A 47,980-nucleotide genomic window follows, 5' to 3' on the forward strand; every position below is an offset into this window, starting at 1 on the left:
GCCGCACCGGTCACGATCGCCGGCGCCCTCGCCCCCTTCGCCGGCGCCGCCCTCGCGGCAGCCCTCGGCGGGTATCCCGCCCTCTTCTGGGTCCTCACGGGGATGTCCCTGGGCGCCGGTCTACTGGCAGCGGCTTCCAGCAGGCGCTGATCGGTGCTTGGGGACGGGGGCGCTCTGCACGGAGTGCTCGTTCACGCTGCTCGCGGCCCAGGCAGCCATGGTGGTTGCTGTGGCTCCCTTCGCCGGAGCAGTGCTCACCGTGCCACTCAGTGGGTACAGTCACCTCTTCGTGCTCCTGGTCATCATCGCCATGGCCGCCGCCTTCACCGCAACCTGGGGCACTCTTAACGCCGGACCTGGAGCGGGTAGTGAACCTGCCCTCCTCCCGATTCGTCAGGAGCGCACGAGGCGGGCGATGGCGTCGCTGGCTTCCTTCAGCTTGATGTCGCCGTTGCCGCTGCCGTCCGCTACGGCGGTGCGTACGCAGGTGTCCATGTGTTCGTCGAGCATCTGCAGGGCGAAGGACTGCAGGGCGCGTGTGGTGGCGGAGACCTGGGTGAGGACGTCGATGCAGTAGGTGTCCTCTTCCACCAGCCTCTGCAGTCCTCGGACTTGTCCTTCGATTCGCCGCAGTCGCTTGAGTACGTCTTCTTTTCGGTTGCTGTAACTGGCCACGGGCCTCTCCCTACTTCTTTCGATGGGTCAGTGCTGGTGGTTGCTCTCGGCGTGCTCTTCGCCTTTCGTCGGCTCCAGGGCATCGTCGGGTGCGGATTGTCCGGTGTGGGCGGTGAATGCCGCGGTCCGCACGGTGCCGTTGTGCTGGAAGTCGAGGAACAGGCGGTACGTTCCGGCACTGGGTGCGCTGGCGGTGAAAGAGACCTCGGGGCCAGCCTTGGTGGCGCCGTCGCCGGGCTCGCCGTTCGGGTGGACGTGGAGGTAGGCGAGGTCTCCTGAGCGCAGGGCGACCAGGTGACCGTAGGCGCCCAGGTAGGGCTCCAGGTCGGTGACCGGCCGGCCGTCACGGCTGACGCCGAGGGTCAACTCGCTCGCCTTGCCGGGGCGCAGGTCGCCTTTCAGAGTGACCGTGTAGCCGTCGATCGTGGTGGTGGCGGCAGGTTCGGGCAGAGGCGGTGCCTGGTAGGTGCCGGAGGCCGCGAGGTCCGCGCCCAGGGTGAGGTTGGTGGCGCCCTCGGCGGCGGGTGTGAAGTCGGCGAAGACGCGGTAGGTGCCGGCGGCGGGCAGGTCGACAGGGGTGCTCCAGGTGCCGTCGGCTGCCCGCGTGGGGTGCAGGTGGCGGTAAGTGACCAGGTCGCGTGAGGCGAGGATGAGGTGGAGTTCCTTTCCGTGCTCGCGCCGGTAGGAGGTCACCTGCCGTCCGTCCTGGTCGCGGATGGCAAAGCGAAGTTCGTTCTTCGCGCCTGCGGTCACGCGAGAGGTCTTGAGGTCCAGGGTGTATCCCGCCTCGGAGACCTGCAGGCCCGCGGGAGCTGCCTCCGTGTGTCCGCTGTGGCTGGACGGTGCCAAGCGGTCGTGCTCCGCGTGAGCCGCCGGTTCCGAGCCTCCGCCGACGGGGCCGATTACCCCGCCGACACCGTAAGCAGTGCCGAAGGTGGCCGCTAGCGCGGTAGCGAACACAGTGATCTTTACGCCGGTGTTCATGACGTGCCCTCTCCTCGGTGGTGCCGTTTCTGCTGGACCTGGCGCCGACTATATACCCCAGGGGGGTATTGGCAAGTAGCCCGTCGACGTTTGCCAAGGGTACCCCGAGGGGGTATATCTAGTGGGGTGTGCGACAGTACCCCCTGGGGGTACACAACTCATCTAGGAGGAACCATGTCCTGCTGCACTCCTGACGGAAGCTGCTCCACCGGCACCACCACGGCGACGGCTACTGCGGGCACCACCACCGTCTACAACGTGTCCGGGATGACCTGCGGGCACTGCAAGGCCACGCTCACCAAGGAGATCGGCGCGCTGGACGGTGTACAGGCGGTCGACGTCGACCTCGAATCCGGCCAGGTCACCGTCACCACGGCGGACGAACCCGACGACGCGCTGCTGGCCAAGGTCATCGACGACGCCGGCTACGAGCTCACCGGCCGCGCGGCCTGAAGGACCCACACCTCGGCCGGGCCCACTCGCGGGCCCGGCCTCTTCCCTCCCTGACTTTCCCTTTGCCTTGATCAGCCCAAGGAGTAGTGATGGCTACCACGGTCCCCGACACAGCCGAGGTGGAACTCGCCATCGGCGGGATGACCTGCGCGTCGTGCGCCGCCCGGATCGAGAAGAAGCTGAACCGGATGGAGGGGGTCACCGCGACCGTCAACTACGCGACGGAGAAGGCCAGGGTCAGCTTCACGGACGGGGTGTCCGTCCCGGAGCTGATCGCCACGGTCGAGGCCACCGGGTACACCGCCCGCGAGCCCGAGCCGGTACGGGCCGATGAGGCGCCGGGGGCGGCGGGGGCCGAGGAGACGGACGGGCTGCGGCCGCTGCGGCAGCGGCTGGTGACCGCGGTGCTGCTGGCCGTTCCGGTCATCGCGATGGCGATGGTGCCGGCGTTGCAGTTCGAGTACTGGCAGTGGCTGTCGCTGACCCTGGCGGCGCCCGTGGTCACCTACGCCGCCTGGCCGTTCCACCGGGCCGCGTTCACCAACGCCCGGCACGGCGCGGCGACCATGGACACGCTGATCTCGGTCGGTACGTCGGCGGCGTTCCTGTGGTCGCTGTGGGCGCTGTTCCTCGGCAGTGCGGGCACGCCGGGCATGACGCACCCCTTCGAGCTGACCATCGCCCGCGGTGACGGTTCGGGGAACATCTACCTGGAGGCCGCCGCCGGGGTGACGGCGTTCATCCTGGCCGGCCGCTACTTCGAGGCCCGCTCCAAGCGCAAGGCCGGTGCCGCGCTGAAGGCCCTGCTGGAGCTGGGGGCGAAGGACGTCACCGTGCTCCGGGAGGGCCGTGAGGAGCTGATCCCGGTCGGTGAGCTGAAGGTCGGCGACCGCTTCCTGGTGCGTCCCGGCGAGAAGGTCGCCACCGACGGCACGGTCGTGGAGGGCGCCTCGGCGGTGGACGCCTCGATGCTCACCGGCGAGTCGGTGCCGGTCGAGGTCGGCGTGGGCGACGCGGTCACCGGGGCCACCCTGAACGCCGGGGGCCGGCTGGTGGTCGAGGCCACCCGGGTCGGCGCCGACACGCAGCTGGCGCGGATGGCGAGGCTGGTCGAGGACGCGCAGAACGGCAAGGCCGCCGCCCAGCGGCTCGCCGACCGCATCTCCGGCATCTTCGTCCCGGTCGTCATCGCCCTCGCGCTGGGCACCCTCGGCTTCTGGCTGGGCAACGGCGCCGGCATCACGGCCGCCTTCACCGCCGCCGTCGCGGTCCTGATCATCGCCTGCCCCTGCGCCCTGGGTCTGGCCACGCCGACCGCGCTGATGGTCGGCACCGGGCGCGGCGCCCAGCTCGGCATCCTCATCAAGGGCTTCGAGGTCCTGGAGTCCACTCGCAGGGTCGACACCATCGTCCTGGACAAGACCGGCACCGTCACCACCGGCCGCATGACCCTGCTCGCCGTGCACACCGCCGCCGGCACCGAGGAGACCGAGGTACTGCGCCTGGCGGGCGCGCTGGAGCACTCCTCCGAGCACCCGATCGCACAGGCCGTGGCCACGGGCGCAGCCGACCGCGTCGGCACCCTGCCCGCTCCGGAGGACTTCGCCAACGTCCCCGGCCTCGGCGTCCAGGGCGTCGTCGACGGCCACGCCGTCCTCGTCGGCCGCGAGCAGCTGCTCGCCGAGTGGGCCATGGAGCTGCCCGTCGGCCTGGCCCGCGCCAAGGCCGACGCGGAGACGGCCGGCCGCACCGCGATCGCCGTCGCCTGGGACGGCGAGGCCAGGGCGGTCCTCGAGGTCGCCGACGCCGTCAAGGACACCAGCGCCGAGGCCATCACCCGGCTGCGCGCCCTGGGCCTCACCCCGGTCCTGCTGACCGGCGACAACCAGGCCGTGGCCGCCTCCGTCGCCCGCGAGGTCGGCATCGACCCGGAGCACGTCATCGCCGAGGTCATGCCCGAGGACAAGGTCGACGTCGTCAAGCGCCTCCAGGACGAGGGCCGTTCGGTCGCGATGGTCGGCGACGGGGTCAACGACGCCGCCGCCCTCGCCCAGGCCGACCTCGGCCTGGCCATGGGCACCGGCACCGACGCCGCCATCGAGGCCGGCGACCTCACCCTCGTCCGGGGCGACCTGCGCGCCGCCGCCGACGCCATCCGGCTGGCCCGCAAGACCCTCGGCACGATCAGGTCCAACCTCTTCTGGGCCTTCGCCTACAACATCGCCGCGCTGCCGCTCGCCGCCGCCGGACTCCTCAACCCGATGATCGCGGGGGCGGCCATGGCCTTCTCCTCCGTCTTCGTCGTCGGCAACAGCCTGCGACTGCGCGGATTCAGGGCCGCGGACTGACAACCGCTTCCCCTCCACAGCGCGGACGAGGGGCGGGCCACTGGGGCCGCCCCTCGTTGTCCGTCACGGTGCTCTCTCTGGGAGGGCTGCCGTTATGACTCACGAGAGAGACCGCGTGCGCAGCTGTTCCGGGCGGGTGAACGGCCTGCCGGTACCCCAGCCGGCATGCGGCGCCCACTCGACGACCGGAGTCCCCACAGCTCGGGTTTCGTCAGGACTGAGCAACAGACACCCTTTGCGTGGGGAGCTCAGGGCGCATGCCGTCTTTGTCGGGCCTGGTCGTCGTTGCATCACCCTCGGATTGGAATACCCCCCTCCGGTATGTTCTTATACCCGAGGGGGGTATCTGAGGTCGAGGTCGACGGTGGTTTCGGCCTCGTGAAGCTGACCCGGAGCCGAAGACTTGCGGGCACCGAATGAAGGAGACGACGTGACAACGACGACGAGGCAGCGGGCCGGGATGATTCCGCTGCTGGTCATCGCGACCGCCCAGCTGATGCTGGTGCTCGACGATTCGATCGTGAACATCGCGCTGCCGAGCATCCAGCGTGAGTTCGGCGTGACGGCGGAGCACCTGCCCTGGGTGGTCAACGCCTACATCCTCGCGTTCGGAGCGCTGCTCCTGCTCGGTGGCCGGATCGGCGATCTGTGGGGGCGCCGCCGCACCCTGCAGCTCGGGATCGCGGTCTTCGTGATCGCGTCCCTGGCGGGCGGGCTGGGGCAGAACGTCACCATGCTGATCGTCGCCCGTGCCGTGCAGGGCGTCGGAGCGGCGCTGACCGCCCCGAACGCGCTGGCGCTGATCGCGACCACGTTCCCCGACCGCAAGCTGCGTGACCTGGCGCTGTCCCTCTACGGGGCGATGTCCGCGCTCGGGATCGTGGTCGGACTGCTCCTCGGCGGTGTGCTGACCGACCTCCTCGACTGGCGGTGGGTGTTCTTCATCAACATCCCGTTCGGCCTGCTTGTTCTTCTCGGCAGCCGCACTCTGCTCGCTGCCGGGCGTCACTCCGGCCGGGTCGGCGCGGTGGGTGCGGTGCTGGGCACCGGCGGAATGGTCGCGCTCGTCTACGCGATCACGAGGTTCGGCGAGGACGGCTTCACCGACCCGGTCGCGCTGGTCCTCCTGGCGGCGGCCGCCGTGCTGCTCGTCGCGTTCGTCCTCACCCAGGCCCGCAGCGGCAGCCCTCTGGTGCCGCTGAGCCTGTTCAGGGACCGCAACCGCTCCGGCGCCTACCTGACCATGCTGCTGCTGGCCATCGGCCCGATGGGCACGTTCTACGTCGTCACCCTCTACCTCCAGCAGGTGCAGCAGTTCAGCCCCCTTCGCACCGGGGCGGCGTGGCTGCCGTTCGCCGCCGGGCTCGTGCTCGGAGCCGGAGCCGCCCCGAAGCTCCTGCTGAAGACCGCCCCCCGCTCCGTCGCCGCGCTCGGGGCGCTGCTGAGCGCGCTGGCCGCGTTCTGGTTCTCCACGATCACCGTCGACACGGACTACTGGCTGCACCTGGCGCCGGCGATGTTCGTCCTCGCGCTCGGTTTCGGTCTCGGCGTGCTCGCCCTGACCCAGGCCGCGGTCTACCGCGTCGACGCGGACAAGGCCGGGATCGCCTCGGCCCTGCTCAACTCCGCCCAGCAGATCGGTGTCGCCCTCGGCCTGGCCGTGCTCGCCGGGGTCGCCGCCACCGTCACCGCGCGGCCGGAGAAGGCCGCGCTGGGCACCGGCGAGGCACTGGTCGCCGGATACGGCACGGCCCTGACCGTCGCCGCGGGCGTCCTCCTCGCCGCCGGCCTCCTCGCCCTCACCACCCTCAGCGCCCGCCCGGCCACAGAACAGGACACGTCTGAGCCGGCAGGCACGAGCACCGCGCAAGGAAACTGACCGAACACTGCCCGCGCGCCGGAGTCGCTCTGAAGTGATCAGAAAGGCTCGGTGCGCGGGCTTGGCCGGTGTGTCCGAACGCGTGCAGTGACGACTGCCGACTGCACACCACGACACGGGGGCAAGGAAAGGGGGCTGGTCCTGCTGCACTGCGGCGACCCGGACCGCTGCAGCCTGCTGCCGCTCGCCCGCCTACTCGCAGACGGCTCCTCCGTCATCCTGCCGGACGTCCGCGATCACGGCTGCTCGACGTGTACCGACTCCGCCCGTCACACCTGGACCCAGCACACCGACGATGTCGGCGCCCGGCTGGATCATCTCGAGCTGCGCTGTGCGACATGGGACTGGGCGGCACCATCACGGTGTACGGCGTCCACGCGGCTTGGCCCCATTCTGCCGGTACTGGCTCCCGTGATCGGGTCCTCGACTTCTTCACCACCCGGCTGACCCTGTACACGGCAGCCTCGTGGGTCCGGCGCTTCGTGATCTGCCGTGGACAGGGCTCGCCAGGAGCAGCTCCTGGAGGTATCCGAGCGACCTAACCCGCGCGGGCCGAGGGTCGTCGGCATGGGCCGCGAAGCGGCAGGGCTCTCGGGACGGCCCCGCTCATCCGGTTACCTCCTTCCGGCTACGCAGGGCTGGGCGGGCTGCGGCCGCCCTCGGGTACCGCGCCTGCAGGCTGAGCCCTCCTCAATGAGCAGCGGGGCGGGGGCTGTCGCCACGACTGCCTCCACAGGGTTACGCAGACTTCTTACATACCCCTAGGGGGTATGTTATGTTCCCTGCCAGGTACCCCCAGGGGGTATGAAGCTCCGTATCTGAAGAGGGGAAGGCAATGCCAACTGTCAGTCCCAAGCGCTGGTGGGCGCTCGCCGTGCTCGCCACCGCCCAGTTCATGGTGATCATGGACACCTCGATCATCGGGGTCGCACTCCCCGAGATGCAGAAGGACCTCGGCTTCTCTCAGGGCGACCTGCAATGGGTGTTCAACGCCTACGTCATCGCCTTCGGCGGTCTCCTGCTCCTCGGCGGCCGCCTGTCCGACCTGCTCGGCGCACGCCGGGTGTTCACCGTCGGCTGGACCGTGCTCATCGGCGGATCGATCGTCGCCGCAGCCGCTCAGACCGCGTGGGTGGAAGTCGCCGGCCGAGCCGTCCAGGGCGTCGGCGGCGCGCTGATCGCCCCCGCCGCGATGACCCTGCTGATGACGCTGTTCGCCCACGACCCGAAGGAGCTCGGCAAGGCCATGGCCCTCTACGGTGCGGCGGCCCCGGCCGGTGGCACCGCGGGCGTCTTCCTCGGCGGGGTCTTCACCGAATGGCTCAGCTGGCCCTGGGTGTTCATCATCTACATCCCCATCGGCGCCGCCACGCTCGCCGCGACCAAGCTGCTCCCTGCCGTGGCCCCCCGCCGCGGAGCGATCGACGTGCTCGGTGCCGCCGCCGTCACGGCCGGCCTCGCCCTCGCAGTCTTCGCCGTGGTCCGCGCACCGGAGATCGGCTGGGGAGCCACCCAGACCGTGCTCGAACTCGTCGGCGCCGCCGCTCTGCTGGCGCTCTTCTTCGTACTGCAGAAGACGATGCGCCGACCTCTGATGCCGCTGGGTATCTGGCGCGTGCCGAGGCTCGGCTCGGCCAACCTGGCCATGGCACTGCTGGGCGCCGCGTGGATTCCCATGTGGTACTTCCTCAACCTCTACCTGCAGCAGGTCCTCGGCTACGGTGCTTTCGCCTCCGGCGCGGCGCTGCTGCCGATGACCGTGCTCCTCATGGTCTTCATGACCGCCATCACCGCGCGGCTGCTGGCCCGCCTCGGTGCCAAGCCGCTGATCGGCGGCGGCCTGCTCGTCCTCGCGGCCGGCCTGCTGTGGCTGTCGGCCGTCGAGCCGAGCGGCTCCTTCGTCGTCGACGTCCTGCCCGCCTCGCTGGTGGCCGCCCTCGGCATGTCGCTGGCGTACATCCCGGCGATGATGGCGGCCATGTCCGGCGCCCCGGCCGAGCAGGCGGGCCTGGCCTCCGGCATCGTCAACACCACCTACCAGATCGGTTCGGCCCTCGGCCTGGCCGCTCTCACCGCCCTGGCCACATCCCAGGGCGCAGGCCGACTCGGTGACCTGCCTGCCCTGACCGACGGCTTCAGCGCGGCGTTCACCGCGGCCGCCGCCATCGCCGCCGTCGGCGGTCTCATCACGCTCCTCGTGATGCGCACCGAGAAGGACGTGGCCGCCGCCAGTGCGGAGCAGCCCAGCGCGCTGGGTGAGAAGGCAGAGGTGTGAGCCGTGGACTGTGAAGCCGCCAAGGAGCGATGTCGCGGCCGGCGGTCCGTCAGATCCCTGTTCCCGGAACTGGCGGACCGCCGGCGCCTGTCACCACACCCATGACCGGCAAGCAATCCCAGGAGGGACTTCACCCATGGCCACACCGTCGTGGACCGTCACGATGCGCCGGGCAGCTGGACACCCCGTCGTCAAGATGACGGTCGTCGCGCTGCTTCAGGCCCTCGCGTCCCATCTCTCCCACCAGAGTCTCGGCCGTCCGTCCTGCGCGGACGCATGTGCCCGCCATCACGCCCGAAGCGGCCGCCCCTAAACGCTGCCCTGGCACGGGCCGGTCCAGCACGGCGACCACCATCGTCAACGACATACGCCGGACCTGCCCGGCCGAACCTGGGCGGGGTGGGCCGGAATCGCACCGATGGCTCCCCGAATGGTGACTCCGCTAGGTGCGATCGGCATCCGTTGCCGGGCGATGCAGGGACATCCAGGTTCGCCCGCTATCGACCGACTCGTAGACGGCGTCCGCGCTGTCTGCTGCCAGAAGGTGCTGCGTGGTCACCGCGGTCAGCACCCTGCCCTCTCCGCCCGCGGGCAAGCGGCCCTGCTCCGCCCATGTCCGCCCATCGAGGCTGGCGACGACCCGGCCGTCGGCCGTGAGCGCCAGCAGCTTGCCCGGATCCGGTTCCTCCACCGCGACCAGGTCGGGCGTCGAGGGGACGGGGTGGAAGGTCCGTGCACCGTCGTCACTGCGGGACAGCCCCGTGCCGGTGGCCGCCCACACGGTGGCCGCGCTGCTCGGATGGGAAGCGAGGTCGAGCGCCGATACCTTCGCGCCCTTGTCCCAGGAGCGGCCCCCGTCGGTACTGGCCCACACCCTTTTGCTCTGGCTGTCGAACCCGTACAGCGAATCACCGGCCTCCTCCAAGGCGTGGAAGTCGGCCTCACCTTCGGCGGAGAGAGCCTGCCAGGTGCGGCCAGCGTCCGTGCTCCGGATCAGGCCCAGGTGAGCTGGTCGAGTGCCGGTATCCGCAGGGCCGGGATGACCGCTGGCCAAGAACGTGGACGGGCCGGTCACGGTGAAACCCATGGTGTCCTGGTAGCGGTCGGCGACCCGGATCGCGCTCCCGTCCTCCAGGCGAAAAACGCCGTGGTGGCCGGCGGCATAGACCGTGCCGTCGGCCGGGTCGACGCCCAGGCCGTGCAGGTGTCCGGTGCCCGGATCGGGAAGCGCCCCTTCCTTGCCGGATTCGGTGGTGGTGTCGGTGGCGGAACACGAGGCGAGGAGCAGGCCGGCGGCCGCGAGCAGGAACAGGGCACGCGGACGGGGCAGCGGTATGCGAGTCATGGTGTGAGGTCCAGGCAGCGAGAAGGGAGACGAGGGGAGGGAGACCGGGGCGGGTGGACGCCTTCGGTGTCCACCCGCCCCGGCGTGCTGTGATCAGCCCTTGCCGAGCAGTTGGTTCATCTGCTCGATCTCCGCGCTCTGCGAGTCGATGATCTCTCCGGCCATCTTCTTGGCCGGTCCGTAGGCGCCGTCGGCCTGCTCGGTCTTCGCCATGTCGACCGCGCCTTCGTGGTGCTTGATCATCATTTCCATGAAGGCGGTGTCGAACGCCTTGCCCGAGGCGTTCTCGAGCTCGGTCATCTCCTCGGCCGTCATCATGCCGCCCATGTCGTGCATGGAGTGGTCCATGGCACCCTCGGCGGGCACGTCCTCGCCCCACGACGTCAGCCACCCGGAGAGCGTCTTGATCTCCGGGTCCTGGGCCTTCTTGATGTCGGCGGCGAGCTTTTTCACCTCGGCCGACTGCGCACGGTCGGGCGCCAGGTCGGCCATCTCGACGGCCTGGCGGTGGTGGGGGATCATCCCCTTCGCGAAGGCCACATCGGCAGCGTTGTGCTGCCCCTGCGACGCCGACGCCGGGGCGGACGAGGAAGCGGTGGCGGCGTGGCCGCCGTGTCCAGCCGAGCCGTCATCGTCACCGTTGCCGCCACAGGCGGCCAGGACCAGTGCTGCCGCGCCTGCGGCGGCTACGGCGGCAGTACGGCGCATGAGGGAACGCTTGCGGATCATGGTGGTGCAACTCCTTGACGCGCGCCGTTTCGCGGCACGCGGTGGGAACGGATGTAGAGCGTGCGGAAGCACGGCACCCGTCACCGGCAGGGCCGGGCGCACGGGAGCCGAGCGGGCCGCTCTATATGCGCAGGAGCTGCAGTTCCGACAGGTCGGGCGGTGCTCGGCCACCATGCGATGCCCCTGGGAACGCGGCAGCGGGCGCGGGGGTCGCAGGCGCGTTCAGCAGGGTGCCGGTCAGCGCGGGCGGCGTGTACGCCGAACCGATGCCGGCCGCCGCACACGTCCCATCGGCATGATCGAGATGACTCGAACCGCCATCCGTGTGCGTGCATCCCCCGCCCGCGTGAGGCACGCCGTCCGCAGGGACCATCACCATCTCGTGGCCGGTAGCCGCCTGCACCGCCACTGTCGCACCGGGGGCGAGGCCGTGCATGCCCAGCACTCCGGCCAGTACCGCCATCACCAGCAGCACGAACAGCCGCCCGGCAGGGCGGCTGCTTGATCGAGTACTCCTGGTCACGCACCCATCGTACGGGCCCTTCGCGAAAGCGCAGATGTGACGGCGCGACCGGCGGCCGTCCTCACTCGTACGCCTCCGTGCCCGTCTCTCGACCAGTTGGTGCTGACGTTCACCCGATCCGGTGGTCAGCGGAACCGGCATTTACGGGCAGTCAAGGCCGCTGCACGTCGCATTCGCGGACGTCCCAGCCGTGTCCGGCCCTGGCGCACGCCAGCAGAACCGTCGAACGGTAGATCCGCCCACAATGACCTTGCGCATGCGATTCATTACAGTCCGTCCTGATGTCTGCCTGGTCAGTACTACCGAGCACTCGGCCCCCGGCGCGCACCGCGGCGCCGCTGGTCGTGCTGCTCGCCGTGCTGGTGCACCTGCTGGCCTGCGCTCACGGACCGGTGACGGCCGGGACGGCACGGGCAGACGCCGCGCACAGCGCGGGAGCCTTCTGTGGACATACGCCGGGACCGGCCGACGACGGGATGGCGTCGCTGCAGAGCGCGCCGCCGCATGACCACCAGTCGCACTGCTGTGATCTGGACGAGCCCACGGTGCAGCCCTCCCGCGACATCCCCCTTGCTGACGGCCCGGCCCTCCATGTTCTCCGCGTCGAGCAGGGCACCCAGCCGTCGCCCACACGGCCCGGCGCGCAGGCATCGGCTCTCGACCCGGGTTGCTCGTCCACCGGACATACGCGGTCCCGTCTCGGCGTGTGGCGGACCTGATCGACCAAGCACCGCGGCCCCGTATCCGGCCGCGGCTCAGCAACCGATCACCTCCGCCCCCTCTACACGCGGCCCGTCGCTGTTCAGACACCGGCTGCCGGAGAACCACGCCATGAATCACCTGACCTGCACGTCTGTCCTGGCCGCGCCCGCGAAGCCTCTCCCCGAAACCGAGCGACTGACGCACACTCCCGCCGGACTGGTCGGCAACACACCTGTCCTCCGGATCGGAGCCCCCTTCACTCTCCCGGGGCGCGGCTTCTGGGCCAAGATCGAGGGCCACAACCCGGGCGGCATCAAGGACCGCACCGCCCTGCACATGGTCCGTGCAGCCCGCGAGCGGGGACAGCTCCTGCCCGGCGCACGCATCGTCGAGTCCTCCTCCGGCACGCTCGGCCTCGGCCTTGCCCTCGCCGGCGCGACCTACGGCCACCCGGTCACCGTCGTCACCGACCCCGGCATGGAACCCCTGATGACAGGACTCCTCACGGCGTACGGGGCCACCGTGGACCGCGTCGACACCCCGCACGCCTGTGGAGGCTGGCAGCGCGCCCGCCTGCACCGGGTGCAAGAGCTGCTCACCGCCCATCCCGGCGCATGGTGCCCCGACCAGTACAACAACCCGGATAACGTGACCGCCTACGCTCCGCTCGCCCACGAACTCGTCGACCAGCTCGGCCGGATCGACACCCTCGTCGTGTCCGTCGGCACGGGCGGCCACTCCGCCGGGATCGCCTCCGTCCTGCGTGGGCTCTTCCCCCACCTGCGGGTCATCGGTGTGGACACCTGCGGCTCGACCATCTTCGGCCAGCCCGCCGCACCCCGTCTGATGCGGGGCCTGGGCAGCAGCATCCACCCACGCAACGTCGCCTACCACCTGTTCGACGAGGTCCACTGGGTCGCCGCACCGGAAGCGGTGTGGTCGGCACGCAGGCTGGCCCGTGATCACTACACAACCGGGGGATGGAGTGTCGGCGCGGTCGCCCTCGTCGCCCGATGGGCGGCTCGCACCCTGCCCGCCGCGAACCGGATCGTCGCCATCTTCCCTGATGGCCCGCAGCGCTACATCGGCACGGTCTTCGACGACGCCTACTGCCAAGAGCACGGCCTGCTCGACGCCCCGCCCGCCGACGATCCGGAGGAGATCGCCCGGCCGGACGAGCGGGTGGTGACCCGCTGGACGCGATGCACCCACGTCATCGACCCCCTGGCCACCGCCGACGCCCAGGGAGCGGGAGACGAGACCGTAGGAGTCGCACGATGAAGCACCTGTGGCAGCAGACCCACTCGTTCCCAGCCCCGGTCCGACTGTTGATGGCCAACCAGTTCGCCATCAACCTCGCCTTCTACATGCTCATGCCCTATCTGGCAGCCCACCTGGCCGGCGGGCTCGGGCTGGCGGCATGGGCCGTCGGACTCGTCCTGGGCGTACGCAACTTCTCCCAGCAGGGCATGTTCCTCATCGGAGGCACCATCGCCGACCGCTACGGCTACAAGGCCCCCATCATGGCTGGCTGCCTGCTCCGCACCGTCGGCTTCGGCCTGCTCGGCTGGGTCGACAACCTCCCGGCCCTGATTGCCGCGTCAGCGGCCACCGGCTTCGCGGGCGCCTTGTTCAACCCTGCCGTACGCGCCTACCTGGCCGCCGAAGCCGGCGAACGACGCGTGGACGCCTTCGCCACCTTCAACGTCTACTACCAGGCCGGAATGGTCCTCGGCCCGCTGGTGGGCCTGGCCCTGCTGGCTGCCGACTTCCGGCTCGTCTGCACAGTCGCTGCCGCGATCTTCACCCTGCTGACCGTCCTGCAATGGCGTGCCCTGCCCGCCCGCCGTGGCGAGGCACCCGGCGCGACGCCGGGCAATGTACTGGCGCAGTGGCGCACGGTCGTGGCCAACCGGCCCTTCCTGCTCTTCGCCCTCGCGATGACCGGCTCGTACGTCCTCACATTTCAGGTCTACCTGGCACTGCCCCTGGCCGCAGCCGACGTCCTCGGGGACAAGGGGACCTGGGTGACCAGCGGACTCTTCGTCGTCTCGGCTGCCGTCGCCGTGGTGGGGCAATTGCGGCTTACCGGCTGGGCGAAGCGACGCTGGACGCCCGCTCAGGCCCTCGTCCGCGGACTGACCGCCATGGGGGCGGCCTTCGTGCCGCTCGCCCTGGCACCACCTGAGGCCCCGGCCGCCGTACTGACCGCCCTGGTCCTGGCCGTGGTCCTCCTGGCTGTCGGCGGTGCCGTCGTCTACCCCTTCGAAATGGACACCGTCGTCACGCTCTCCGGCAACCGGCTCGTGGCGACCCATTACGGGCTGTACAACACCGTCTCGGGCCTCGGCATCACCCTCGGCAACCTCACCACCGGAGCCCTGTGGGACTTCGCCGAACACGAGGACGCCCTCTGGCTGACCTGGTGCTCCCTGGCCGCGACCGGACTGGCCTGCGCGGCATCCGTCGCCGCCCTGGCCCGCAGCGAGCGCCTGATCGCGCGGGCAGAGGCGCCACTCGCCCCCGCCTGACGCACGGACACCCCCTCGGGGCACCGATGGACCCGGCCGCCTCGCGCGGTGTGTGGACGTCCGGCACCGTGGCCGTAGCACTCGACGCCGGGCGGTGGAGCGTGCCGACTGCGGCTTCGGGGCCCACGCCGCCGTACGACTCGTGCCCTCCGGGACTGCGTATGCCTCCGGGGGGTACCCAACGCTTCCGGCACAGCGGGAACGGAGCGACAGATGGGTTCGACGCGGAGTGCGGGCGGGACAGCGCCCGCCGACGGGCGCCTCGACGTACAAGTCGCGGGGCGTGGGAGGGACCTCCTGGGTGGTGGCATCCGGTGAGTGGCTTCACCGCCGCGCTGTCCTTGCTGGGGCTGGCCCTGCTGGCGGTGGCCGGAGCATACGGAGCGGCCTGGGCGCTTCGGCTCTCGTCCGGTCCGCTGCCCGCGCAGCCGTTCGGATCGGGACTGGAGCCGACGGAACACGCGGTCAGCCGTTTCCACATGCGCTGGTACACGGTGACGATGCTCTTCCTCGCCTTCGACATGGAGATGGTCTTCATGTACCCGTGGACACTGGTGATCTCCGCGATGGGACCCAGTGCGGTGATCGAGATGTTCGTCTTCCTCGCCGTCCTGCTCACGGGTGTGATCTACGCATGGCGGGAAGGAGCACTGCGGTGGGCCTGACCGCCGCCCTGACCCGCGCAGCGGCCGCCCGGCCACGCGTCCTGCTGGTGACCACGCCGGGCGGTACGCCGGTGCGGCTGGCCGCCGAGAAGGAACTGCGGTCCCGGGACTGGCCGTCGGCGTCGACCCCGGCCGGAGCCGACTTGATGCTGGTGGCGGGTCCTGACTGCTCGCGGCTGGGTCCGGCGCTGGAACGGTTGTGGCAGGACATGCCGCGGCCGCGCGTGCGCGTGCGAGCCGTGACGGCCGACGAGGTGGCATCGGTCCTCGAAGCCGGCCGCGCTCGGTTGGCCACACCAGAGGGCGACCGGGGCGGGGCCGACCGCACCGCGGGAGAGCACGGGCACGGAGAGCCCGGAAAGCACGACGCGGAATCGGTGCGAGCCGATCACGCGAAAGACGATCGCGGCTTCGAAGGCGGCGCACACGCGCGGCATCACGACGATGGCCCGGAGGCCAGTGGCCACGGCGGTGAGCACGCCGGTCATGGCGGCACCGGTCACGGGGACGGCGATGACGACCACGCCCGTCATGGTCACGACGGTCACGGACACACCGGTCACGGTCATGGGCATGGTGGCATGGAGATGCCGGGCGGACTGGCCATGGCCGAACCGGGGGAGGACCGCGACGGTCTGACGCTGGACCGCCTGCACGTGCCGTTGGGGCCCTTTCTGGCCGACTGGCCCGCCGGCCTGACCCTTCGCGTGGTGCTTCAGGGCGACGTCGTCCAACGTGCCGACCTCGACGATCCGCCCGCCGGCGGACCAGCCGACCCCTTCTGGAGCCGGCCGTGGCTGCGAGCCACCACGGGCGAGCCGGTGTGCGTGGGGGAGGCGGCCCGGCGGCGGGCCGCGGCGCACCTGGACAGCCTGGGCCGACTGCTGTCGGTGGCCGGCTGGCCCGCCGAGGCGGTGACGGCCCGGCGGCTGCGCGACGACCTGCTGGAGGAGGCGCCCGCCTCGGCGATCCTGCCCCGGGCGGAGCGCTTCACCCGGCGGGTCGGGCGGTCACGCACCCTGTACTGGCTGACGCGAGGCGTCGGTCTGCTGAGCGCGGCCGACGCACGAGCCGCAAGTGTCACCGGTCCCGCCGTACGGGCGGCCGGCGGGGATGTACCGGCCCGCTACCGCCAATGGCTCACCGAGGTCATGGACGCCGTACGGCAGCTGGACGCGACCGCCCCGCTCAATCCGGTGGCGCAGGAGAGCCCGCGCGGTCGGTGGGACGCCGAACGCCCGCCGTCGGCCGCCCTGGTGAAGCTGCTTCCCCGCCTGTTGGTGGGGGCCGAACTGGGCGCGGCCCGTCTCGTCGTCGCCAGCCTCGACCCGGACCCGGACGAACTGACCGCGTGTCGGCTGGAGGTGGCCCGTGGCTGAGGCGGGGACGTGGTGGGCGCTGCCGGCCGCCCCGGCGATGCTGCTCGTCTTCGCGGTGCTGGCAGTGGCGGCCGACGCGGCACTGGACGCCCGGAACGCGGGCCGTCGGATCACCGCCCATACTGCGGTGCGGCCGCTTCTCGCCGTGCCGCGGGCGCTGCTGGCGCAGCCGCGGCGGTTGCCCGCACCGGATCGGTTGCTGTGGCGGGCGGGTGTGATCACCGTCCCGGTGGCCGCGGTACTGGCCACGCTGGTCATCCCGTTCGGCAACCGCGTCGTCGCCGATCTGTCGGTCGGGGTGGTGTGGTTCAACGCCATGGAGGTGCTGACCTGGGCCGGGCTGTGGCTGGCCGGCTGGGGTCCGAACGCCGCCTTCTCCCTGGTCGGCGGCTACCGCTTCCTCGCCTTGGGCCTGGCTTACGAGCTGCCGCTGATGTTCGCGCTGATCTCGGCCGCCACGGGCGCCGAGTCCCTGCGGGTGACCGACATCGTCGGCGCCCAGCACGGCTTGTGGTACGCGGTGTGGATGCCGTTCGCCTTCGTCCTCTACCTGGCAGGAGTTCTGGCCTTCAGCTTCCTGGGACCGTTCGCGTATCCGCTCGGGCGGGACGTCGCCGACGGCGTACTGGGGGAGACGAGCGGGGTGGACCGGCTGCTGCTGCAGGCAGGGCGGTGGCTGTGGCTGGCGGCCGGGGCCGCGATGGCGGTGCCGCTGTTCCTGGGCGGCGGCGCCGGGCCGGGGCTGCCCGCCTGGGCCTGGTCGTTGGTCAAGACCCTGCTGGTACTGGCGGTGCTGGTGTGGACGCTGCGGCGGCTGCCCATGCTCCGCGCCGACCGGTACGTCGAACTGGCCTGGGTGGTGCTCCTGCCGCTGTCCGTCCTCCAGGCCCTGGTGCCGGCCCTGGTCAGTCTCACCCGTTAGGAAAGGAACGCGTCATGGGCACGACGAGCACGGTGCTGCTGTGGGTACTGGGCGTGCTCGCCCTGGTCGGCGGCGTCCTGGTCTTCACCTTGAACTCCATGGCTCGGGTCACGTTCGCCCTCCTGGGCTCCCTGGTGTGCGTGGGCGGGGTGGTGACCGTGCTGCGGCTGCCGTATCTCGGCGTGGTGATCGTGCTGATGATGGTCATGGAGATGGTGATCATGGCGGTTTTCATGATCGCGTACATGATGAATCCGGCCGGTCTGATGCCGATGTCGATGCTGCACAACAAGCGCGGCTCACTGGTCATCAGCGGCCTCGTGTTCGCCGCCCTGGTCGTGGGGATCTTCCTGGTGCCGTGGCCCGACCGCACGGGAGCGCGGCTCGAGGACACCACGTTCCAGGTCGGGATGTCGTTGATGGGCGACCAGATGCTGACCATGGTCACGCTCGGATTCGTACTCCTGGCCACCATGGTGGGTGCCACCGTCCTCGCCACCCGCCGCGGCCGGTACGACCGTTTCGGAGACGACCTCGATCAGCGGCCTGCGAACGACTCGGCCGGCGGGGGAGTGGGCCGATGACGTTCGAACTCCTGCTGGTCCTCGCGGCCGGGCTCTTCTGCACCGGCCTGTTCGGTGCCCTCTCCCAGCAGTCCATCGTCATGATCATGATGGGGATCGAGCTGATGATCGGCGGCGTCATCGTCGCCGCCGCCGACTTCTGGTACTTCCTCGCCCCCGCCGCCGGCAGCGGCCAGGTCGTGATCGTGGCGGCCGTGGTGGCGATGGCCGTGGAGATGGCCATGGGCTTCGCCGTCACCACCGCCATCTACCGCGCCCGCCAGGTCGACATGACCGACATGGCCGAGGACCTGAAGGGATGAGCGCGGTGCTCTGGCTGCTCATCGCTCTCCCCCTGGGCGGGGGAGCGGTCCTCGCCCTCACGGGACCCCGCCGAGGCGGCCTGGTCCCCGCCGCCGGTGTGGCGGCCGCTGTCGCCACGCTCGGTGCGGCGGTCGCCGCCGCGCTGACCCGGCCGAAAGCGAGCGCGCCGCTGTTCGCCGGGATGGAGGCGGGACTGGCGGTGGACGGCCTGTCCGCGGTGATGGTGGTCACCGTCGCCGCGGTCACCACCGCCGTGCTGGCCTTCGCCGTGGGCGAGTTCGCCGCCCACGAGAACCGGGGCCGCTTCTTCGGGCTCATGCTGCTCTTCGCCGGCGCCATGCTCGTCACCGTCACGGCGACCACCCTGCCGCTGCTGCTGATGGCCTGGGAAGTGATGGGGGCCACCAGCTGGGCACTGATCGGCTACTGGTGGCGGCAGCCGGAGCGGGCGGAGGCCGCCGACGTCGCGTTCCTCACCACCCGCGCCGCCGACCTCGGCCTGTACCTGGCAGCCGGCGCCGCGATGGCCGGCGGCATCGGCTCGCTGCGCCTGGACGCTCTCCCGGACGCGGACGCGCCCTGGCTGCACGTGATCACCGCGGGCGTGGTGGTGGCCGCCCTCGGCAAGTCTGCGGCACTGCCGTTCTCGTTCTGGCTGTCGCGCGCCATGCAGGGTCCGAGCCCGGTCTCGGCGCTGCTGCACTCGGCGACCATGGTCGCCGCGGGCGCTTACCTGCTGCTGCGACTCGTCTCGCTGCTGGACGCCACGGCCTGGGCCGGGCCGCTGGTCGCCTGGACCGGCGCGGCCACCGCCCTCGTCCTGGGGCTGGTCGCGGTGGCCCAGACCGACCTCAAGCAGCTCCTCGCGGCCTCCACCTCCGCCCAGATCGGCTTCATGGTGCTGGCCGCGGGCAGCGGCGGCGTCGCCGCGGGCACCACCCAGCTCGTCTCCCATGCCGCCACCAAGTCGGCTCTGTTCCTCGCCGCGGGCGCCTGGCTGACCGCGCTGGGCACCAAGCAACTGCCGGCACTGCGTGGGGCGGCCCGCGTCCACCCACTGGTCGGCGTGGCCTTCGCGGTGGGCGCGCTCACCCTGGCCGGGTTGCCGCCCCTGTCCCTGTGGGCGGCCAAGGACGAGGTCCTCGCCGCCGCCCGCACCGAGTCGACCGCGCTGTACGCGGTGGGCCTCGCGGCGGCTGCCGTCGCCGCCGTGTACAGCGTCAAAGCCGTCTGGTACGTCACCCGTCCCCTCCCTGCCGACGCGGAACTCGGATACGACACCGAGGAGCGCGGCACCCGTCGCGTCGCCGGTTCGACACCCGCCCCGCTCCTCGCCCTCACCTTCGCCGCGGCGGTACTGGGAGTACTGGCCTTGCCGGGACCGGCGTCCTGGCTGAAGGGGCTGGTCGGCGCCCAGGGCGAACCGTCCCCCGAGCCGTGGGAACTCGGACTGTCCGCCGCCGTGGCGCTCGCCGCCGTCGGCCTGGCCTGGCGGTGGGCTTCCCGCCCTGCATCCGCAGGGCTGTCGCGCGCGGCCGTCCGATGGACTCACGGGTGGCTGTACCTGGAGCGGGCCGCGCGGCTCGTCGTGGTCCGCCCGGTGCTGGGCCTCGCGCGCACGCTGGCCGACTTCGACGATCGGGTCGTCGACGGCGCCGTACGGCAGACCGCCCGGGGCGGCCTCGCGGCGGCCCGGCTCGCACGCCGTCTGGACGACGGCGGCATCGACGCCGGAGTCCGTGCCGTTGCGACCGGTGCGCGGAGCCTGGGCCGGTGGGCGCGCCGCCCGCAGACCGGACTGCTGCATCAGTACTACGCCCAGGCCGCCGCGGGCTTCGCCGTACTGGTCCTGATCATCCTGTTGGTGAGGTAACCCCTGTGCTGACCGTCGTCACGTTCCTGCCGCTGCTGGTGTGCGCGGTACTGCTGCTCCTGCCGCGCACTCTCCCCGAGCGGGCGTACGTATGGGTGTGGATCACCACCGCTGCCGTGGACCTGGCCCTGGTCGTCGGCGTGTGGACCGGCTACGACACCGACGGCGGGATGCAGTACGAGCAGCGGGTGCGCTGGATCCCCAGCGCGGGAGTCGGCTACCACGTGGGCGTCGACGGACTGTCCCTGCCCCTGGTCGCCCTGACCTGCCTGCTGTTCCTGGCCGTCGCGGTCCACTCCCTGCGCGAGACGCGGCGCGTACGCTCCTACGTCTGCCTCTTCCTGTTCCTGCAGACCGTCAGCATCGGTCTGTTCGTCGCCCTCGACCTCATTCTGTTCTTCGTCTTCTTCGACCTGTCGATCGTCGGCATGTTCTTCGTCATCGCGGGATGGGGACACGGCGAACGAGCCCGGGCCGCGGCGCTGAAGTTCTTCCTGTACACCTTCGTCGGCTCGCTCGCCCTCCTCCTCGGCTTCATCGGCCTCTACCTGGCGGCCGACCCGCACACCTTCGACATCGTCGACCTCACCCGCGCGAACCCGCTCGCCGGACGCGGCCTGTACGCGGGCCTCGTACTGCTGGCCATCGGCGTCGGTCTCGCGGTCAAAACGCCGACCGTGCCCTTCCACACCTGGCTGCCGCCCGCCCACACCGACGCCCCCGCCACCGGCTCGGCGATCCTCGCCGGAGTCCTGCTGAAGATGGGCACCTACGGGTTCGTCCGCATCGCCATGCCCCTGCTGCCCGGCAGCTGGCGCCACTACGCGCTCGTCATCGTGATCGTCGGCGCCGTGTCCGTCGTCTACGGGGCCTTGGTGGCGTTGGCGCAGACGGACTTCAAACGCATGATCGCCTACACGTCGGTCAACCACATGGGCTACGTCGTCCTGGCCGTCGGTGCCGCCGGGACACTCGCGGGCAGCGACGCCCAGGCGCGCACCCTGGCGGTGACCGGAGCCGTCACCCAGATGGTCAGCCACGGACTGATCACCGCCGCTCTGTTCCTGCTCGCCGGGGTGCTCTACGACCGCGGACGCACATACACGATGGACTCGTACTCCGGCCTGGCCGCGCATGCCCCGCGCTTCGCGGCGGTCACCGCCGTCGCCGCGTTCGCCAGCCTCGGCATTCCAGGCTTTTCCGGCTTCATCGCCGAATTCCAGATCTTCACCGGCAGCCTGGCCTCCCACGCCATTGCCACCGCCATCGCCGTGACCGGCATCCTCATCACCGCCGCCCTGTTCCTGACCGCACTGCGGCGCATGTTCCTCGGTACCCCGCGCCTTCCCGAAACCATCCCCACCGGCATTGTCCGCGACTTGAGAAAGGCCGAGGCGCTGTCCACGGTGCCGCTGCTCGCGGTGGCCCTGGTGATCGGCATCGCACCGCGCTGGCTGCTGGACGTCATCGAACCCGCCAGCCGCACCCTGACGGGCCTGGTCGCACGGTGAACGAGAACCTGGCCGCCCTCATCCCCGAAATCGCCCTCCTCGGCGCCGCCGTCATCGGCCTCCTGGCCGGCTCCTGGCTGCCCCGCCGCCGTCAGTGGCTCGTGGCCGTACTCGCCGCGGCCGCCTGCGCGACCGGCCTGACGGCCACCGCCGTCACCATGGTCACCGACCGCGAACAGACCGTCTTCGCCGCCGCGTTCGCCGTCGACGCCGCCACCGACACCGGGCGGCTCATCGTGCTCGTCGCTCTGCTGCTGATCATCTGCATGTCGGTGGAGACCGTACGGCGCCACAAACGCGAGGCCGAGTACTGGGTGCTGCTCCTGATGACCGGCGCCGGCACCCTCGCCCTCACCGGCGCGAACGACCTGCTGATGCTCTTCGCCGCCTACCTGCTGGCCAGCGTCCCCGCCTACGCACTCGCCGGGTTCGCGAAGGACGCCCCCGGCACCGAAGCCGCCCTGAAGTACTACCTTATGGGCGCCCTGCTGGGCATCACCATGCTCGCCGGCACCGCGCTCCTCTACGGCGCCGGCCACGCCACCCACTACAGCGAACTCGCCAAGACCCTGCCCTCCGCGCCCTACGGACTCGTCGCCGTCGGACTCGTCGGCGTCCTCGCCGGCCTGCTCTTCAAGATCGGCGCCGTACCGGCCCACTTCTGGGTGCCCGACGTCACCGACGGGGCGCCGGCACCCGTCGCCGCGTACGTCACCACCCTGCCCAAAGTCGGTGGTCTGATCGCCGGTTACCGGCTGCTGCAACAGGCACTCGCCGACAGCGACGTCAACTGGCCGCTGCTTCTCGCGATTCTCGCCGCGGTCACCATGACCCTGGGCAATCTCGCGGCGTTCTTCCAGACCTCCGTCAAACGCCTGCTCGCCTACTCCACGATCAGTCAGGTCGGCTACCTGCTCATGGCCCTGGCCGTCACCACCCGCAGCGGCACCGTTCAGCGGAGCCTGCTGCTCTACCTGGCCGCCTACGCCGTCACCAACCTCGGCGCCTTCGCGGTCGTTGCGACACTTCCGCGGGCCCGTGCCCTCACCGACTACCGCGGCCTCGCCCGCCGCCGCCCCGACCTCGCGGCCGTGCTCGTCGTCTGTCTCCTGGGCCTGGTCGGCACGCCGCCTACCGGCGTCTTCCTCGGCAAACTGGAGATCTTCAGCGCGACCATCGACGGCGGCTACACCTGGCTCGCCGCCCTCGCCGTCGCCAACACCGTCGCCTCGCTCTTCTACTACCTGCGCTGGCTCGGCCCCCTGTTCCTCACCACCGGCACGGCACCCACCGATACGCAGACCGGCCCACGACGCTGGTCCGCTGCCACCGCTCACCTAGCGGGCACCCTTTCCCTCACACTCGGCATCGCCGGACAAGCCGTACTCACCATCGCCGAAGGACCGCTGCTGCCCTGAAGCAACCGCGCCTCCTTCGTAAGTCGGCATCTCCCTGAGGTTGCAGACAGGGGACACCGGCCGCTGCGCCGCCACGGCTGGGTGCGGAAAGAGGAGCCTGTCGTCCCGCCGATAGCGCTGCCGACTGCGCTGCCGCCGGGCAGACCTTCCCTCGATGAGAAGGACCCGGCGAGCCCTCAGACGGACCGGGAAGTGGCCTTCGATGCCGACGCGGGCGTCTTCTCCGGAGACTTTCCTCTCCAGTGAGTGCCCTCTTCCACCATTCTCCTGCCTGGCCTCTCGCCCATCCCTCGATGCGTCGAAGTCGTCCGAGCACCGGGTGCTGCCCGCCTGCCCCCTGCATGGACCGCGTTCGCGTAGGCGGCGCCAGTTTCTCTGCCGCGCGTCACCAGGTGCCCTGTCGTTCTGCTGCCGTTCGCGGGAGTCACCGCAGAGCCAGCCGTGCCGGCACGCTGGCGTCACGGCGCCGGGACAGGTGGGTGGGTGCATCTGGCAGATCCGCCTCGAAGCCCTCTCGCGAGATTTCAATCATCGAGGTACCGGAATACCCCGGGGGGGTATATGGTTGCGATCAACGTCCTGAACGGACAACGCCCGAAGGCGCATCACAACCATGGGAGATGCCATGACGAATCACGCTGGCCACGGCCACACCAGCCACGGTGTCCACGGTGTCCACGGCGGGGCCCAGCCCGGTGGGCTGTCGGTCTCCGAGAACGGGTACACCCTCGAGCTCGACTCGACGATCCTCGCCGCCGGCGTGCAGCCGGTCAGCTTCCGGGTGATCGGCCCCGACGGGCGGGCGGTGACCGAGTTCGTGCCTGAGCACGAGAAGGAACTGCACTTCATCGCCGTACGGCGCGACACGGCCGGATTCCAGCACGTCCACCCCGTGCGGGACGAGAAGGGCACCTGGAGCACCGAACTGACCCTGGAACCGGGGGACTGGAGGTTCTTCGCCGACATCCACCCGGTCGGCCACGACGGCACCCTGACGCTCGGGATCGACGCCGCGGTCGCCGGGCCGTACGCCCCACAGCCGCTCCCCGAGGCCACCGGCATCGCGCGGATCGGCGAGTACACCGTCGCGCTCGACGGCACGCTCGTGCCCGGCGAGGCGAGCGAGCTGACCCTCACCGTCAGCCGGAACGGCCGCCCCGTCACCGATCTGCAGCCCTACCTGGCCGCGTACGGGCACCTGGTCGCGCTGCGGGTCGGCGACCTGGGCTACCTCCACGTCCACCCGGAGGGCGAGCCCGGTGACGGCACCACCGCGCCGGGACCCGGCATCTCCTTCATGGCCGTAGCGCCCACGGCCGGCACCTACCGGCTGTACCTGGACTTCCAGCACGCCGACATCGTCCGGACCGCCGAGTTCACCGTGCGGACCACCGAGCCCGCCGCGGTCACGTCGGTCAACTCGGTCACCGCACCCGGGCACGCGGGCCACGACCACGGCCACCACACACACCACGCCCACCACTGACCATAAGCAGAAGGAGCGTCATGCCCCGCCTGACCCGCCTCACACCCGACACGGCGGTTGGCGCCTCCCGCGATCTCCTCGCCGACCTGGTCTCCCGCCACGGCCAAGTCGGTGACATGGTCGCCACGATGGCGCACTCCCCGGCCGTGCTCGGCGGCTACCTCCAACTCAGCCGGGCCATGGGCCGCGCCAAGCTGAACCGCCGGATCAGCGAACGCGTCTCGATCGCCGTCCAGGCCCAGCAGGGCTGCGGACTGTGCCTCGACGCGCACGTCAGCGCCGCCCGCGCCCTGTGCGTGGACGAGGAGGAGATCGAGCGAGCCCGCGCGGGCACCTCGGCCGACCCCGCGATCGCCGCGGTCATTACCCTCGCCCCCCAGATCTACCGCGAGCCGGCGTCGATCACCGACGACCAGGTCACCGCCCTGCGCGAGCACGGCTACAGCGACCGCGCGATCGCCGACGTCGTCGGCGTCGTCGCACTCAACATCCTCACCGGCGCCTTCAACCTGCTCGCCGGCCTCACCCCGGAAAGCGCCGCCCGTGCCTAGAGACCTGCCCGCCTGTACCCGCGGGGCACGGCCTCCGCTCCGGAGCCGTGCCCCGCCGCATGGACACGGAAGGAAAACGCCATGCGTCTGTTCGCCCTCCGCGACTATCGCCGCCTGTTCAGTGCCCAGGTCATCGCCCTGTTCGGCACCGGGCTGACCACAGTGGCCCTCGGCCTGCTCGCCTACGACCTCGCCGGTCCGCACGCCGGCATGGTCCTCGGTACGGCCCTCACCATCAAGATGGTCATGTACGTGGTCATCGCGCCCCTGGCCGCCGCGTACGTCGACCGGCTTCCCAGAAGAACGCTCCTGGTCCTCCTCGACGTGGTCCGCGGTGCGGTGGTCCTGGTACTGCCGCTGGTCACCGAGGTCTGGCACGTCTACGTCCTGATTGGCCTGCTCCAGACCGCCTCCGCGGCCTTCACCCCGACATTCCAAGCCGTCATCCCCGACATCGTCACCGACGAGTCCGCCTACACGCGTGCCCTGTCCGCCTCCCAAGTCGCCTCCACCATGGAGAGCCTGCTCAGCCCCGTGCTGGCGGCCGTCGCCCTGACGTTCATGAGCTTCGACCGACTGTTCCTGGGAACCTCCGCCGGCTTCCTCGTCTCCGGCCTGCTCGTCCTGTCGGCACGCGTCCCCGACGCCCGCCCCAGTACCCACACCAAGGCGTGGGACAAGGCGGCAGCGGGGATCAGGACCTTCCTCCGCACGCCTCGACTGCGCGGCCTCATGGCACTCAATCTCGTGGTTGCGGCGGCAGGGTCGATCGTCGTCGTCAACACTGTCAACCACGTCCGCGACCGGCTCGGCGGCTCGCAGCCGGACGTCGCCTGGATGCTCGCCGCCTCCGGCACCGGAACCCTCCTGGCCGCCCTCGTACTGCCCCGCGTCCTCGACCGGGTCTCCGCCCGCACCGTCATGATGACCGGCGCCGGAGTCCTCGTCGGCGCCACGGGTGCCGCGGTGACGCTCGTCGTGACTGGGCTCGCCACATGGACCGGTACGGCGATCACCTGGACCGCGATCGGTGTCGGCATGGCGCTGATCATCACTCCGACCGGCAAGGTCCTGCGTGCCTCCGTCGGACGGAACGCGATCCCCGAGGCATTCGCCGCCCAATTCTCTCTGTCGCACCTGGCCTGGCTGATCACCTATCCCATCGCGGGGTGGCTCGGAACGAACGCGGGCCTCCCCCTCGCCTGGTCCGTCCTCGCGATCCTTGCCGGAGCGGGAGCGATCGGTGCCCTCCTCCTGTGGCCGCGCCACGACGGACGAGGAACCATGACGAGACTCTCGACTCCCGCCCGCCATGTGCCCAGCAAAGAACGGTCCGCCCTGGCCAAGGCCGCGTGAAGTGCCGCAGACCCGGCCGTGGGCTGTGATCACCGGGCTGACCAGTGTCTCGTGTACCGACAGGCTTCACGCCCCGGGCCGCCAGGCGGTCCGGGGCTCACTCGGGTACTCCGCGGGGGCGGGCGTGCATGCATGCGATGCCGTGTTCAACGACGTCGCACTGGGCCGGGCACCCTGCGCCCCGGCTAATGAGCACGCCCGGGATGGTGGCTGGCACCACGATGGTGGAGGTGGCCGGCGCCTTCGGCGGCGAGGCCGTGCCGTGCTGGCTACGCCCACTCCACCCCCAACCTCCGCAGCCGTCGCGGGCAGGTCGGGGCCGCCGCGGGTTGGCAGCCGCATTCTGCTCGGCTCAGGCCATTTGGACTGGGATCAGCCACAGGGAGATGAGGGCGGAGGCCGCGGCGATGCCTGTGGCGACGAGGAAGGCGTTGTCGAACCCGGTCGCGGCGGCGGAGGGGGTGTGGGTGGCGATGCTGGCGGCTGCGGCGCTGGATACGGCGGCGGCGCCTGTGGAGGCGCCGAACTCGTGGAAGGTGCTGATGATTCCTGAGGCCACCCCGGCCTCGTGTGGGGCGACGCTGCCGAGGGCGGTGGCCGAGGCGACCACGAACAGGGTGCCCAGACCGGCCGCGGCGATACTCACGCCGGTGACCATGGCGGCGGTGCCGGACCAGAGGACTGGGACGAGGAATCCGGCGGCCGCGAGGACCAGGGCCGCCGTTGCCAGCAGTCGGGCCCCGAGGCGGCCGATCACGCGGCCGGCCGTAGTGGCGGCAGCCATGGTCACCAGCGCCACCGGCAGGAACAGCACCCCGGTCATCAAGGCGCCATGGCCCTGGTGGTTCTGCAGGTAGAAGGAGCCGAGGAAGAAGACACCCACCATCAGGGCCGTGGCCACCGCGATGATGAAGATGCCCGCCAGTACCGGGCGCCGGCTGAGCAGGCGAAGGTCCATCAGCGGTGCCGCCGTCCGGCGCTGCCAGGCGGTGAAAGCTGCGCATGCGGCTGCCGAGGCGGCGAACAGGGCGAGGGTGAGGGCGTCGAGCCAGCCGTGGTCGCCGGCACGGATCAGGGCGTAGATGAGAGCACCGGTGGCCGCGGCGACGAGGGCGGCGCCGGGCACGTCGAGGGAGTCGGCGGCCGCCTTGGGCAGGGTGGGCAGGATCCGGGCGAGTGCGGCGAGTACGGCCAAGCCGACGGGGACGTTGATGAAGAAGACCCAGGCCCAGCCGGGCCCGGCGGTGATCAGCCCGCCCAGCAGCACGCCGAGGGCGGCGCCGCCGCCGCCGAGCGCCGACCAGATACCCAGTGCCTTGTTGCGTTCGTCGCCGTCGAACAGTCTCACCACGACCGACAGGGCCGCCGGCGAGAGCATCGCGGCGCCCGCGCCCTGGGCGATCCGGGCGGTCAGCAGCAGGGGAGCGCCGGTGGCCAGTCCGGCGGCCAGGGACGCGGCGGTGAACAGGGTGAGCCCTGCCAGGACGACGCGCTTGGCGCCAAACAGGTCGGCGGCCCGGCCGCCGAGCAGCATCAGGCTGCCGAAGGTGAGGGCGTAGCCGCTGACCACCCAGGTCAGGGCGGCGCGGTCCAGGTCCAGTTCGGTGCCCATGTGGGGCAGTGCGATGGCGACCACGGTGATGTCGAGGATGAGCATCAGCTGGGCCAGTCCCAGCAGGCCGAGGACCGGCCAGCGCCGTGGATGGGGTGTCTGCGGCGTGTGTGTGCTCGCGGTTTCCGTGTCACTCATGACGCTCACCTCTCGACGGATAATCCGTACAGTGCTGTTCAGGTTAGACCTGCAGCCCGCCTAAGCCAAACAGTTATGTTCGACTTATTCCGGTAGGGTGTGGGGCATGGGCAGTAGAAGCACCGTCAAACGCGCCGACGCCCTGCGGAGCATCGACGCGATCGTCAAGGCCGCGGCCGAGTGCCTGGGACAGAACCCGGAGGCGAGCCTCAGCGAGATCGCGCGCGCCGCGGGCGTGGGCCGGGTGACGCTGTACGCGCACTTCGCCTCCCGGGCGGAGGTCGTCGATGCGGCGATGAGCCGCGCAGTGGACCGGGGCAATCAGGCACTGGACGCGGTCGATCTGGCCGGTGATCCGCTGCTCGCGCTGGCGCGCTATGTCGAGGCCAGCTGGCGTCTGGTGGACCAGGCGCGTGCGCTGTTGGTCGCTGCCCAGAGGGAACTGCCTCCTGGTCGCATCCGCGAGCTGCACAGCGGCCCGGCCGCCCGGGTCGAGACGCTCATCGCCCGTGGCCGTTCTGAGGGGGTCTTCCGCACCGACCTGCCGATCGCGTGGCTGGTCAACGTCCTGCACTCGGTCATGCACAGTGCCGCCGACGAGATCCGTGCGGGCCGTCTCACCTCCGAGCATGCCGCCGGCCACATCACCGCCACGGTGCTGGCCGCCTTCACCCCGCCGGGCAGGCCGGTGCCCGAACCCGGTGCGGGCACGTGACGCTTCCTGGCATCCTGCTGCGGCAACGGCGACGACAGCAGCTCGGCCGAGCACGGCTTACTGGACGACCGACGGCCCACCTTTCTCTACAGCTCACACTCTGCAGGTGTACGCGGTGAGCCGTTGCCGTCGAGCAGGCGCTTAGAAGGCACGTGCTCTATCCGCTGAGCTACGGGGGCTGACCTGCGTAAACGCAGCTTCCGGGAGCTGTCCCCCAGGTCGCGGGGGACACATGGGGGAATCGTGGATTCCCGGTCACCGGGGGGCGCGAGCTCCCTGGTCGAGCAGTACGTAGGGTCTCACACTATCTTCACGCCCCCGAAGGCTCTCGCGGAAACAATCCCGCACCCCGTCGGCGTTGGTGATCACCGAGCCGAGGAGGGGAAGGTGTCGGGCCTGAAGCTGTTCCGCACGGACACGACGAACAGCGGCATGACGGAGGTCATGCCGCGTCTTGCTGAGATCGAGGCCGATGTGCAGGCTCTCGTCGAGGCGCACATGGAGACGCTGCTGGGCGTCCGCTTCCTGGCGAGCGAGTACAGCACGGGGCCCGCCCACGGGGGCCGGATCGACTCGCTCGGGCTGGACGAGAACGGATCGCCGGTCATCATTGAGTACAAGCGCGGCACGGACGCCGGCGTCATCAACCAGGGCCTGTTCTACCTGGCCTGGCTGATGGACCACCGGGCGGAGTTCGAGCACCTGGTCCGCGACCGGCTCGGGGTGACGGCCGCGTCCCAGGTCCTGTGGAGCGGACCACGCCTGATCTGCATCGCCGGCGACTTCACCCGCTACGACGTGCATGCCGTGCGCGAGCACCGGAGGTCGATCGACCTGGTTCGCTACCGACTCTTCGGCAGGGACCTGCTCGGGCTTGAGACCGTGGCCTCCGTGAGCGGCGGCGTGCAGGTGGCCCGTCGGGCACGGCGCCAGGCGGTTGCCCAGTCGGCGGCTGATGTCCAGGGCGCGGCGATGCGCGAGTTGGCGGGTGCGGTCGACGAGGTCCTGCTCGGGCTCGGGGATGGTGTGAACCGGGTGGAGCGCAAGACCTACCGGGCGTATCAGCGGCTGCGCAACTTTGCCTGCCTGTGCCCGCCGCAGCGAAGCAAGCTGCTGGTCTATCTGAAGGTCGATCCGAAGAACGTCGATCTTGTTCCGGGCTTCACTCGGGACGTGTCCGGTCTCGGTCACCACGGCACGGGTGATCTGGAGGTCCAGCTCCGTACGCTGAGGGACGTGGAGCGGGCGCAGGACTTGTTCCGGGCGAGCTACGCGGCGGCGTGATCGCCCGGCGCTCCCGGCCTCGTGACGGGCTGCGCTACGTGTGGTGTCTGCGGTCGTGGGAGGAGCCTCTCGACGTGCGGGCAGGGCGTGGCGGTGGACTATCTATGGTGCGTGGGATCGCCGGTTTGGCCAACCGGCGATCCCAAGCTATGTTGCCCCGCTCGTGCGGGGGTGATGATCAGCGTGAACGGCTGGCGGGTCGGCCGGCCGTGACCGCCGGAGCCGCCGGCGCACTGGCTGCGAGGCGGGTCCTGTGATCGCGGCGGCCCGGCTGGGGCTGGCGTGTGCCGGTCTCGTGGGCGAGAGTTTCGGAGAGGTCGGCCAGTAGCGAACTCGGGGTGTGCGGGGACGCGGTGATGGCCCAGGTGGGCCGGTCCGGGTCGGGGCCGGCCCAGATGGTCCAGGTGGCTGGGCTCTGGGGGGCCTGCGCGGTCAGTGGGTCAAACCGGACGCCTGCCTGCCCGTCGGGGGACGTCCACCGGATCCCGTGCCCTGTCAGGGTGTGCTTCCACCCGGCCTCAGTGAGCGGCTGCGTGGCTGTGGTGACCGTCCTCTCGCCCACTGGGACGCCGATGACCGTGTCCCAGCCGTCTCCGTCGGCGAGGTGGTTCAGCAGATTCTGCAGTACTGGGGCGGGGGTGGCGCCGCTCGCGGTGAGGTGCCACATGCGGTCGGAGACAGGCGTTTCGTAGGCGGCTACGGTCCAGGCGGTCTCGCGGGCCTGGGTTTCGTGGACGCGTTCGATGCGCAGGGTCTGCGTTTCGTGGATGGCGTGGGTCGTTTCATCGGACCAGGTGCGCCACTTTTCGAACTCGCCGTGCGTGTCGAGGAAGGTGTCGAGGAGGGCGTCGTGGTCGTCGGCATCGGCCAGGTAGATAGGGACGGCCTCCAGCTGGGGGCGGGGCGGTTCGGGCTTGGCTGTGGTGATGTCGAAGACGGAACGCGCTGCGGTGGCGGCGCGTTCGGTGTCGGTCAGGGGCGCTGGGCCGGGGCGCATTTCGGCCGCGTGGGCGTTCTCGAAGGCCACCAGTGCTTCCGCGGGTGAGTCGAAGGTGTCGGCGATCTGACGCAGATGGTCCTCGCCGTGGAGGTAGACGGTCTTGCCGCCCTGGTGGAGGTATGTGCCGACCGCGACGGTGGTGTGGCCGTCGTGGGCGTGGGCGTGTATCAGGAGGTGGCCGTTGCGGATGTCGTCGTGGATCTTCTGCGCCTGGTTGGAGACCTCGCGGATTTCGCTGCGCGTGCACCAGGGCATCGGGTAGTTCGGCCAGGTCCATTCCTCGTCGATGGCCTCCTGGAGCCGTGGGGTGATCTCGACGGTGATGCCTTCGGCGGTCAGGTGCTGGGCGGCGTCGGCGGCCCAGTAGGGCTCCTCGTGATCGATGCGGGCCAGGACCAGGACGTTTGTGGCGGCGGCACTCCAGCCGGCAGCCTCCAGAGCCGTGGAGGCGACGTGGGCCTGGGTGCCGGTCAGGTGGGCTTGCACGGCGCTCGGGTGAGTGGGGTGGGTGTCGAGGCGGACATGGGCGTCGATGGAGGCAGTCACGTGGGGGTCTCATCCGTTCTGCCGGTGGCCGGACTCGCGGGCCCGGCCACCGGCGTAATCGGGAGTTATCGGGTTGCTCGTGTGGGCCGGGCGGCGTGTGCGGCCGTGGTGGTCGGCGGGCCGGCGCGGGTGGCAGGGGCCGCTCGCCGCTGCTGCGGCGGAGTGGCTCCGGCGGCGTGCTGCCAGCGGGTGCGGACGGCGGCGATGTCAGCGAGAGCGCGACGGGCCCCGGCGACGAGCTGGAAGGGGGTGTTCGCCGAGTCGCCGGCGTACGCCTCGACGCGCCGTCCGGTGTGTTCGGCCGTTGCCAGCAGGGAGCGCCGCAGGGCGCGTTCGGCCCAGTGCTCGACGGATCCGGCGGGTTCGGCCAGCATGCGCAGGACCTCGCCTGGTTCACGGCCGTAGTCGAGCAGGCCGCGCTGCTGGGCTTCCCACAGGACGGTGACGGGGTCGATGGGCTCGTCGCGGCGGGCGAGGGTGGTCAGGCACTGCCACAGGCCGGCGTGCAGGGGCAGGGTGAGGTCGTCGGGGAGCAGCCACCGGACGGCGTCGATGTCGTCCGGGCGGGCGGTGGCGGTCGCGAGCAGGAGCTGCTCCTCCTCGACCGCCTCGGTGTCGTCGGCGGCGGTGGGAGGAGGTGCCGGGGTGCGGGGAAGGACACCGGAGCGCGGGGGGAAGCGGTTCGCGATGTCGTCCACGACCGCGGCAAGTGCATCCGCCTCGGCGAGCGCTGTCTGGACAGGGTGCGGGACGGAGGCGTCGTGGACGGTGTGGACGAGGCGTTCGGCGGCCGTCAGCAGGCGACGGCGGGCGTGCTCGGCCTCGACCATCCGGGCGTACGCGGGGGCGTGGCGGGGCCAGGGGCAGACCTGAACGAGGGCGTGCAGGTAGGAAGCGGTCAGTCCGCGCGCCTCCTCCAGGGCGGTAGCGAGTACGCGGTCGAGCCACGTGGTGTTCTTCGCGTGCTCGGCGGGATCGGGCCGCGGCAGGGTACTGATCGCGGCATACAGGGCGGCGTGCGCGGCGGTGGAGAACGAGTCGGCGGCGATGCCGTTCACGTCGTCCAGGCGGTGCGGGTCGAGGAGGAGAGCCCCCAGGAGGGCCTGCTCGACGTGGAACACCGGCTGGGGCGGTGGGACGGCGTCAAGGTCGTCTTCGTCGGGTTCGGGGGTGTGGGGCATCAGGCGGCGAGGGCGAAGTCGTCGGGGTCGAGGGTGACGCCGAGGTGCGGGGCGAGGAGGTGGCCGGCGAGCAGCGGGGGAACGGCGTTGCCGATCTGGGAGAACTGCTGGCCCTTGTTGCCGGCCCAGGGGTAGTCGGCGGGAAAGGTCTGCAGGAGGCCCGCCTCGCGGGCGGTGATCCGGATCGGCTCGGGAACGGCCGGCGCATCGGTGTCCGTGGCCGAGGGTGTGGCGGGTTCGGCGACCCAGGTGCACTCGTTGGCGCGGTGCCCGAAGAACAGCGTGCCAGCCGGCTCCTGGATGGACCGGACGGTGGCGTTGGCCTGGTTGTTGCTGCGCAGGGACCAGGACCAGCGGTGCGCCTCGGCGGTGAACGTGGGCGCCGGAGCGTCGGCCGCACGATTCTCGCGCATGCCGTGCCGGGCCGCCCACCCCGCGCCTTCCCGGCGGGACTGCAGAACCACCCCGTCCGGCCGCGGCATCCAGGTGCCGCGCTCCCGCGCGTCGGACAGCGTCTTGCGAGAGCCCGACGGGAACGGCTCGGGGCCGCCGCCAGGCCCACCTCCTGCACAGACGGTGGGGACGGGCCGGTCGGTCGCGCCCCACCCCAGAGCTTCGGCCATGCTGACCCAGCGGGCACGGCCCGGACCGAACAGCGATTCCGGCTCGCCGAGCTGGGCGTGCGTGGGCGTGGGCGGCTGCGCCGTGCGGACGCGGGAGGCCAGAAGGATTGCCCGCTTCCTGGTCTGCGGGACGCCGAAGTCGGCGGCGTTGAGGATCCCGCACCAGACGGAGAACCCCCACCCGCGCAGGACGGCCGCGTACTGCTTCCACAAGGGCAGCACGTCCGGTACCTCCTCCATGGCCACCCAGTCGGGCTCGCCGACCGCGTGCAGCGCGTACAGGTAGCGCATCGGCTCGGCGGCGAGCAGGGAGCGCTCGTCACAGCAGGCGGCGAGGAGGCGCTCGCGGGTATCGCGACCGGCGGCCAGATCCTCGACCGCCGCGTGCACCAGCGGCTGGTCGACCAGGCCGAGGCGCTTGCCGGCCATGCTCCACGCCTGACACGGCGGCGAAGCGATCACACCGCGGGTGCGGCCGACGAACGGCCATACCGGATACCTCGCCACGTCGCACCGGATGGTCAACTGACCCGCCGCAGCACGGGTCTTACATGCCCACGGGTCCCATTCCAGGCCGACGTCGCGCACGCCCAGGACGTGCAGCGCCCTGCTCCAGCCGCCCGGCCCCGCGAAGAGGTCGAGTATCACGTGGCCAGCCCGAAGTCGTCCTGCGTCAGCGCGTCGGCGTCGCCCCGGCACGCCCAGGGCGAGCAGCCGTCTTCGACACCGTTCTCCAGGACGTCGGCCTCCTCCGCGCTGATCCGCAGGGCGGCCCGCTCGGCGGCGGTGACGTGATCGATGGGGGCTTCGCTGAGCGGGACGCGGGAGCGGTGCAGGAACGCCTCGCCGAGCAGTCTGTTGCCGGTGGCGTTGGCACGGGCATTGCCCTGCCGGATGGCCGCGTCGAATTCGACGACGTCCGCCCACTCGGACGGAGATGTGTCCCTGATATGCCGCCACTGCGCATTTCCATGGAACGGGCATCCCAGGCAACTCGACTTCGGGGTATCGGCAAGACCGAGGGAAGTCAGGTAGCGTGCACAGTCGGCCCTGCTCCAGGACATGTCCAGAAGGGGATGCCGGTTACGCATGTACTTGACGTCCGCGTCCTTCGCGCGGTGGAATTCATCCGTGGAGATTCCTACCCACTGCTCGACGAAAACGCCCTTCGGGATGCGTGCCGGATAGGGGTAGCCGAGCAGTTCGCGGACCTTCTGCTTGATTGGCTTGACCTTATATTCGCCGGTGCACTGCCGCCGGGTCATCCCAGGTCGCCCGTCCTGATTGAGGATGTGGAGCGGCATGGAGGCGAACCGGTGATCCGGGTTCAGGGCGTCGTCTCGGATATTTCCGGCCGACACGCGCAGTACGGGTATCCCGGCGGGGGCGGCTATCTCTTCTTCCAGGCGGTCAAGGTGTGCATAAACCGCTTCGGGTTCCCATCCGGTGTCGGCGAAAATCGCATAGTCGACCCTGGGGAGAATGCCCTCGGCTGACAGGGCAAGGAGCGTGCTGGATTGAACTCCCGCACCGAGGGAGAGGGCGCGGAATCGGGGCTGATCTGAAATGGTCTGTCCTGGGTTTAGGGAAAGGGGAGGGAGTGCTCGAATCGCGGTCGCGTCAGCGGCAGGGGGATTGCGGCCGGTCGCGGGATACGGCGTCGCAGAGGGCGGGGATGCGGTCGACGAGGTCGGTGGCCGACTCGATGAACTGCTGCGGTGTCGGCCCGATCAGAACCACCCGCCGTGATGTGGCGGCGGCCTGGCGGCGCTGGTTCTCCACGGCGCGGGCAAGAGCAGCCGTCAGTTCGGCGGCGGCGTCCTGGGCGGCCTTGGCGATCTGCGCGACGCGGTGAAGGAGCAGCAGGTCCGGAGGGGAGGGCCGCGTCGTCTGGCGGCTGAGGGTGAGAAACAGCCGCAAAGCGGTGCCGGCGAGGTCCTGGGCGTCAGTGAGGCGCGCGGCCAGTGTGGATGCGGATGCGCCTCGTTCGGCGGGCAGGAAATACAGGGCCTGGTGCAGCGAGGCCGCATCGGACGAGATGCGGGCGAGGACCGGGGCCGGGTCGGCGGAGTCAGGCACGGGTCTCCGTGGTGGCGTACGGGTACAGGGCGTGGGCGAACGCGGTGGTGAGCACTGGGGCCTGCTCGGGGGAGGCCATCAGGGCGCGGACGACGGGGGTGCCGATGACGACGGCGTCCACCAGTGGCGCCACGCGTTCCGCGAGGGCCGGGGTGGAGATCCCCACGCCCGACACGACGGGCAGGGGACTCGCGGCACGCAGGCGTGTCGTGAAGTCGGCGAGCGCGGGCACGTCGAGCGGGCCGCGGTAGCCGGTGGGGCCGGTGCTGGCGGGTGCGTAGAGCCATCCCGACGCACCGGCGGCCACGGTGGCGAGACCGGTGTCGGCGAGGTGGCGCGGGACGAGGCGTGGGGTGGAGAGGTTCGTGGCCTTCGCTGCGGCCTGCCAGCGCTCTGCCTGGTCGTCGGGCAGGTCGACGACCATTGCCCCGGCGGCACCCGCGTCAGCGAGCAGCCGGGCCAGGCGTTCGGGGCCGTGCCGGTGGACTGGATCCCAGTAGGTCATAACGACGGTCGGCCGAAGGCCAGCGGCGTGCTCGACCGCGCGCAGGGCGCGGGCGAGGACGTTTCCGCGGCTCAGGGCGCGGCGGTAGGCGGCTTGGATGATGGGCCCGTCGAGGCCGGCGTCATGGTGGGCGAGGCCGATCTCGAACAGGTCGGCGCCGGCTCGGGCGATCTGGTCGAGCTGACGGCGCTCGGCGCGGGCCGGATGCAGTCCGGCGGGGACGAACACGCCGAGCGCGCAGCGGGGTTGGGCGAGGAGAGCTTGGAGGGAGTCGGTGGTGGCCAGGAGATGTCTTTCTCGGAGGGCGCTGTCGCGGCAGGTCAGCGGTGGCGTGGGGCCGGTGAAGGCGAGGAGGTTACGAGGGTGGTGGCGCTCTGGCCGTGGGCGGCCCGGGCACGGGGCGTGGTGTCCGTGGTGGGCTGGTGGCCGAAGGCGGGGGCCACGCGGTCGAGGGCCTGGGCGATCTGCCGGGCCTGGTCGTGAGCAGTAGCGAGCTGCTCGGCAACATCGGTGGGGAACCGGTCCCACTGGGCTCGGTACTGGTAGCGCTGGATGATCTCGGCGGCGTTGCGCAGCTGCTCGGCGACCTGCCGCAGGACGGCGGTTTTCTGTTCCGGGACGGTCGCGGTGTGTGTGGCTTGCAGAAGCGCGTCCAGGGCGGTGGGCAGCGACTCGCCGGGCGTGGGAAGGCCGTAGAGGGCGGCGTGCAGTGCTTGGGCGTAGACCGTCACGGGTCCGCCCCGACCGCGGCTGCGGTACTCGATGGGGGCTTGCCGGCGGGCGCCGAAGCTGACGGTCACGTCCCGGGGAGCGGCACCGGGGTGGAGCTGGTCGGCGAGGGCACGGGCGAGATCATGCACGGTGGGGGTGTCGGACGTGGAAGCTCCTCGGATGGCGGTGCCGGATGCGTTGGGGTGGTCAGCGGGTGCGGCGAGGGGCTGATGGTGTGATTCGTGGACCGGTGGCGGGAGCTGAGCGGCGGCGGGTGCTGGCGGGGATGTCGGCTGGTGTGGGGATGCCCAGGTGGACACGCGCGCTGAGACCGTGGGTGTACGCGTGTGCCTCGGCAGCGGTGACGGCGCTGAGCAGTTGGCGCTCGTCCAGCCCGTCCCGAGTGCGGTAGGACGCGCCGTCTGCTGTGGGGACGAAGCCGTGTTGCTCCAGCAGCAACCGGGCGGCGGTGGTCGAGGCAGTCACGGCAACCGTGCCGTCCCTGACCTGGAAGTGCAGGTCTGGGCCGCCTGCCGGCTGGTCGGGACTCCAGCGGGTGGTCCAGGAAAGGTCGACGAGGTCGTGGGTGTGGGCCAAGAGCCCGTACATCGCCACGCCGGCGCGCTCGTGTACGTCCTGCGCGATGCCTGGAGGCAGCAGGTGGAGCCTGCGGCCGTGGTGTTCACGAGGGAGGAAGCCGGCGTCGGTGAGCAGCCGGTCGGCGTCGCGGATGGGGCGGTTGAGGATGACGAAGGTGTGGCCGTCGTCGGTGGACCCGATGAATACGTCGGGGATGTCCAGGAGTGACACGGTGGTCCAAGGGATTCGGAAGTGCAGGCCGGGAGGAATGGCAGTGCGCTCGCGGCAACGGACGGGTACGTGCAGCCGAGTCAGGGCGGCGTTGTGCCGGGTGAAGTAGCCGGCGAGGAGCAGGAGGTGCTCGGCCGGCCCAGTCGGCTCGTTCAGCTGGGGATGACGGGTTTCGGTGAGGCCGGTGTCAGCGGCGGTGTACGACGCGGCCGAGCTGGGCGCCGGCGTGGTGGACGTGTGGGTTCACGGCGGCTCGGTGCACGGGGGTGATGAGCGCGTCGTCCAGGTTCTGCACGAGGTAGGGGACGTCACGGAAGGTGCGCTCGACCGGGGTGGTCGTCGCGAGGTGGGTGAAGAACTGGGCGACGAGCCGCTCGGGGGTGTCCTGGGTGAAGGAGGCGTCCCAGTGGGTGTCGAAGCCGTCGTACACGTGGTGCCGGAAGCGCCACGGGGTGTCTTCCGCCGGAGTGTGCTGCAGGTGGCAGTGGCCGTCGGGCGAGGTGAACGTGTCGTCCTCGCGGTGCCAGTGGTTCAGTTCGGCGATCTGCGCGAGGGGGGTGGTGGTGAGCGGGATCCGGTCGATGTGCCGGTCGTCGCCGAGCAGCTGGGGCAGAGCCTGGGTGACGGCGGCGATGGCCTCGATCGGGGTCTGCCGGGTGAAGCGGGCTTCCCAGTACGGCTCGTGGTGCGCGAGGGACCACCAGTGGCCGTGGGTATGCCGGGAGTTGAAGTTGACGAACAGGCTGCCGTCGGGGCTGTGGACGCTGATGCGTCCGCTTGCGCGATCGTGCTCGCTCTGCCAGCCGAAGAGGTGGACCAGCGGGCCGATCGCATCGGCGAGCCGGTCGATGCCCGCTCCCGCCAGATAGCGCGGGGAGACCAGGACCCGGTCCTGGGGCCCGAAGGGCCTCACCGCCGGGCCTTGTACCGCAGGCGGCAGTGGGCCAGGACTGATCGGGTGCAGCGCGTCGGTGCCGGTGTGCAGGAGACGTCTGGGACGCGTGCGGGCGGGGCCTCGTATCCGTCCACCCGGGCGCGGGGTGGATCCGGGTGTTGGGCGCGGTTGTGCGAGGTCATAGGCTGCTGTGGGCTCCGATGGGTCAGTTAACGGCTGCGGGCGGCCGTCTTCGCAGCGGTGGGTGCGGGCGCGGGCGTCGTGCCGGGCGCCCTGCGAGTGGGCGGGATGCTGATGGCTGTGGCCAGCGCGGTGGTGCCGGCGGGAGTGAGGCGGACTCGGTCCTGGAGCGGGCCGCCCACATAGGCGGCAGGCGCGGACTGCGGAACGCGCTCCGCGAGCCCCTTTGCCTCCAACGCCCGCAGTGTGCCCAGGAGCACGCGCTCGTCGCGGTAGTGGATGTTTTGCCGTCCCAGGGAGCTGGTGACCACCACGTTCCCGCAGGCGATCTCCGTAAGTTGTTGGGTGGCCCGGGAGGGCTGGGTGTGGCACAGGCGTTCTTGTCTGCAGTGGCTCTGTGGGAGTGGCCGCCCGGCCCTCCGGGGCGCCCTGGCTGCTGATTGAGATGTGCGCTTCGGTCGCTGATTACGGAGATGACAGCGGGGTGTTCCTCGGGCCGACGGCATGCCGTGTGGAACGAGGAGGGGCAAGTGAGCAAGCGACGGGCCTGCGTCTGGGCCGGCATCGACGCGGGTAAGGGCCACCACTGGACTGCGGCGGTCGACGAGACCGGGGCGACCTTGTGGTCGAAGAAGGTCGACAATGACGAGTCGGCGATCCTGAGCGCGCTCGGCGAGATCCTGGACCTGGCGGATGAGGTCCGCTGGGCGGTTGACATCTCCGGCACGGCCTCCGCGCTACTTCTGGCCCTGCTCGCGGCGCACGGCCAGCAGGCCGTCTACGTTCCCGGCCGCACGGTCAACCGGATGGCCGGGGCCTACCGGGGCGAGGCGAAAACCGATGCCCGTGACGCCTACATCATCGCCGAGACCGCCCGGCACCGCCGGGACTTTGCGACCATCGATGTGCCCGCCCAACTGGCGGCCGAACTAGCCCTGTTGACCGCCCATCGCTCTGACCTGGTTGCAGACAGGGTGAGAATGATCAACCGTCTCCGCGATGTCCTGACCGGCGTCTTTCCCGCTCTGGAACGGTCTTTCGACTACTCGGCTCACAAAGGTGCCCTGGTGCTGTTGACCGGCTACCAGACCCCCGCCGCGATCCGCCGCCGCGGCCGAGCCCGGCTCACGGCCTGGCTGGCCAACCGGGGCGTGCGCAGCGCTGACGCCGTCGCGGTCACTGCTCTCGAGGCTGCCCGGACCCAGCAGACCGCGCTGCCCGGCGAGGAGGTCGCCGCCCAAATCGTCGCTGACCTAGCCGAACAGATCCTGGCCCTGGATGAGCGGCTCAAGCGCATCGAGAAGCGTATCCGCGAGACCTTCCGCAGCCATCCACAAGCGGAGATCATCGAGTCGCTGCCCGGCATGGGGCCCATGCTCGGGGCCGAGTTCGTCGTGGCGGCAGGTGACCTGACCGCCTACGCGGACGCTGGTCACCTGGCGTCAGCGGCCGGACTTGTACCTGTGCCACGCGACTCCGGCCGGCGGACTGGGAACCTGCACCGGCCCAAGCGTTACAGCCGCCGTCTGCGAAGGGTGTTCTACCTGTCCGCGCAGACCAGCATCATCCGCGAGGGCCCTAATCGGGACTTCTACCTCAAGAAGCGTGGCGAGGGGTGCAAGCACGTCCAAGCCATCATCGCCCTGGCTCGCCGACGAGCGAGCGTGTTGTGGGCATTACTTCGTGACGGACGAATGTTCACGACCGCCCCGCCAGTCACGCAGGCGGCTTGACTTCGTCATTGAGACTCCCACAGGGCGGTGTGGTGAGCGGCGGTCAGGGTGTGCTCCGGACCGTCGCCTGCTGCCGTCCCCCCGCGGCGTCGGATTTCGTAGGCGAGGGTGTTGGCGCAGCCCATCGCGGCTTCGGGTGCCAAGGCGGTCAGAGTGCGTGCCATCGGGAGCTGCTGGTCCGCGGAGGCACTGCTCAGGAAGGCGAGCTGCTCAAGGCGGACCACTGCGTCCGACAGGTCGGGACTGCGGAAGAGGCGTACGTCGGTGACCGCTTTGAGGGCGGTGCGGGTCGCAGAAGCGAGTCGCTGGGCGGAGGCGGCGTGGGCGTTGGGCTCGGATGGCGGATGGGCCCGCAGGAGACGGTCGAGCATGTCGTTGTGCTGCACGTACTGGTCTGCGAGCAGCAGCAGGCGTTCAACCGGCGTCGGCGGGGCGGCCACGTCGAACAGGAAGTCCTCGGGCGGCGTCGTCATACGCGGCGCCGGGCAGCGAGCACGGGCGGTGTGGAGGGCGCCTTCTGCGGGCTGGGCCTTTGGGCCTCGGCGATGAGTTGCCGGTCTTCAGCGCGCGCCGAGAATGAGGCGAGGCGTCGGGAGAGCCGTCGCGCTACGGCGCGATAAGTGGTGGCCGCTTGCTGCATCTCGACACCGGCACGGCGAAGCTGATCACGACTGGTCGCCGGGGTGGGATCGGCGTCCTCGTACAGCAGGATTTCGGTGCGGTGATGGATGGCGAGGTTGCACAGGGTGGCGGCCAGTGAGATCTGGGAGCAGGCGCCGGCGAGGAGCGCCAGGTTGTCGGCCCCGTCCTTCATTGCGGGGTACTGGCTGACCGACAGGTCGTGCACCTGCCGCGTGCACTTCATCGCCAGCTCGTGCACCCGCAGGCTCAGGGGTGCGATCTCTCGGACGGGCTTGGCGATCTCGCCCTCCCGGATGCGTGCCGCCTCCACGGACAGCTCCTTCAGGGCGGGGGCCACCTCGCCGAGAAGGCGGGTGTGTTCGGTCAGGTCAACGGTGTGCAGGACAACTCCGGGAGGACGCGGGGCGGTACGGGGCAAGGTGAGATGTTCGGTCCGTTGCTGTGCAGGAACGGGCTCGGTCACAGGGCTTCCCACAGCAGGCGGGTGACGTGGTCGTTGCCGTGGCCGGCTCGTGGGCGGGACGGGGTGTGCCATCCGGCGCGGGGCGGCCGGCTGGCGATCACGCGCCACCCGGCGCCGCGCAGGGATGCGCCGCTCTCGCCGTCCTGCGTGTAGGTGACCAGTCGTCGGTAGCCGAGGGCTTTCGCCGCCCGCCACGCGGCCCCGTAGAGCAGTGAGTTGGCGTTGCGGGTGCCGTCGGTGGCGGTCCGGGTGACTTCGAGGGTGGCGCCGTCGTCCAGGTGCCGGGCCACCGGCCTGCCGACGATGGCCACGGCGCGCAGCGTGCCCCTCTCGTCGGCGGCGCCGACCGCGAAGATCTGTCCTGCGGGCGGCGGGTGGTGACGGTGCCAGGTGCGCACGAAGTCCTTCGCCTCACGGGAGCGGACCGGCACCAGGTGCAGCGGTATGTCGCTCACGCGGCCGTCCCGAAGTCGGACTGTGTCGGCGCGTGCTTCGCGACGGCGCGAGCCGTGATCGCCTTCGACGCGCGGGCGGACGCCGCGGACAGTTCCCCGGCTCCTGGCTCTCGGTACCACGGTCGCAGGTCGAGCATGGCGGCGCGCATGCCGGTGGCGAAGCACAGGGCGGTGCCCTTGGGCAGGGCTCGGATCGCGTCGGCGGGCAGGATCCGTTCCTGCCGCATCGACACCGACGTGCTCTTGCCGGACTCCGAGTGCGAGGTCGATGTGGTCTCGACGTCGTGGTCGCCGATCAGGCGGGAGAGCTTGTCGGCGAAGTCGGGGTCGTCGATGCCGGAGCCGATGACCTTGACGGTCGAGGCGGACCACATGGCGTCCATGCCCGCGTCTCCCCAGACCTTCTGGCCCTGGCGGTAGGACTGGAGGATGGTGATCGGGATGATTCCGCGGGAGCCGAGGTGGGAGTACAGGTCCGGCAGGTCGCTGATCTTGCACACGTTGGCGGCCTCGTCGAGGATCGCCAGCATGGGCGGGTCCAGGCGTCCGCCGGCGCGTTCGGCCTGGGCGGTGGCCGCGCGCATGACGGAGTCCGCGCACGCGGCGATCAGTGCCGAGGCCCCGCCTCCCCCGTCCTTGCTCAGCAGGTACAGCGTGTCGGTGGAGGTGACGAACTCCGACGGGCGGAACTCGGGAACGTCCTTCTGCGGGGTGACCCAGGCGGCGATCTCGTTGTTCAGCAGGGCGGCGGCGTACTGGCGGGCAGTCTCGTAGATGCCGTCGCGCGTCTCCGGGGGTCCTTCGACGGTGCCCTTGAGCTGGGCTGCGACGGCGGCGAAGTCGTGGTCGCGGAGGATGTCGAGCGGGGTGCGGTCGGCGGGGAAGGCGAGCCACTGCATGATGTCGGTGATGGGCCGCTCGTCGAGCGCTGCGGCCAGCAGCAGTTGGGACAGGATGTTGCTGCCGGCCTTGGACCAGAAGTCGCCCTGCTGGGAGGCGTCCACCGAGGCGGCGAGGAAGTGTCCGGCGAGCCGGTTCGCTCCGTCCAGGGTTTTCGCGCTGGCGAGGGGGTTCCACCACATCTCGCGTGCGGCGTGCGCGATCTGCTGGGGGTCCATGGTCCACACCTGCCCGACGCGGGAGCGGGCCTCGTATGTGGCGGTGAATGCGTCGCCTGCGGCCTTGTTCGAGGTCAGCAGGACGGGGCCGGGCGCGGCGAGCATGGAGGGGATGGCGAGCGAGGTGGTCTTGCCCGAGCGGGGCGCCATGATGGCGACGGCCACGTCTTCGTAGCCCATGCGTACCTCGTGCCGGGTGTTTTGCAGGTTGCCCAGGAGGATGCCGGTGTCGCGGGCTTTGATGTGCTTGGCGTCTTTCAGGCTGGGGCGCAGCGAGCGGGCTTTGTCGGTGATCGCCTTGGCCATCAAGGGCTCGATGTCCCGGGCCTTGGCCATGCCGGTGATCTTCTTCCGGCTGCCGCCGCGGTTCCTGTGCCGGAGCCACAGGGCGACCGCCGTTACCCCGAGAGCCAGGAGGAGCAGAACGGGAACGATGCGTGCCCCGATGAGCAGGGCGTTCTCCCTGGCCTCGGGCCAGACCTGCTCGGGGTGGAGCAAGGCGTTGGTCGGCTGGTAGGGGGCCCAGCTGCCTCCGGCGAGGGAGGCGGTGAGATTGCCGCACAGCCAGGCCAGGTGGGACAGGGGGACGACGACGGCGAGCACGCCGAGCAGGAGGCGCAGGACGAGGTCGTATCCGTCGGTGTTGCTGCTGGAGGAGGAGGGGGGCAAGGGCTAGGTGCTTCCAGGCGGGGACGGAGGGATCAGCGCAGGCGGTGGCGCTCGGCCTGCGGCCGTTGCGGAGGATGCGTACTCGTCGCCGGCGGGCCAGTGCGGCGTGCGGCGAGGGAGCGGACGCGTTCCTCCAGGGCGCCGGCGACCTGCGTGGCGGGTACTTCCCGGTGCGAGAGAGTGATGAGGTCCGGGCTGCGAGTCGGGAGGCTGGAGGGGCCTGCGGTGCGCGGCACCGGTCGGGGGTCGGTGAGCGCGGCGGTGAACGCGGTGATCAGGTGCGGTGGGGTGTGCTCGCTGAAGTGGGCTTGCCACAGCAGAGCCCGGAAGTCGCGGAGGGTGGTGTCGACCCACCAGGCCCCGGTTGCCTCGTCGGCCTCGACGCGGACGGTGCCGTCGGGTGAGGCCAGCCGGTGGTGGCGGTAGGCCGGAGACCAGCCCGCTGTCAGAAGCGGCTCCTGCGGATCCCAGTTGTCTCCTTGATCGGCAGTGGGATCGGTCAGCACGTCGGTGAACGCAGCGATCATCTCGACGGGGGTGCGGGCATCGAAGCTGGCGAACCAGGCGGGCCGGTCCGGCGCGGGGGCGTGCTGCAGAGTCCACCACCGTCCGTCGGGGTCGGGCTCCAGCCGCAGGAGGGCCTTCTGGTCGGGGCTGGAAAGCAGGACGCGGGGCATCAGGGGGTCGTGACCGTAGCTCCAGCCGCAGGCACGGTGGAGGGGGACGGTGATCCAGGCGGGGTCACCGCCGCCGGCCAGGTGGCGCGGGGCGATGTAGTCGATGTCGACGTTGGCGGGGCGGTCGGGCATGGTCACCGTCCCCTCGCGCCGTGTCCGCTGCGCCGGGACGTCAGGGCGGGAAGCTGCGGGCGCTTCGGCCGGGACGGTGCGCGGCGTGCGGCGGCCTGGATGTCGAGGATGACGCGGCCGTGGCAGGCCCAGTCGTCCAGGTAGCTCCAGCACTCCGCGTGATGCTCGTCCAGCGCGTCGACATACGCTGCGCTGCCCGGTCCGGTGCCCTCGGGGAGCTGGGCCCTGGTCTCTTGCCACCGGGCGTCCAGGGCGTCGAGGTGGCTCAGTGCCTCCTCCAGGATGGTCAGCTGCCCGGGCCAGCTGTCCCGCGTGAGGTGTGCGGGCAGGTGCTGGAGCTGGAGCCGGGCGGTGGCCAGCAATTGGCGGGCGCCAGGACGGATGCCGTCGAACGCTGCGGCGGTGTCTGCGTCACGGACGGCGGCCCGGCGGCCGTAGGCGTCCTGGTCGAAGGGCCAGCCGTCCAGGTCCGTGTTGAACGCGGTGAAGGCGTCCCAGGACGCCAGGATCCGTTCACTGTGGCGCAGATAGCGATTGAGGCGCCGCAGCGAGGTGCGGCGGCCGTGGTTCGTGGTGCGGGAGATGAGAGCATCCTTTGAGGTCAGCGGCGGGCGGCCGACTGGACGGCGGTCGTGGGCGCCGGGGGTGTCGCGTTGGCAGTCTGCTGACGGCGCACGGCGCGGGCCTGTGCGCGGAGCGTCTTCACCCGGGCGGTGTGCGCGTCGACTACCTGCTGCGGGCGCAGCGGGCTCGGCTCTTGGACGGCGCTGTAGTGGGCGGTGCGGTCGAACATGCCGCGCTGCAGCGGGCTCTGGTCGGCCAGCGCGCCCAGGAAGGCACCTACGAGGCGATCGGGAACGTGCTCGTCGAGGAAGGCATGCCAGATCCGCGGGCCCGGGAATGATTCGTCGCTGCTTGTCCTGACCTCGATGTGCCAGGACGGCCGTTCATGGAACTCACTCATGGGGCGGTGCTCGATCCGGCACAGCGAGTCCGGAGAGAACGCTCTCCCGGCATCCTCGTACTGCCAGCCTGCGCTGGTCACGGGCTGCCAGGGGTCCGGTTGCGATGAGGGCGGTGTGATGAGGGCGTCGGTGAGGCCGGCGAGGACCTCGGCCGGCACGAGTTCACCGAACTCGGCGTACCAGCCATGGTCGTTGTCGCCGGGGGCGGCCCGCAGCCGCCACCAGGCGGAGGTGGCGGACTGCGGGTCGAACTGCAGGCGGTAGCGGTGATCGGGGCTGGCCATCACGATCTCGGCGCTGAGCGGGTCGGAGACCGTGGCCCATCCGGCCGCGGCCAGGCCGTGGGTGACGTGACGGGCGTCGCCCGGGCCGGCGAGGTGGCGGGGGCTGGTGTCGAAGGGGATCTGCCCAGCGTGCTTGTCGGCGAAGGCGTCGAGCTGGCGCTCGCTCAACGGCACCGGCTGCACCCCTGCTCGCTCTCGGCGTCGTCGTGCAGCGCACGCAGCTCGTCCAGGACGTAGTGGAGGGTGTGCTGGTCGGTCTGTTCCCAGGCGGCTGAACGCAGCTCGGCGATCAGGACGTTGACGTGCGCGGTACGTGGGATGGCCTGGTGTTCCTGGATGGTGCGGGCGAGGGCACGCAGCGTGTCGGCGAGCTGGACGGGCAGGCCCGTGTACTCGTCGAGGAGCGGCTCGACGAGGGCGAGGGCTTCATCGGGGTCGGGATTCTCGCGCAGGTACTCGGTGACGTCCGACAGCGTTTCAGTCAGGGCGCGCAGGGTTTCCGGGGTGGGGGCAGGCATCGGGCTCCTTCAGATGGGGATGGAGATCAGCGGCGGGTCCGGGCACCGCCGGCCGGGGCGTAGGGACGGGCGGTGGTGCGGGGCCGGGCGCTTCGGGCGCTGTTGCGGGCCCAGGTGGCGGCGCGGGCAGCTGTAATCCGGGCCTGCTGCCAGGCGCTGAGCTGGGAGGGCTTGACGGAGACCGACCAGGTCCGGATCTGGGCGCTGTGCGGGACACGTCCGCGTGGGCGCATCACCGGGTCCGGGCCGGCAAGTTCGGTGGAGAAGGCTTGGACCAGGTGCATCGGCGTGTTCGGCGTGAAGTGGGCAGTCCAGCCGTTGCCCTGCTTGTCCTGCGCTCCGGTCCACCACATCGCCGAGCCATCGACGCCCTGGCGGAACTGCATCCACGCGGTGCCGTCGGGGCTGCTCGCCGAATAGTCTTGGCCCTCGAACCGCGTGTGCCAGTTCTGCTCCTGCAGAGGTGCCCAGACGTTGGGGGCGTGTGCGGAGCGGGGGCGGGTGAGGGCGTCGGTCAGACCGGCGACGATCTCCACCGGAGTCTGCCGGCCCAGGTGCGCAGACCATTCACCGGTCGCGCCGCCTGCCCGGCCGTGGATGGTCCATCCGCCCGGCAGGATGTAGGGGTCGTAGGCGACGCGGACGGTGCGGTCCGGGCTCTCCATGAGCAGCGGGCCGCCCTTCTTCGACTTCTCCCGCCAGCCCGAGGCGCGCAGGAACTCCGAGACGTGCCGGACGTCACCGCCGCCGGCCAGGGCACGGGGCTGGACGAGGTAGTGCTGCTCGGCCTGCTCGCCCGGCCCCCAGCCCTGCCACTGCTTCTTCTTCACCGGCGCCGCCGTACGACGAGCGGGGCGGGAGCCGGAGGCTTCGCCGCGCTGGTGTCCGGTCGGGTGCCGAGGTGCTGGAGGAGGTCCTGGTGCTCGTCCAGGTCCAGGCTGATGTCGTGCAGTTCGTTGGCGGCACGGCCCAAGGCGAGCCATACCTCCGCTGGCAGGGCGCCTCGTTCTGCCTCGCTCTTGGCGAAGTGGCTGCCGGTGATGACGAGGTGAGTGACGCCGCCGAGGACTCCGTTGTCCGGGTCGAGGACGCGGGCGATGACCTGCGCTGCCTGGGGCGGGGGAAGCTGGGAGAGGTGGTCGGAGAGCTGGCCGAGCTGGCGGGTGATCTCGTCGGCCAGTCTCACCGGGTAGGGGGCGGGGTGGGACATGCTCCTCCGGGTGCGTGGACGGTCAGTGGTGGTGGCGCTGCCCGACGCGTTGCGCCTCGTTGGGGACGGCTTCCGGGCGGGCGCCGGCCAGTGGGGAGGCGCGGTCGGGGCCGGCCGTGATACAGGCGCGTAGATAGCGGCGGAACAGGGCGGTTGCGAGCCGGGGTTTGAGCCGATGGCTGATCGGTGCGGGTGTGCGTTCTGCTACGGGTTTCTCCGTGGAATCGGGCGGGGGGTGGGGGGGGGGGGGGGGGGGGGGGGGGGGGGGGGGGCCGGCGGGCCGGGGGGGGGGGCGGGGGGGGGGGGGGGGGGGGGGGGGGGGGGGGGGGGGGGGGGCGGGGGT

The 47,980-nt window shown here is 70.8% G+C and carries 47 protein-coding genes; 20 read left to right on the forward strand and 27 right to left on the reverse strand.

All coding sequences use genetic code 11. The annotated features are described in order from the left end of the window. Positions 1-393: 393 nt before the first annotated feature. Both ACFYOJ_RS19000 and ACFYOJ_RS19005 read right to left on the reverse strand, forming a co-directional pair. Positions 394-675, reverse strand: coding sequence for a metal-sensitive transcriptional regulator (locus ACFYOJ_RS19000; protein WP_061441644.1), 282 nt, complete (start codon positions 673-675; stop codon positions 394-396). A gap of 27 nt (positions 676-702) precedes the next feature. Then, positions 703-1,659: a hypothetical protein gene (locus ACFYOJ_RS19005; protein ID WP_061441643.1), complete on the reverse strand. Its 957-nt coding sequence runs from the start codon at positions 1,657-1,659 to the stop codon at positions 703-705. A 174-nt stretch (positions 1,660-1,833) separates the two neighbouring features. On the opposite strand from ACFYOJ_RS19005, the gene ACFYOJ_RS19010 reads away from it, so the two are divergent. From ACFYOJ_RS19010 to ACFYOJ_RS19025, 4 genes are all read left to right on the forward strand, one after another. Then, positions 1,834-2,112 (forward strand): heavy-metal-associated domain-containing protein, encoded by a 279-nt coding sequence (locus ACFYOJ_RS19010; RefSeq protein ID WP_061441642.1) that lies wholly within the window; start codon positions 1,834-1,836, stop codon positions 2,110-2,112. An 89-nt stretch (positions 2,113-2,201) separates the two neighbouring features. Next, positions 2,202-4,460 carry a cation-translocating P-type ATPase gene (locus ACFYOJ_RS19015; RefSeq protein WP_114532501.1) on the forward strand — a complete coding sequence of 753 codons (2,259 nt, stop codon included), beginning with the start codon at positions 2,202-2,204 and terminating at the stop codon, positions 4,458-4,460. Between the two features lie 430 nt (positions 4,461-4,890). Then, positions 4,891-6,339: an MFS transporter gene (locus tag ACFYOJ_RS19020; protein WP_199560842.1), complete on the forward strand. Its 1,449-nt coding sequence runs from the start codon at positions 4,891-4,893 to the stop codon at positions 6,337-6,339. Positions 6,340-7,174: 835 nt separating this feature from the next. Beyond that, positions 7,175-8,614 carry an MFS transporter gene (locus ACFYOJ_RS19025; protein WP_061441639.1) on the forward strand — a complete coding sequence of 480 codons (1,440 nt, stop codon included), beginning with the start codon at positions 7,175-7,177 and terminating at the stop codon, positions 8,612-8,614. A gap of 442 nt (positions 8,615-9,056) precedes the next feature. Here ACFYOJ_RS19025 and ACFYOJ_RS19030 read toward each other — a convergent pair whose 3' ends face one another. The 3 genes from ACFYOJ_RS19030 to ACFYOJ_RS19040 all read right to left on the reverse strand — a co-directional run bounded on the left by ACFYOJ_RS19030 (position 9,057) and on the right by ACFYOJ_RS19040 (position 11,211). Beyond that, positions 9,057-9,959: a F510_1955 family glycosylhydrolase gene (locus ACFYOJ_RS19030; protein WP_061441638.1), complete on the reverse strand. Its 903-nt coding sequence runs from the start codon at positions 9,957-9,959 to the stop codon at positions 9,057-9,059. Positions 9,960-10,052: 93 nt separating this feature from the next. Further along, positions 10,053-10,688: a DUF305 domain-containing protein gene (locus ACFYOJ_RS19035; RefSeq protein ID WP_061441637.1), complete on the reverse strand. Its 636-nt coding sequence runs from the start codon at positions 10,686-10,688 to the stop codon at positions 10,053-10,055. A gap of 121 nt (positions 10,689-10,809) precedes the next feature. Continuing rightward, positions 10,810-11,211: a DUF6153 family protein gene (locus ACFYOJ_RS19040; protein WP_078884535.1), complete on the reverse strand. Its 402-nt coding sequence runs from the start codon at positions 11,209-11,211 to the stop codon at positions 10,810-10,812. Between the two features lie 831 nt (positions 11,212-12,042). Here ACFYOJ_RS19040 and ACFYOJ_RS19045 point away from each other — a divergent pair. The 3 genes from ACFYOJ_RS19045 to ACFYOJ_RS19055 all read left to right on the forward strand — a co-directional run bounded on the left by ACFYOJ_RS19045 (position 12,043) and on the right by ACFYOJ_RS19055 (position 15,109). Next, complete coding sequence (locus ACFYOJ_RS19045) at positions 12,043-13,194, forward strand: PLP-dependent cysteine synthase family protein (RefSeq protein ID WP_061441636.1); 1,152 nt, start codon at positions 12,043-12,045, stop codon at positions 13,192-13,194. Next, the gene (locus ACFYOJ_RS19050; protein ID WP_061441635.1) at positions 13,191-14,444 is read left to right on the forward strand and encodes an MFS transporter; all 1,254 of its coding nucleotides are present in this window, start codon (positions 13,191-13,193) and stop codon (positions 14,442-14,444) included. The genes ACFYOJ_RS19045 and ACFYOJ_RS19050 overlap by 4 nt, the downstream gene beginning before the upstream one ends. Before the next feature lie 314 nt (positions 14,445-14,758). Next, positions 14,759-15,109, forward strand: a complete 351-nt coding sequence (locus ACFYOJ_RS19055) for an NADH-quinone oxidoreductase subunit A (RefSeq protein WP_061441634.1) — start codon at positions 14,759-14,761, stop codon at positions 15,107-15,109. On the opposite strand, the gene ACFYOJ_RS19060 is transcribed toward ACFYOJ_RS19055, so the two are convergent. Further along, the gene (locus ACFYOJ_RS19060; protein ID WP_228126029.1) at positions 15,073-15,684 is read right to left on the reverse strand and encodes a hypothetical protein; all 612 of its coding nucleotides are present in this window, start codon (positions 15,682-15,684) and stop codon (positions 15,073-15,075) included. The genes ACFYOJ_RS19055 and ACFYOJ_RS19060 overlap by 37 nt on opposite strands. Positions 15,685-15,690: 6 nt before the next feature. On the opposite strand from ACFYOJ_RS19060, the gene ACFYOJ_RS19065 reads away from it, so the two are divergent. The 10 genes from ACFYOJ_RS19065 to ACFYOJ_RS19110 all read left to right on the forward strand — a co-directional run bounded on the left by ACFYOJ_RS19065 (position 15,691) and on the right by ACFYOJ_RS19110 (position 26,492). Beyond that, positions 15,691-16,488: a hypothetical protein gene (locus tag ACFYOJ_RS19065; protein ID WP_228126028.1), complete on the forward strand. Its 798-nt coding sequence runs from the start codon at positions 15,691-15,693 to the stop codon at positions 16,486-16,488. Beyond that, positions 16,481-17,410, forward strand: coding sequence for an NADH-quinone oxidoreductase subunit H (locus ACFYOJ_RS19070; RefSeq protein WP_228126027.1), 930 nt, complete (start codon positions 16,481-16,483; stop codon positions 17,408-17,410). Before ACFYOJ_RS19065 ends, ACFYOJ_RS19070 begins: the two co-directional genes overlap by 8 nt. 14 nt (positions 17,411-17,424) lie before the next feature. Beyond that, on the forward strand, positions 17,425-17,994 hold the full coding sequence (locus tag ACFYOJ_RS19075) for an NADH-quinone oxidoreductase subunit J (RefSeq protein WP_061441632.1): 570 nt from the start codon (positions 17,425-17,427) through the stop codon (positions 17,992-17,994). Next, a complete protein-coding gene (locus tag ACFYOJ_RS19080) occupies positions 17,991-18,296 on the forward strand; it encodes an NADH-quinone oxidoreductase subunit K (protein ID WP_061441631.1) in 306 nt (101 codons plus the stop codon). The genes ACFYOJ_RS19075 and ACFYOJ_RS19080 overlap by 4 nt, the downstream gene beginning before the upstream one ends. Continuing rightward, a complete protein-coding gene (locus ACFYOJ_RS19085) occupies positions 18,293-20,170 on the forward strand; it encodes an NADH-quinone oxidoreductase subunit L (protein WP_061441630.1) in 1,878 nt (625 codons plus the stop codon). The genes ACFYOJ_RS19080 and ACFYOJ_RS19085 overlap by 4 nt, the downstream gene beginning before the upstream one ends. A 5-nt stretch (positions 20,171-20,175) precedes the next feature. Further along, complete coding sequence (locus tag ACFYOJ_RS19090; protein ID WP_061441629.1) at positions 20,176-21,681, forward strand: NuoM family protein; 1,506 nt, start codon at positions 20,176-20,178, stop codon at positions 21,679-21,681. Further along, positions 21,678-23,099 carry an NADH-quinone oxidoreductase subunit N gene (locus tag ACFYOJ_RS19095; RefSeq protein WP_061441628.1) on the forward strand — a complete coding sequence of 474 codons (1,422 nt, stop codon included), beginning with the start codon at positions 21,678-21,680 and terminating at the stop codon, positions 23,097-23,099. Before ACFYOJ_RS19090 ends, ACFYOJ_RS19095 begins: the two co-directional genes overlap by 4 nt. A gap of 625 nt (positions 23,100-23,724) precedes the next feature. Next, entirely contained in the window at positions 23,725-24,585 is an 861-nt protein-coding gene (locus ACFYOJ_RS19100; protein ID WP_061441627.1) for a hypothetical protein, read from the forward strand. Positions 24,586-24,605: 20 nt separating this feature from the next. Continuing rightward, a complete protein-coding gene (locus tag ACFYOJ_RS19105) occupies positions 24,606-25,136 on the forward strand; it encodes a carboxymuconolactone decarboxylase family protein (protein WP_061441626.1) in 531 nt (176 codons plus the stop codon). A gap of 81 nt (positions 25,137-25,217) precedes the next feature. Beyond that, a complete protein-coding gene (locus tag ACFYOJ_RS19110) occupies positions 25,218-26,492 on the forward strand; it encodes an MFS transporter (RefSeq protein ID WP_061441625.1) in 1,275 nt (424 codons plus the stop codon). Between the two features lie 352 nt (positions 26,493-26,844). Here ACFYOJ_RS19110 and ACFYOJ_RS19115 read toward each other — a convergent pair whose 3' ends face one another. After that, positions 26,845-28,242, reverse strand: a complete 1,398-nt coding sequence (locus tag ACFYOJ_RS19115) for an MFS transporter (RefSeq protein ID WP_114532502.1) — start codon at positions 28,240-28,242, stop codon at positions 26,845-26,847. Between the two features lie 106 nt (positions 28,243-28,348). Here ACFYOJ_RS19115 and ACFYOJ_RS19120 point away from each other — a divergent pair, with 106 nt between their 5' ends. Continuing rightward, positions 28,349-28,957: a TetR/AcrR family transcriptional regulator gene (locus tag ACFYOJ_RS19120; protein ID WP_061441623.1), complete on the forward strand. Its 609-nt coding sequence runs from the start codon at positions 28,349-28,351 to the stop codon at positions 28,955-28,957. A gap of 387 nt (positions 28,958-29,344) precedes the next feature. After that, positions 29,345-30,241: a DUF5655 domain-containing protein gene (locus ACFYOJ_RS19125; protein ID WP_061441622.1), complete on the forward strand. Its 897-nt coding sequence runs from the start codon at positions 29,345-29,347 to the stop codon at positions 30,239-30,241. 178 nt (positions 30,242-30,419) lie between these two features. Here ACFYOJ_RS19125 and ACFYOJ_RS19130 read toward each other — a convergent pair whose 3' ends face one another. The 10 genes from ACFYOJ_RS19130 to ACFYOJ_RS19175 form a co-directional block, all read right to left on the reverse strand. Further along, entirely contained in the window at positions 30,420-31,787 is a 1,368-nt protein-coding gene (locus ACFYOJ_RS19130) for a DUF317 domain-containing protein (protein WP_061441621.1), read from the reverse strand. A 65-nt stretch (positions 31,788-31,852) separates the two neighbouring features. Then, positions 31,853-32,968, reverse strand: a complete 1,116-nt coding sequence (locus ACFYOJ_RS19135) for a DnaB-like helicase N-terminal domain-containing protein (RefSeq protein WP_078884531.1) — start codon at positions 32,966-32,968, stop codon at positions 31,853-31,855. Further along, entirely contained in the window at positions 32,968-34,239 is a 1,272-nt protein-coding gene (locus ACFYOJ_RS19140; RefSeq protein ID WP_061441620.1) for a DNA cytosine methyltransferase, read from the reverse strand. Before ACFYOJ_RS19140 ends, ACFYOJ_RS19135 begins: the two co-directional genes overlap by 1 nt. Continuing rightward, positions 34,236-35,159: a hypothetical protein gene (locus ACFYOJ_RS19145; RefSeq protein ID WP_258566176.1), complete on the reverse strand. Its 924-nt coding sequence runs from the start codon at positions 35,157-35,159 to the stop codon at positions 34,236-34,238. The genes ACFYOJ_RS19140 and ACFYOJ_RS19145 overlap by 4 nt, the downstream gene beginning before the upstream one ends. A gap of 52 nt (positions 35,160-35,211) precedes the next feature. Beyond that, positions 35,212-35,670 (reverse strand): hypothetical protein, encoded by a 459-nt coding sequence (locus ACFYOJ_RS19150; RefSeq protein WP_061441618.1) that lies wholly within the window; start codon positions 35,668-35,670, stop codon positions 35,212-35,214. Continuing rightward, entirely contained in the window at positions 35,663-36,403 is a 741-nt protein-coding gene (gene trpA / locus ACFYOJ_RS19155) for a tryptophan synthase subunit alpha (protein ID WP_061441617.1), read from the reverse strand. The genes ACFYOJ_RS19150 and trpA overlap by 8 nt, the downstream gene beginning before the upstream one ends. A gap of 92 nt (positions 36,404-36,495) precedes the next feature. After that, complete coding sequence (locus ACFYOJ_RS19160) at positions 36,496-37,035, reverse strand: hypothetical protein (RefSeq protein WP_181849636.1); 540 nt, start codon at positions 37,033-37,035, stop codon at positions 36,496-36,498. 58 nt (positions 37,036-37,093) lie between these two features. Next, positions 37,094-37,696, reverse strand: a complete 603-nt coding sequence (locus ACFYOJ_RS19165) for a hypothetical protein (RefSeq protein ID WP_061441615.1) — start codon at positions 37,694-37,696, stop codon at positions 37,094-37,096. 187 nt (positions 37,697-37,883) lie between these two features. Continuing rightward, positions 37,884-38,609, reverse strand: coding sequence for a DUF317 domain-containing protein (locus ACFYOJ_RS19170; RefSeq protein ID WP_228126025.1), 726 nt, complete (start codon positions 38,607-38,609; stop codon positions 37,884-37,886). 191 nt (positions 38,610-38,800) lie between these two features. After that, positions 38,801-39,085 carry a hypothetical protein gene (locus tag ACFYOJ_RS19175; protein ID WP_114532533.1) on the reverse strand — a complete coding sequence of 95 codons (285 nt, stop codon included), beginning with the start codon at positions 39,083-39,085 and terminating at the stop codon, positions 38,801-38,803. A gap of 216 nt (positions 39,086-39,301) precedes the next feature. Between ACFYOJ_RS19175 and ACFYOJ_RS19180 the strand changes: the two genes are divergently transcribed. Further along, positions 39,302-40,504 (forward strand): IS110 family transposase, encoded by a 1,203-nt coding sequence (locus ACFYOJ_RS19180; protein ID WP_061441613.1) that lies wholly within the window; start codon positions 39,302-39,304, stop codon positions 40,502-40,504. Positions 40,505-40,509: 5 nt separating this feature from the next. Here the strand turns inward: ACFYOJ_RS19180 and ACFYOJ_RS19185 are convergent, their stop codons facing one another. From ACFYOJ_RS19185 to ACFYOJ_RS19230, 10 genes are all read right to left on the reverse strand, one after another. Further along, on the reverse strand, positions 40,510-40,977 hold the full coding sequence (locus ACFYOJ_RS19185; protein WP_061441612.1) for a hypothetical protein: 468 nt from the start codon (positions 40,975-40,977) through the stop codon (positions 40,510-40,512). Continuing rightward, positions 40,974-41,564, reverse strand: a complete 591-nt coding sequence (locus ACFYOJ_RS19190; protein WP_233520693.1) for a hypothetical protein — start codon at positions 41,562-41,564, stop codon at positions 40,974-40,976. The genes ACFYOJ_RS19185 and ACFYOJ_RS19190 overlap by 4 nt, the downstream gene beginning before the upstream one ends. Before the next feature lie 41 nt (positions 41,565-41,605). Further along, positions 41,606-42,064 carry an XF1762 family protein gene (locus ACFYOJ_RS19195; RefSeq protein ID WP_107071646.1) on the reverse strand — a complete coding sequence of 153 codons (459 nt, stop codon included), beginning with the start codon at positions 42,062-42,064 and terminating at the stop codon, positions 41,606-41,608. Then, the gene (locus tag ACFYOJ_RS19200; RefSeq protein WP_114532534.1) at positions 42,061-43,851 is read right to left on the reverse strand and encodes a type IV secretory system conjugative DNA transfer family protein; all 1,791 of its coding nucleotides are present in this window, start codon (positions 43,849-43,851) and stop codon (positions 42,061-42,063) included. The genes ACFYOJ_RS19195 and ACFYOJ_RS19200 overlap by 4 nt, the downstream gene beginning before the upstream one ends. A 32-nt stretch (positions 43,852-43,883) precedes the next feature. Further along, positions 43,884-44,660: a DUF317 domain-containing protein gene (locus tag ACFYOJ_RS19205; protein ID WP_061441610.1), complete on the reverse strand. Its 777-nt coding sequence runs from the start codon at positions 44,658-44,660 to the stop codon at positions 43,884-43,886. A gap of 2 nt (positions 44,661-44,662) precedes the next feature. Further along, positions 44,663-45,022 carry a hypothetical protein gene (locus tag ACFYOJ_RS19210; protein ID WP_228126023.1) on the reverse strand — a complete coding sequence of 120 codons (360 nt, stop codon included), beginning with the start codon at positions 45,020-45,022 and terminating at the stop codon, positions 44,663-44,665. Positions 45,023-45,261: 239 nt separating this feature from the next. Beyond that, the gene (locus ACFYOJ_RS19215; RefSeq protein WP_061446793.1) at positions 45,262-46,083 is read right to left on the reverse strand and encodes a DUF317 domain-containing protein; all 822 of its coding nucleotides are present in this window, start codon (positions 46,081-46,083) and stop codon (positions 45,262-45,264) included. Then, positions 46,074-46,427, reverse strand: coding sequence for a hypothetical protein (locus ACFYOJ_RS19220; protein WP_168723761.1), 354 nt, complete (start codon positions 46,425-46,427; stop codon positions 46,074-46,076). The genes ACFYOJ_RS19215 and ACFYOJ_RS19220 overlap by 10 nt, the downstream gene beginning before the upstream one ends. Positions 46,428-46,453: 26 nt before the next feature. Next, the gene (locus tag ACFYOJ_RS19225) at positions 46,454-47,257 is read right to left on the reverse strand and encodes a DUF317 domain-containing protein (protein WP_061441607.1); all 804 of its coding nucleotides are present in this window, start codon (positions 47,255-47,257) and stop codon (positions 46,454-46,456) included. After that, positions 47,254-47,637 (reverse strand): hypothetical protein, encoded by a 384-nt coding sequence (locus ACFYOJ_RS19230; protein WP_061441606.1) that lies wholly within the window; start codon positions 47,635-47,637, stop codon positions 47,254-47,256. The genes ACFYOJ_RS19225 and ACFYOJ_RS19230 overlap by 4 nt, the downstream gene beginning before the upstream one ends. Between the last annotated feature and the right edge of the window lie 343 nt (positions 47,638-47,980).

It is taken from the genome of Streptomyces sp. NPDC006384, from assembly GCF_042870695.1.
Lineage (GTDB): Bacteria > Actinomycetota > Actinomycetes > Streptomycetales > Streptomycetaceae > Streptomyces.

Coding starts and splice junctions, on each gene's coding strand:
- ACFYOJ_RS19005 (WP_061441643.1), bottom strand. CDS start 1,659: ATGAACACCGGCGTAAAGATCACTGTGTTCGCTACCGCGCTAGCGGCC.
- ACFYOJ_RS19010 (WP_061441642.1), top strand. CDS start 1,834: ATGTCCTGCTGCACTCCTGACGGAAGCTGCTCCACCGGCACCACCACG.
- ACFYOJ_RS19015 (WP_114532501.1), top strand. CDS start 2,202: ATGGCTACCACGGTCCCCGACACAGCCGAGGTGGAACTCGCCATCGGC.
- ACFYOJ_RS19025 (WP_061441639.1), top strand. CDS start 7,175: ATGCCAACTGTCAGTCCCAAGCGCTGGTGGGCGCTCGCCGTGCTCGCC.
- ACFYOJ_RS19030 (WP_061441638.1), bottom strand. CDS start 9,959: ATGACTCGCATACCGCTGCCCCGTCCGCGTGCCCTGTTCCTGCTCGCG.
- ACFYOJ_RS19035 (WP_061441637.1), bottom strand. CDS start 10,688: ATGATCCGCAAGCGTTCCCTCATGCGCCGTACTGCCGCCGTAGCCGCC.
- ACFYOJ_RS19045 (WP_061441636.1), top strand. CDS start 12,043: ATGAATCACCTGACCTGCACGTCTGTCCTGGCCGCGCCCGCGAAGCCT.
- ACFYOJ_RS19050 (WP_061441635.1), top strand. CDS start 13,191: ATGAAGCACCTGTGGCAGCAGACCCACTCGTTCCCAGCCCCGGTCCGA.
- ACFYOJ_RS19060 (WP_228126029.1), bottom strand. CDS start 15,684: ATGCCCATGACCGTGACCGGTGTGTCCGTGACCGTCGTGACCATGACG.
- ACFYOJ_RS19065 (WP_228126028.1), top strand. CDS start 15,691: ATGGAGATGCCGGGCGGACTGGCCATGGCCGAACCGGGGGAGGACCGC.
- ACFYOJ_RS19075 (WP_061441632.1), top strand. CDS start 17,425: ATGGGCACGACGAGCACGGTGCTGCTGTGGGTACTGGGCGTGCTCGCC.
- ACFYOJ_RS19080 (WP_061441631.1), top strand. CDS start 17,991: ATGACGTTCGAACTCCTGCTGGTCCTCGCGGCCGGGCTCTTCTGCACC.
- ACFYOJ_RS19085 (WP_061441630.1), top strand. CDS start 18,293: ATGAGCGCGGTGCTCTGGCTGCTCATCGCTCTCCCCCTGGGCGGGGGA.
- ACFYOJ_RS19100 (WP_061441627.1), top strand. CDS start 23,725: ATGACGAATCACGCTGGCCACGGCCACACCAGCCACGGTGTCCACGGT.
- ACFYOJ_RS19105 (WP_061441626.1), top strand. CDS start 24,606: ATGCCCCGCCTGACCCGCCTCACACCCGACACGGCGGTTGGCGCCTCC.
- ACFYOJ_RS19110 (WP_061441625.1), top strand. CDS start 25,218: ATGCGTCTGTTCGCCCTCCGCGACTATCGCCGCCTGTTCAGTGCCCAG.
- ACFYOJ_RS19115 (WP_114532502.1), bottom strand. CDS start 28,242: ATGAGTGACACGGAAACCGCGAGCACACACACGCCGCAGACACCCCAT.
- ACFYOJ_RS19120 (WP_061441623.1), top strand. CDS start 28,349: ATGGGCAGTAGAAGCACCGTCAAACGCGCCGACGCCCTGCGGAGCATC.
- ACFYOJ_RS19135 (WP_078884531.1), bottom strand. CDS start 32,968: ATGCCCCACACCCCCGAACCCGACGAAGACGACCTTGACGCCGTCCCA.
- ACFYOJ_RS19185 (WP_061441612.1), bottom strand. CDS start 40,977: ATGACGACGCCGCCCGAGGACTTCCTGTTCGACGTGGCCGCCCCGCCG.
- ACFYOJ_RS19205 (WP_061441610.1), bottom strand. CDS start 44,660: ATGCCCGACCGCCCCGCCAACGTCGACATCGACTACATCGCCCCGCGC.
- ACFYOJ_RS19220 (WP_168723761.1), bottom strand. CDS start 46,427: ATGCCTGCCCCCACCCCGGAAACCCTGCGCGCCCTGACTGAAACGCTG.
- ACFYOJ_RS19230 (WP_061441606.1), bottom strand. CDS start 47,637: ATGTCCCACCCCGCCCCCTACCCGGTGAGACTGGCCGACGAGATCACC.